The 57,386-nt window shown below is 68.5% G+C and carries 48 protein-coding genes and 1 riboswitch (2 of these 49 cut by a window edge); of the genes, 23 read left to right on the top strand and 25 right to left on the bottom strand.

The annotated features are described in order from the left end of the window. Both trpS and GH2_RS08580 read left to right on the top strand, forming a co-directional pair. Positions 1-399, top strand: the 3' portion of a protein-coding gene (trpS, locus tag GH2_RS08585; protein ID WP_066165930.1) for a tryptophan--tRNA ligase. Its footprint begins 621 nt before the window's first position; the window shows 399 of its 1,020 coding nt (coding positions 622-1,020); the start codon falls outside the window, past its left edge; it ends in the stop codon at positions 397-399. A 36-nt stretch (positions 400-435) separates the two neighbouring features. Beyond that, positions 436-1,497, top strand: a complete 1,062-nt coding sequence (locus GH2_RS08580; RefSeq protein WP_066165927.1) for a YhjD/YihY/BrkB family envelope integrity protein — start codon at positions 436-438, stop codon at positions 1,495-1,497. A 15-nt stretch (positions 1,498-1,512) separates the two neighbouring features. Here GH2_RS08580 and GH2_RS08575 read toward each other — a convergent pair whose 3' ends face one another. The 6 genes from GH2_RS08575 to sdhC all read right to left on the bottom strand — a co-directional run bounded on the left by GH2_RS08575 (position 1,513) and on the right by sdhC (position 7,610). Further along, entirely contained in the window at positions 1,513-2,778 is a 1,266-nt protein-coding gene (locus GH2_RS08575; RefSeq protein ID WP_066165924.1) for a D-alanyl-D-alanine carboxypeptidase family protein, read from the bottom strand. Between the two features lie 99 nt (positions 2,779-2,877). After that, a complete protein-coding gene (locus GH2_RS08570) occupies positions 2,878-4,101 on the bottom strand; it encodes a DUF4303 domain-containing protein (RefSeq protein WP_066165921.1) in 1,224 nt (407 codons plus the stop codon). A 104-nt stretch (positions 4,102-4,205) separates the two neighbouring features. Continuing rightward, the gene (locus tag GH2_RS08565) at positions 4,206-4,982 is read right to left on the bottom strand and encodes a succinate dehydrogenase iron-sulfur subunit (RefSeq protein ID WP_066165919.1); all 777 of its coding nucleotides are present in this window, start codon (positions 4,980-4,982) and stop codon (positions 4,206-4,208) included. Then, entirely contained in the window at positions 4,982-6,736 is a 1,755-nt protein-coding gene (gene sdhA / locus GH2_RS08560; RefSeq protein WP_066165917.1) for a succinate dehydrogenase flavoprotein subunit, read from the bottom strand. Before sdhA ends, GH2_RS08565 begins: the two co-directional genes overlap by 1 nt. Before the next feature lie 16 nt (positions 6,737-6,752). After that, the gene (locus GH2_RS08555) at positions 6,753-7,187 is read right to left on the bottom strand and encodes a succinate dehydrogenase hydrophobic membrane anchor subunit (protein ID WP_066165915.1); all 435 of its coding nucleotides are present in this window, start codon (positions 7,185-7,187) and stop codon (positions 6,753-6,755) included. 15 nt (positions 7,188-7,202) lie between these two features. Beyond that, the gene (sdhC, locus tag GH2_RS08550) at positions 7,203-7,610 is read right to left on the bottom strand and encodes a succinate dehydrogenase, cytochrome b556 subunit (protein ID WP_084247390.1); all 408 of its coding nucleotides are present in this window, start codon (positions 7,608-7,610) and stop codon (positions 7,203-7,205) included. A 195-nt stretch (positions 7,611-7,805) separates the two neighbouring features. Between sdhC and GH2_RS08545 the strand changes: the two genes are divergently transcribed. Further along, positions 7,806-8,249, top strand: a complete 444-nt coding sequence (locus GH2_RS08545; RefSeq protein WP_066165909.1) for a cytidine deaminase — start codon at positions 7,806-7,808, stop codon at positions 8,247-8,249. Further along, positions 8,246-9,553: a thymidine phosphorylase gene (locus GH2_RS08540; protein WP_066165906.1), complete on the top strand. Its 1,308-nt coding sequence runs from the start codon at positions 8,246-8,248 to the stop codon at positions 9,551-9,553. Before GH2_RS08545 ends, GH2_RS08540 begins: the two co-directional genes overlap by 4 nt. A gap of 9 nt (positions 9,554-9,562) precedes the next feature. Here the strand turns inward: GH2_RS08540 and GH2_RS22130 are convergent, their stop codons facing one another. Then, positions 9,563-10,720 carry a proline-rich domain-containing protein gene (locus GH2_RS22130; protein WP_275583809.1) on the bottom strand — a complete coding sequence of 386 codons (1,158 nt, stop codon included), beginning with the start codon at positions 10,718-10,720 and terminating at the stop codon, positions 9,563-9,565. A 38-nt stretch (positions 10,721-10,758) separates the two neighbouring features. After that, positions 10,759-11,775, bottom strand: a complete 1,017-nt coding sequence (locus GH2_RS08530; protein ID WP_066165901.1) for a glycerophosphodiester phosphodiesterase — start codon at positions 11,773-11,775, stop codon at positions 10,759-10,761. 119 nt (positions 11,776-11,894) lie between these two features. On the opposite strand from GH2_RS08530, the gene GH2_RS08525 reads away from it, so the two are divergent. Continuing rightward, positions 11,895-12,998: an adenosine deaminase gene (locus GH2_RS08525; protein WP_066165898.1), complete on the top strand. Its 1,104-nt coding sequence runs from the start codon at positions 11,895-11,897 to the stop codon at positions 12,996-12,998. 9 nt (positions 12,999-13,007) lie between these two features. Here the strand turns inward: GH2_RS08525 and GH2_RS08520 are convergent, their stop codons facing one another. Beyond that, positions 13,008-13,616: a TetR/AcrR family transcriptional regulator gene (locus tag GH2_RS08520; protein WP_066165896.1), complete on the bottom strand. Its 609-nt coding sequence runs from the start codon at positions 13,614-13,616 to the stop codon at positions 13,008-13,010. A 110-nt stretch (positions 13,617-13,726) separates the two neighbouring features. On the opposite strand from GH2_RS08520, the gene GH2_RS08515 reads away from it, so the two are divergent. Both GH2_RS08515 and GH2_RS08510 read left to right on the top strand, forming a co-directional pair. Then, complete coding sequence (locus GH2_RS08515) at positions 13,727-14,944, top strand: acetyl-CoA C-acetyltransferase (RefSeq protein ID WP_066165893.1); 1,218 nt, start codon at positions 13,727-13,729, stop codon at positions 14,942-14,944. Positions 14,945-14,973: 29 nt separating this feature from the next. Next, a complete protein-coding gene (locus GH2_RS08510) occupies positions 14,974-16,770 on the top strand; it encodes an acyl-CoA dehydrogenase (RefSeq protein WP_066165890.1) in 1,797 nt (598 codons plus the stop codon). A 31-nt stretch (positions 16,771-16,801) separates the two neighbouring features. On the opposite strand, the gene GH2_RS08505 is transcribed toward GH2_RS08510, so the two are convergent. The 3 genes from GH2_RS08505 to GH2_RS08495 all read right to left on the bottom strand — a co-directional run bounded on the left by GH2_RS08505 (position 16,802) and on the right by GH2_RS08495 (position 19,423). Next, the gene (locus GH2_RS08505) at positions 16,802-18,064 is read right to left on the bottom strand and encodes a SatS C-terminal domain-containing protein (RefSeq protein ID WP_066166538.1); all 1,263 of its coding nucleotides are present in this window, start codon (positions 18,062-18,064) and stop codon (positions 16,802-16,804) included. 106 nt (positions 18,065-18,170) lie between these two features. Beyond that, positions 18,171-19,103 carry a C40 family peptidase gene (locus GH2_RS08500; RefSeq protein WP_066165887.1) on the bottom strand — a complete coding sequence of 311 codons (933 nt, stop codon included), beginning with the start codon at positions 19,101-19,103 and terminating at the stop codon, positions 18,171-18,173. Then, positions 19,100-19,423, bottom strand: a complete 324-nt coding sequence (locus GH2_RS08495; protein WP_066165883.1) for a type VII secretion target — start codon at positions 19,421-19,423, stop codon at positions 19,100-19,102. The genes GH2_RS08500 and GH2_RS08495 overlap by 4 nt, the downstream gene beginning before the upstream one ends. 101 nt (positions 19,424-19,524) lie before the next feature. On the opposite strand from GH2_RS08495, the gene upp reads away from it, so the two are divergent. Together upp and GH2_RS08485 are read left to right on the top strand one after the other, a co-directional pair. Then, on the top strand, positions 19,525-20,172 hold the full coding sequence (gene upp / locus GH2_RS08490; RefSeq protein WP_066165881.1) for a uracil phosphoribosyltransferase: 648 nt from the start codon (positions 19,525-19,527) through the stop codon (positions 20,170-20,172). A gap of 88 nt (positions 20,173-20,260) precedes the next feature. Beyond that, positions 20,261-22,135 carry an ABC transporter ATP-binding protein gene (locus tag GH2_RS08485; RefSeq protein WP_239588619.1) on the top strand — a complete coding sequence of 625 codons (1,875 nt, stop codon included), beginning with the start codon at positions 20,261-20,263 and terminating at the stop codon, positions 22,133-22,135. A gap of 664 nt (positions 22,136-22,799) precedes the next feature. Here GH2_RS08485 and GH2_RS08480 read toward each other — a convergent pair. The 3 genes from GH2_RS08480 to GH2_RS08470 are packed head-to-tail and all read right to left on the bottom strand — an operon-like array spanning position 22,800 to position 25,811. Further along, the gene (locus tag GH2_RS08480; protein ID WP_066165875.1) at positions 22,800-23,423 is read right to left on the bottom strand and encodes a hypothetical protein; all 624 of its coding nucleotides are present in this window, start codon (positions 23,421-23,423) and stop codon (positions 22,800-22,802) included. A gap of 14 nt (positions 23,424-23,437) precedes the next feature. After that, a complete protein-coding gene (locus GH2_RS08475; protein ID WP_066165872.1) occupies positions 23,438-24,994 on the bottom strand; it encodes a phospho-sugar mutase in 1,557 nt (518 codons plus the stop codon). Positions 24,995-24,998: 4 nt separating this feature from the next. Then, positions 24,999-25,811, bottom strand: a complete 813-nt coding sequence (locus GH2_RS08470) for a purine-nucleoside phosphorylase (protein WP_066165869.1) — start codon at positions 25,809-25,811, stop codon at positions 24,999-25,001. A gap of 67 nt (positions 25,812-25,878) precedes the next feature. On the opposite strand from GH2_RS08470, the gene GH2_RS08465 reads away from it, so the two are divergent. After that, positions 25,879-26,574, top strand: a complete 696-nt coding sequence (locus GH2_RS08465; RefSeq protein WP_066165866.1) for an enoyl-CoA hydratase/isomerase family protein — start codon at positions 25,879-25,881, stop codon at positions 26,572-26,574. Then, positions 26,571-27,746 carry an amidohydrolase gene (locus GH2_RS08460; protein ID WP_066165863.1) on the top strand — a complete coding sequence of 392 codons (1,176 nt, stop codon included), beginning with the start codon at positions 26,571-26,573 and terminating at the stop codon, positions 27,744-27,746. The genes GH2_RS08465 and GH2_RS08460 overlap by 4 nt, the downstream gene beginning before the upstream one ends. Positions 27,747-27,788: 42 nt before the next feature. Here GH2_RS08460 and GH2_RS08455 read toward each other — a convergent pair whose 3' ends face one another. After that, entirely contained in the window at positions 27,789-28,298 is a 510-nt protein-coding gene (locus GH2_RS08455; protein WP_066165860.1) for a gamma-glutamylcyclotransferase family protein, read from the bottom strand. A gap of 119 nt (positions 28,299-28,417) precedes the next feature. On the opposite strand from GH2_RS08455, the gene GH2_RS08450 reads away from it, so the two are divergent. Next, positions 28,418-29,821, top strand: a complete 1,404-nt coding sequence (locus tag GH2_RS08450) for an NAD(P)H-quinone dehydrogenase (protein WP_066165857.1) — start codon at positions 28,418-28,420, stop codon at positions 29,819-29,821. A gap of 56 nt (positions 29,822-29,877) precedes the next feature. Continuing rightward, entirely contained in the window at positions 29,878-31,227 is a 1,350-nt protein-coding gene (locus GH2_RS08445) for an MFS transporter (RefSeq protein ID WP_169802430.1), read from the top strand. A gap of 1 nt (position 31,228) precedes the next feature. Here GH2_RS08445 and GH2_RS08440 read toward each other — a convergent pair whose 3' ends face one another. The 3 genes from GH2_RS08440 to glpK form a co-directional block, all read right to left on the bottom strand. Further along, entirely contained in the window at positions 31,229-31,714 is a 486-nt protein-coding gene (locus GH2_RS08440; RefSeq protein WP_066165851.1) for an SRPBCC family protein, read from the bottom strand. Positions 31,715-31,775: 61 nt separating this feature from the next. Further along, the gene (locus GH2_RS08435) at positions 31,776-32,135 is read right to left on the bottom strand and encodes an ArsR/SmtB family transcription factor (RefSeq protein WP_066165848.1); all 360 of its coding nucleotides are present in this window, start codon (positions 32,133-32,135) and stop codon (positions 31,776-31,778) included. A 69-nt stretch (positions 32,136-32,204) separates the two neighbouring features. Then, positions 32,205-33,713 (bottom strand): glycerol kinase GlpK, encoded by a 1,509-nt coding sequence (gene glpK / locus GH2_RS08430; RefSeq protein ID WP_084247389.1) that lies wholly within the window; start codon positions 33,711-33,713, stop codon positions 32,205-32,207. Between the two features lie 52 nt (positions 33,714-33,765). On the opposite strand from glpK, the gene GH2_RS08425 reads away from it, so the two are divergent. Continuing rightward, positions 33,766-35,508 carry a glycerol-3-phosphate dehydrogenase/oxidase gene (locus tag GH2_RS08425; protein ID WP_066165845.1) on the top strand — a complete coding sequence of 581 codons (1,743 nt, stop codon included), beginning with the start codon at positions 33,766-33,768 and terminating at the stop codon, positions 35,506-35,508. 64 nt (positions 35,509-35,572) lie between these two features. Continuing rightward, entirely contained in the window at positions 35,573-35,845 is a 273-nt protein-coding gene (locus GH2_RS08420; protein ID WP_244885343.1) for a pyridoxamine 5'-phosphate oxidase family protein, read from the top strand. A 16-nt stretch (positions 35,846-35,861) separates the two neighbouring features. On the opposite strand, the gene GH2_RS08415 is transcribed toward GH2_RS08420, so the two are convergent. Continuing rightward, complete coding sequence (locus GH2_RS08415; protein WP_204700973.1) at positions 35,862-36,890, bottom strand: adenylate/guanylate cyclase domain-containing protein; 1,029 nt, start codon at positions 36,888-36,890, stop codon at positions 35,862-35,864. Positions 36,891-37,034: 144 nt separating this feature from the next. On the opposite strand from GH2_RS08415, the gene GH2_RS08410 reads away from it, so the two are divergent. Beyond that, positions 37,035-37,457, top strand: a complete 423-nt coding sequence (locus tag GH2_RS08410) for a pyridoxamine 5'-phosphate oxidase family protein (RefSeq protein WP_066166530.1) — start codon at positions 37,035-37,037, stop codon at positions 37,455-37,457. Positions 37,458-37,468: 11 nt separating this feature from the next. On the opposite strand, the gene GH2_RS08405 is transcribed toward GH2_RS08410, so the two are convergent. Continuing rightward, the gene (locus GH2_RS08405; protein ID WP_439951461.1) at positions 37,469-42,124 is read right to left on the bottom strand and encodes an ATP-dependent helicase; all 4,656 of its coding nucleotides are present in this window, start codon (positions 42,122-42,124) and stop codon (positions 37,469-37,471) included. A 110-nt stretch (positions 42,125-42,234) separates the two neighbouring features. Beyond that, a riboswitch (cobalamin riboswitch) is annotated at positions 42,235-42,345 on the top strand. Positions 42,346-42,360: 15 nt separating this feature from the next. Between GH2_RS08405 and GH2_RS08400 the strand changes: the two genes are divergently transcribed. From GH2_RS08400 to GH2_RS08390, 3 genes are read left to right on the top strand one after another with little or no spacing between them, the layout of a single operon-like run. Further along, positions 42,361-42,585, top strand: a complete 225-nt coding sequence (locus GH2_RS08400; protein WP_066165838.1) for a CbtB domain-containing protein — start codon at positions 42,361-42,363, stop codon at positions 42,583-42,585. A 19-nt stretch (positions 42,586-42,604) separates the two neighbouring features. Beyond that, complete coding sequence (locus GH2_RS08395; protein WP_066165834.1) at positions 42,605-43,411, top strand: CbtA family protein; 807 nt, start codon at positions 42,605-42,607, stop codon at positions 43,409-43,411. 11 nt (positions 43,412-43,422) lie between these two features. Beyond that, complete coding sequence (locus tag GH2_RS08390) at positions 43,423-43,893, top strand: histidine phosphatase family protein (protein ID WP_244885341.1); 471 nt, start codon at positions 43,423-43,425, stop codon at positions 43,891-43,893. 277 nt (positions 43,894-44,170) lie between these two features. Here the strand turns inward: GH2_RS08390 and GH2_RS08385 are convergent, their stop codons facing one another. Next, complete coding sequence (locus GH2_RS08385; protein ID WP_066165828.1) at positions 44,171-45,769, bottom strand: DUF222 domain-containing protein; 1,599 nt, start codon at positions 45,767-45,769, stop codon at positions 44,171-44,173. A 147-nt stretch (positions 45,770-45,916) separates the two neighbouring features. Here GH2_RS08385 and GH2_RS08380 point away from each other — a divergent pair, with 147 nt between their 5' ends. Together GH2_RS08380 and GH2_RS08375 are read left to right on the top strand one after the other, a co-directional pair. Beyond that, positions 45,917-46,678: an 8-oxoguanine DNA glycosylase OGG fold protein gene (locus tag GH2_RS08380; RefSeq protein ID WP_066165825.1), complete on the top strand. Its 762-nt coding sequence runs from the start codon at positions 45,917-45,919 to the stop codon at positions 46,676-46,678. 75 nt (positions 46,679-46,753) lie between these two features. Further along, positions 46,754-47,980, top strand: a complete 1,227-nt coding sequence (locus GH2_RS08375) for an acyl-CoA dehydrogenase family protein (protein ID WP_066165822.1) — start codon at positions 46,754-46,756, stop codon at positions 47,978-47,980. A gap of 203 nt (positions 47,981-48,183) precedes the next feature. On the opposite strand, the gene GH2_RS08370 is transcribed toward GH2_RS08375, so the two are convergent. Continuing rightward, entirely contained in the window at positions 48,184-49,725 is a 1,542-nt protein-coding gene (locus tag GH2_RS08370) for a flavin-containing monooxygenase (protein WP_066165820.1), read from the bottom strand. A 118-nt stretch (positions 49,726-49,843) separates the two neighbouring features. Between GH2_RS08370 and GH2_RS08365 the strand changes: the two genes are divergently transcribed. Beyond that, entirely contained in the window at positions 49,844-51,061 is a 1,218-nt protein-coding gene (locus GH2_RS08365; protein ID WP_066165817.1) for a PucR family transcriptional regulator, read from the top strand. Between the two features lie 55 nt (positions 51,062-51,116). Here GH2_RS08365 and putP read toward each other — a convergent pair whose 3' ends face one another. Both putP and GH2_RS08355 read right to left on the bottom strand, forming a co-directional pair. Continuing rightward, complete coding sequence (putP, locus tag GH2_RS08360) at positions 51,117-52,667, bottom strand: sodium/proline symporter PutP (RefSeq protein ID WP_066165815.1); 1,551 nt, start codon at positions 52,665-52,667, stop codon at positions 51,117-51,119. 66 nt (positions 52,668-52,733) lie between these two features. Continuing rightward, positions 52,734-56,255: a bifunctional proline dehydrogenase/L-glutamate gamma-semialdehyde dehydrogenase gene (locus tag GH2_RS08355; protein WP_066165812.1), complete on the bottom strand. Its 3,522-nt coding sequence runs from the start codon at positions 56,253-56,255 to the stop codon at positions 52,734-52,736. Positions 56,256-56,361: 106 nt separating this feature from the next. Between GH2_RS08355 and GH2_RS08350 the strand changes: the two genes are divergently transcribed. Continuing rightward, positions 56,362-57,386, top strand: partial view of a PucR family transcriptional regulator gene (locus tag GH2_RS08350; protein ID WP_066165810.1) — the 5' portion only. Its footprint extends 604 nt past the window's final position; 1,025 of the gene's 1,629 nt are visible here — the first part of the coding sequence; it begins with the start codon at positions 56,362-56,364; the stop codon falls past the right edge of the window.

Below are 57,386 nucleotides of genomic sequence, written 5' to 3'. Positions count from 1 at the left end.
ACCGAATCCGGCCTCATCAACCTGCTCGACGAGCCGAAGCGGTCGGCGAAGAAGATTCGGTCGGCCGTCACCGACAACGACCGCGTGATCGCGTTCGATCGGGAGAACAAACCCGGCGTATCGAACCTCCTCACCATCCAGGCCGCACTGACTGGTCGCGAGATGGAGGAAATCGTCCAGTCGTACGAGGGCAAGGGTTACGGTGATCTGAAAGTCGAGACGGCGGACATCCTTGCCGAGTTCGTCACGCCGCTGCGGGGGAAGGTCGACGACATCCTGTCGGACCCGGCCTATCTCGACGGGATCCTCGCAGACGGTGCCGCACGAGCGCGCGAGGTGGCGTCGGTGACCGTCGCCGACGTCTACGACAAGGTCGGGTTCCTGCTGCCCCGGTCCTGACCCGCCCGGCCTCGACGCGAACATCGGAGGGGAACAATGGATCGCATCAAGGAGATCGTCGGGCGGCTGAAGGCCCTGTGGGAGCAGATGCTCGAGCGGTCGGCGCTGCTCAGGCATGTGCTGGCGATGATGGAGTGGTACAACCAGCGCCGCGGCAACGCCTACGCGGCGGCCATCAGTTTCATCGGATTCCTGTCGTTGGTTCCGATCCTCATGGTGTCGTTCGCGATCGCCGCGTTCGTCCTGGTGTGGAATCCCAATCTGCTGACCGAGATCACCGATGCCGTCGTGGAGAACATCCCGGGCTCGCTGGGGGAGCAGTTGAACTCGGTCATCGATTCGGCGATCCAATCGCGCCGCACCGTCGGCGTCATCGGCCTGGTGTCGGCGGCGCTGGCGGGCATCGGCTGGATGGGTTTGATGCGCAACGGACTCACCGAGATGTGGGGTGGCCGCGTCAAGAACAATGCGATTCTGGCGAAGGTCTACGACCTCGGGATCTTCGTCGCCATGGGGCTGGTCTTCGCCGCGACGATCGCGCTGTCGGTGCTGACGTCCAGTGCGATCGGACCACGCGTCATGGAGCTTCTCGCGATCCCCGAGAACGGGATGACGCTCGCGTTCCTGCAGGTCGCGACCATCGTGATCAGTCTCGTGGCCACCTGGGGCCTGTTCATCGTGGTGCTCTCGGTGCTGCCGCGATGCACGATTCCGATCCGCGCGGTGGTCTGGGCGGCGTTGGGGACCGCGGTGATCTTCCAGGTGCTCAAGTCCGTCGGCGGCATCTACCTCAAGTCGGTGATGGGCAGTCCGGCCGGCGCAGCCTTCGGCCCGATCATCGGTCTGCTCGTCTTCGCCTACCTGGCCTCACGGATCGTGCTGTACGCGGCGGCGTGGAGTGCGTCGGCACCGAAGAACGAGGCGTACCTGATCGTCGACGAACTCGAGGAACAGACCGAGCCGGAGCCCAAGACGGTGCTGCTGGCGCCCGTCTACGAGGCGGAGCCGGACAAGCAGGCGCGCAGGCTGATCGCCGCCGCAGGCGTCGGCGCCGCCGCGGCCGGGTTGGCCGGCTGGCTGGGCCGCGGCGACCGCTGACGGACGGCTCGGAGCTCACCGAGACCGTCGTCGGCGCCGCCACAGCACAGCGGCGACGAGCAGGCACGCCGCGGCGAAGCCGAGCAGACTGACGGTCCACACCGACCACGCGGAGGCGTCGTCGGAATGCGTCTGGGCGCGGTGGATCTCGCCGGTCTCCGGGTCGACGCGGTCGGTCGGCTCCAAGCTGCCCACGGCCACCGATTCCGGTGCCGCGAAGCCGTACTCGAACATTCTCTCGGCCTGTGCGAAGTACAGGTTGTCGGCTTCGTTGAGGCCGTACATCTGGACGATGACGATGGTGCGACCGTCGCGTTCGGTGGCGCCGACGAAGGTCTTGAGGGCGTCGTCGGTATAGCCGGTCTTACCACCGAGCGAACCGGGCCAGTCGTCACGCAACAGGGAGTTGGACGTCCCCATCGTCCAGGCGGGATGGTCCTCGTCGCCGGGAACGTCCGTGCGCTTCGGGTAACCGGGGAACGTGTAGGTCTTCATCGCGATCATCTCGCGGAAGGTCTGATTCTGCATGGCGGTGCGAAAGATGGCCGCCAGATCGTACGGCGACGTGGACATGCCGGGAGCGTCGAGGCCGGACGGCGAGGCCGCGCGCGTGTCTGTCGCACCGATCTCGGCGGCCTTGTGGTTCATCTTCGCCAGCGTCTCGTCGTAACCGCCGAGCAATCGTGCGAGGGCGTTGGCGCAGTCGTTGCCGGACACGACGAGCAGCCCGGACAGCAGATCGCGGACGGTGTACTTCCCGCCCGGACCCATGCCGCACGAGTCGCCCTCCATGGACCAGTCGTTCGGCGTGGCTTCCACGGGATCGGTCAGATCGAGTTCGTCGAGGGCGACGATCGCCAAGAGCACCTTGATGGTCGATGCCGGGCGGTACCGGCCGTGCGGGTCCTTGGCGGCGATGATCCGCCCGCTGTCCATGTCGGCGATCAGCCAGCCCGCGGAGTTGAGTCGGTCGGGCAGCGGGCCGGCGTCGGGCCGGTGGACCACACCGCACTCGCCGAGACGCTCGCCTCCGACGGGCGGCGTCGGTACCGGGAGCGACGTGGGCGTCGTCTCGCCTGGAGCGACGACTTCCGAGGCGTCGACCGCAGGCGGTGTCCCCGTCCGGTGCGGGCAGGCGTCGGTGTTCGGTGTCGGCAGCGGAGCGGTCGTGGATGCGACACCGGGGTCGCCGGGGTAGGCGGCGGCGGGGGCGGCGAGCGCGGCGATCAGGGCGAGAGCCGAGAGCAGCGCCACGGTGCGCACCAAGAGTGATCTGGACATGTCGGGGTCACCCTACCGCGAGTGCTATCGCGTACCGAAAATCCGGATCGCGAAGATCTCGAGTCGAGCGGAGACTGTGCGGCCCCAGACCGCGGGGGACTACGCCGAACGGTCGAAGACGTCGCGGAGGACGTCGACGTGTTCGGCGAGTGCGGGATCGTCGACGAAGGAGTCGAGGGCGGCTGCGAACCGTGCACGATCGGCGTCATCCAGGCTGGTGTGCACCAGCGACCACGCCGCATGACTCCGAATCGACGGCCACGTCGACTCCAGCGCTGCGAAGTAGGGGTCGACGTCGATCTCGGCGACCCGATGGTTGATCCGCATCTCGAGCTCGGCGTCGAGGTCCGGATGATCGTCGAGGACGGCTTCGAGCGGTGCGAAGTCGGCGCGATGGCCGGTGCGGGGATCGCTGTAGGGCGTTCCGAACACGTGCAGCCAGCCGTCGGGCAGCAGGTCGTAGCGGTCCGCCACGACGTCGGTGCGCCCGAGTCGACAGAGTGCGCTGCCGGCCCAACCCCGGACGTTGTCGGGACCTGCCTCGTCGTCGACCACGGTGGTGAGCGCTGCGATCACATCCGGACGCGCGATGCCGATGGTGCTGATGGCGTCGGCCCAGCGGTACCGGCGCTCTCCGGGCGACAGGAGGCGCTGAACGAGGGCGTCCAGGACCGGGTCCGGATCGGTGCGGGCGACCTCGTAGAGCAGTGGGGGAGCCGACTCCCAGTTCAGCGGTCGGTCGTCGTGCTCGATCGCATCGAGCAGAGCGGTGATTCGCTCGGCCACGGGCAAGGTCGCGATGCGCTCCTTCTCCGCCGCTTCTGCATGAAGATGCGGGAAGTGCTCGGCCAGTTCGGCGGCGCTGACGCAGCGCGCGATCAGCTCCTCGCCCTCGTCGGCGGCGACCACGAGTGCGGAGTCAGGGATCAGACTGTTCGCTGTCAACTCTGCGCGCGCGGTCGCGCAGGCGGCGATGACGGCGGCGTAGAAGCGGTCCTCGACCTCATCCCAATGCCGTGCCCGATCGCGTTTGGCGAAGCCCGACAACCTCGTGCTCCACGCGTCGCCGGCATCGGACGGATCGCAGGCGAAGTCCCAGTCGTACGGCGACCACCGGAGGTCGTCCTCCTCGGCGACGTCCGATGTGGAACCGCTGACGCCGACCATCGGCCAGGCGATGCTCTCGCCGTCGGCATAGAACGCGTAGAGGGCGATCCCGTAGATCTCGTCGTCGTACTCGTCGTGAAAGGCATGGACGGCGGAGCGGATGTCGTCGACGAGGGCGGCGGTGAGCGCATCCCAGTCGAAAGCCGGTGAGGTCACACCCAGACTGTAACGGCCGCAGTCGATGATCGCAGCGCAGGAGACGACGCGGCCCCGGAACCGAGGTTCCGGGGCCGCGTCGGGGCTGCAGAGAAAGGTCTGCGTCAGCGAGCGAACATCAAGGCGCGCTTGACTTCCTGGATCGCCTGGGTCACCTGGATGCCGCGGGGGCACGCGTCGGTGCAGTTGAAGGTGGTCCGGCAGCGCCACACGCCGTCGACGTCGTTGAGGATGTCCAGACGCTCCGAGGCGCCCTCGTCACGGCTGTCGAAGATGAAGCGGTGCGCGTTCACGATCGCGGCCGGACCGAAGTACGAACCCTCGTTCCAGAACACCGGGCAACTGGTGGTGCAGCAAGCGCACAGGATGCACTTGGTGGTGTCGTCGAAGCGAGCGCGGTCGGCCTGCGACTGCAGGTTCTCGCGGCTCGGCTCGTGGTTGGCGCCGGTGATCAGGAACGGCTTGATGGCCCGGTACGCGTCGAAGAACGGTTCCATGTCGACCACGAGATCCTTCTCCACCGGGAGACCCTTGATGGGCTCGATGGTGATGGTGATCTCCTTGGACGAATCCTTCGGCAGCAGGTCCTTCATCAGGAGCTTGCAAGCCAGTCGGTTGACGCCGTTGACCCGCACCGCGTCCGAACCGCACACGCCGTGGGCGCAGCTGCGTCGGAACGTGAGCGTGCCGTCCAGGTAGCCCTTCGTGTAGAGCAGGAGCGTCAGCAGACGGTCGGAGGGAAGGGCCGGGACGCGGAAGCTCTCGAAGCCCTGCGCGTCCGGGTTCTCCGGGTTGAACCGGTAGATCTTCAGCGTGACCATGGTCGCTTCCGGCGGAACCGGGGGAGCACCGGTGGCATTGCTTTCGATGGTGGCAGTCATCAGTACTTACGCTCCTTCGGCTCGTAGCGAGTCAGCACGACGGGCTTGTAGTCCAGCTCGATGTCCGAGATCAGGCCCTTGCCCTTCTTGTACGCCATGGTGTGGACGAGGAAGTTCTCGTCATCGCGCTTCGGGTAGTCCTCGCGTGCGTGACCGCCGCGGGTCTCCTTGCGGTTGAGGGCGCCGACGACGGTGACCTCGGCCAGTTCCAGCAGGAAGCCCAGTTCGATGGCCTCGAGCAGGTCGGAGTTGAACCGCTTGCCCTTGTCGGTCACCGTGACGTGGTCGTAGCGCTCCTTGAGGGCGCGCACGTCGGCGAGCGCCTTGCTCAGCGTCTCTTCGGTGCGGAACACGGCAGCGTTGTCGTTCATCGTCTGCTGCAACTCGGTGCGGATGGCCATGACGTTCTCGTGGCCGTGATCGCTCAGCATCTGGGCGACCCAGCCCTGCACCATCTCGTCGGGATTCTCTTCGAGCTCGACGAACTCGCTGGCATTCGCGTACTCGGCGGCGGCGATGCCCGCGCGACGGCCGAAGACGTTGATGTCGAGCAGCGAGTTGGTGCCGAGTCGGTTGGCGCCGTGCACCGAGACGCAGGCGCACTCGCCCGCGGCGAACAGGCCGTGGACCACCTGGTCGTTGTTGGCGAGGACCTGGCCCTGAACGTTGGTCGGGATGCCGCCCATCACGTAGTGACAGGTCGGGTAGACCGGAACCAGTTCCTTCACCGGGTCCACACCGAGGTAGGTGCGCGCGAACTCCATGATGTCCGGCAGCTTGGCCATCAGGGTCTCTTCCGGGATGTGCCGGACGTCGAGGTGGACGTAGTCCTTGTTCGGTCCTGCACCGCGGCCTTCGAGCACCTCGAGGACCATGGAGCGGGCGACGATGTCACGCGGCGCGAGGTCCTTGATGGTGGGGGCGTAGCGCTCCATGAAGCGTTCGCCGTCGGCGTTGCGGAGGATGCCGCCCTCACCGCGGACGCCCTCGGTGATGAGGATGCCGAGGCCCGCGAGGCCGGTCGGGTGGAACTGGTGGAACTCCATGTCTTCCAGGGGGAGTCCCTTGCGGAAGATGATGCCCATGCCGTCGCCGGTCAGGGTGTGAGCGTTCGAGGTCACCTTGTACATGCGACCGCTGCCGCCGGTGGCGAAGATGATCGACTTCGCGTGGAAGACGTGGATCTCGCCGGTGGCCAGCTCGTACGCGACGACGCCGTTGGCGACGGGCTCGCCGTTCTCGTCGGTCGTCATATTGATGTCGAGCGCGTAGAACTCGTTGTAGAACTCGACGTTGTGCTTGACGCAGTTCTGGTACAGCGTCTGGAGGATCATGTGGCCGGTGCGGTCGGCGGCGTAGCACGCACGGCGGACCGGCGCCTTGCCGTGGTCGCGGGTGTGGCCACCGAAACGACGCTGGTCGATACGACCTTCAGGCGTGCGGTTGAACGGGAGACCCATCTTCTCCAGGTCCAACACCGCGTCGATGGCCTCCTTGGCCATCAGCTCGGCAGCGTCCTGGTCGACGATGTAGTCACCACCCTTGACGGTGTCGTAGGTGTGCCACTCCCAGTTGTCCTCTTCGACGTTGGCGAGCGCGGCGCACATGCCGCCCTGCGCCGCACCGGTGTGGGAGCGCGTCGGGTACAGCTTGGTCAGGACTGCGGTACGGGCCCGCGGCGCGGCTTCGATGGCAGCGCGCATCCCGGCGCCGCCGGCGCCGACGATGACCACGTCATAGCGGTGTTCCTGCATTGGTTTCTAATTCTCCTTAGCTGGCGCTGCCGAAGGTGAGGATCGCGTAGGTGCCCAGCACGAGGATGAGGATCATCGACAGGGCGAGCAAGGTGTTCAGCCAGAAGCGGGTGGAGTCCTTGCGCGAGTAGTCGGCGATGACCGTGCGGACGCCGTTACCGCCGTGCAGCTGCGCGAGCCAGAGCATGGTGAGGTCCCAGACCTGCCAGAACGGCGACTTCCAGCGATCGGCGACGAAGGAGGCGTCGATGCGGTGAACGCCGCTGTCCCACATGAGCATGATGAACATGTGGCCGAAGGTCAGGACGATGAGCGCCAGACCCGAGAAGCGCATGAACAGCCACGCGTTCTTCTCGAAGTTTCCGCGGTTGCGGGGGCGCGGCGCGTTGGGTGCGTCCAGGCTGGCGGGACGGTCGTACTCGGTGCCGAGGGTTTTTACCTGTTCAGTCATTTCTTCTCAGCTCCCTTAGAACGCGTGCGTGATCAGGATCTGCAGCATGCGAACGGCAGCTGCGATGAACACGATGGCGAAGATGGTGAGGATTGCCCACAGCATCTGGCGCTGGTACTTGGGGCCCTTGCCCCAGAAGTCGACCAGGATGATTCGGACACCGTTGAGGGCGTGGTACAGAACGCAGAAGACGAGACCGATCTCCATCAGGCCGATCAGCGGGGTCTTGTACGTCTCGATGATTTCGGTGTACGTGTCGGGATTGACGCGGATGACCGCGGTGTCGAGCACGTGCACGAACAGGAAGAAGAAAATGGCGACGCCGGTGATGCGGTGCAACACCCACGACCACATGCCGGGGTCACCTCTGTAAAGAGACCGCTTGCGCACCGGTGCCGGTGCAACCTCAGTGGGGGTGCTCATCGCGAAACTACGCCTCCGTTGTCGTCGACTTGGGGATCGGCTCGCAGGCGAACGCGAAGGTCGCTGCAAGACCTGATGCACCTGACTTTAAACCTAAGCTGAGTCCTGTCGTAATCTGCCCGAACAATGTGACCAAGCTCCATCTATTTAATTAGGTGTGCCTTACCTTTGGCTTTGCTGGAGAATGGAGATCATATGAGTGATGCAATCGACTTCGATTCCTTACGAATCGCGGCCAGAAGTGCTATGACCAGGTCGTATGCACCGTATTCCGCCTTTGCGGTCGGTGCGGCCGCCGTCACATCCAATGGCGACGTGATCACCGGAGGCAATGTGGAGAACGTCTCATATGGGTTGGGTGTTTGTGCCGAGGTCTCGATGGTCTGTTCGGGCTTTTCCCAAGGACTTCTGAGCGCCGCCGTCGCGGCGGGTGAGCCCGCGATCATCGCGGTCAGCGTGTGCGACGCGGACGGGGCGGTCTTGACACCGTGCGGCCGATGCCGCCAAGTGCTCCGCGAGTTCGGCGGCGACGGCCTCCTGGTCGACTCCGCGCAGGGACCGCGCACTCTCGGCGCTCTGCTGCCCGACGCCTTCGGCCCCGATCATCTCGCCGCCGTCCGCACGGAGGACGCGCGATGACCGACTTCCTTGATCCGGTCGCCCCGATTCTGGTGAAGAAGGACGGCGGCGAGCTGTCGGACGAGCAGATCCGGGGCATGGTGGCCGGGTTCACCGCGGGCGAGGTTGCGCCGGAACAGATGTCGTCGTTGCTGATGGCCATCGTGGTGCGCGGGATGACGCGTCGGGAGGTCGCGACGTGGACGGCGGCGATGATCGACTCCGGAATCCGCATGGACTTCGCCGATCTCACCCGCCACGGGCGCAGACTCCGGACCGCGGACAAACACTCGACCGGGGGCGTCGGCGACAAGATCACCCTGCCGCTCACGCCGCTGGTCGCGTCGTTCGGCGTCGCCGTTCCGCAACTGTCCGGCCGCGGGCTCGGTCATACCGGAGGCACACTCGACAAACTCGAATCGATTCCAGGATGGCGGGCCGATCTGTCGGGCGCACAAATGCACCGACAACTGGCACAGGTCGGCGCCGTGATCTGCGCGGCGACCGCCGACCTCGCGCCGGCCGACCGGAAGCTGTACGCGCTCCGCGACGTGACCGGCACCGTGGCGTCGGTGCCCTTGATCGCCTCCAGCATCATGAGCAAGAAGATCGCCGAGGGCACGGAGTCGTTGGTTCTCGATGTCAAGGCGGGCTCCGGCGCCTTCATGAAGACCGTCGACGATGCGCGCGATCTCGCCGAGACCATGGTCGCGCTCGGCACCGATGCCGGCGTGCGGACCACGGCACTGCTCACCGACATGTCGACCCCGCTCGGACGGACCGCAGGCAACGCGATCGAGGTCGCGGAGTCGCTCGAGGTGCTCGCAGGCGGCGGCCCGCGCGATGTGGTCGAACTGACGCTGGCGTTGGCCCGCGAGATGCTCGACGCCGCAGGTCGGCCGGATGCGGATCCGGCCGAGCATCTGAGCAACGGGCTGGCCATGGATTCGTGGCGCGCAATGATCGCCGCGCAGGGCGGCGACGTGGACGCCGCGCTGCCGTCGCCGAAGCACACGCACGACGTGGTAGCCGACGCGGACGGGGTCCTGACCTCGCTCGACGCGTTGGCGGTCGGCCAAGCCGCCTGGCTGCTGGGTGCGGGACGCACGCGGCCGGGTGAGGCGGTGTCGGCCACCGCAGGAGTGGAATGGCACGCGTCGGTCGGCGATCCGGTGGTGCGCGGTCGGCCGTTGTTGACCCTGCACACCGACGACGAAGCGCGGATCGCGACGGCGCTCGCCGCCCTTGAGAGTGCGGTGGGCATCAACGGCAGAGCACCCGCGACGGCGTCGTCGCGGGTGCTCGGTCGGGTGGACGGCCGGTAGGCGAACAGGTCAGTACGCGGGTGCGGCCTCCGCCACGATCGGCCGCTGCGTCAGGGACCGCAGGTAATAGACCATGAGCAGACTCGATATCGGGAGGGTGAGGAGCAGCCCGACCACGAGCAGGAGCATTCCCACGATCGCGAGCACCACCGAGATCAGGTAAACGACGATGGTCGGCCCGAAGTTCTCCGTGCTCAGTGCGAGACCGCCCGACATCGCGGTACTGACGTCGGTCAGCTGGTCGGCGGCGATGTAGACCATCCACATCGTCAGCAGGCCGATCGCGATGGACACCAGCGAGGAGATCCACGACAACCCGAGTCCGTAACCGAACGCGACCTCGGCGAGCGCCGAGATGAGGCCCAGGATGATGCTGATCACGAGGATCGTGCCGAGCGCGCGCGGCCGGAAGAAGTCGCTGAACTCGACCGGGCGACCGTCGGCGATCGTGATGATGCCGTTCAACCAGCACGACATGGCGACCGCTCCGGCCACGACCAGGAAGATCGTCATCACGGCGCTCACCGCGACGCTGGCGCCGACGGTGATCGAGCCGGAGAGCCCCCTGTCGACGCCGGCGATGGCGAAGATCAGCGCGCCGACGATGAAGCTGAGCACCAGCGTGAGAACGACGAGGATGACGCCCCAGACCGCGGCCGCACCGATGATGGGGCCGACGTTCTTGGTGTAGCGGTTCCACGCCCACTGGAAGCCGTCGCCGAGTGAGGGGGGCTTCGGCAGAACGGTCATCGGCGCGGAGCCCGGGGCGCCGAAACCGCCGGGAGGCGGCGTTGATCCGTAGGCCGCGCCCGCCCCGTACTGGGGAGTTCCGTATTGGGGTTGGGGCGCACCGTACTGGGGTGCACCGTACTGCGGCGCACCGTACTGCGGGGTCTCGCCATAGTTCGGGGTCTCACCGGACTGGGGAGTTCCAGGCTGCTGCTGGGGCGCCCCGTACTGGGGTGTTCCGTACTGGGGTGCACCGTACTGGGGATTCGACCCGTATTGCGGTGCCTGGCCGTACTGGGGGTTCGACCCGTACTGGGGAGTCTGGCCGTAGTTGGGATCGCCGCCGGGGTAAGGGCCTCCGGACGACGGTGGGGTGCCGTCGCCGGGTTGCGGGCCGTCTGAGGGCGGGCGCGAACGCCAGTCATCTGAATCGGTCATGTGAGTATCATGCCGCACCACCGGCACGACCGCGCGCTTTACTTGCGACGGTAGGCCTTCGGCAGGGGACGGCCGTCGGCTGCGAGGACCTCGCGCAGCCGCGTCGGGTAGTCGGTGATGATGCCGTCGACGCCCGCCCGAAGCTGAGCGCGCATGTCGGCCTTCTCATTCACCGTCCACGGCACCACGCGCAGGCCTGCGGAATGGGCTCGGGACACCAGCGACGCGTCGGACAATGCGAACGCGGGCGAGAGGATGTCGAAGCCCGCGTGCGCGGCGGCCGCGACCACGTCGCCGCCGAACTGCTGGTACGTGACCGGGCCGAGCCACCGCGACGACGGGGTCCAGGTGGTCTCGTCGTACAGTGCGACCAGCGGAATGCTCGGGGCCTTGGCTCGGACCAGGGGTAGACTCCGCCAGTCGAAGCTCTGGATCTCGACCCGCTTCTGCAGACCCGCGCGTCGGACCTCCCGCAGAATCGTGTCGACGAACTGTTGCGGCGTCGCGCTGCGTGAGCGCTTCTCGGCTTCGATCTTGGTCTCGATGTTGAAGCGAACCCGGTTGCCGCGATACTGGGCGGCGAGTCCGAACAGTTGGGGGAGCGTCGCGATGCGGTTACCGAGCACCGGCGTGGCGGCGGGGTAGTCCTTGAGCGGAAGGTCGCACACGAGGGTCTGGATCTGCCGGTAGGTGAGGTCGTGGACGTCCTTGCCGACGTACGGGAACTGCCGGTCGCCGAGCGACGCGGGCACCGTGTCGCGGCACTTCTCGGGCATGATCTCCGGGTCGTGCCACACCAGCGGCACACCGTCACGCGTCAGGACCACATCCAGTTCGAGCGTCGTGACGCCCAGTTCGATGGACTTCGCGAAGCCGTACAGCGACTCCTCGGTGTGCTCCCCGCGGCCGCCGCGATGGGACTGCAGGTCGATGGCGGCCTTGTCCGCGGTCGGCGCGGCCTGGGCCGGTGCCGTCACACCTCCGGTGACGACGGCGCCGATCGCGACGGCGCCGGCGGTGACGGACAGCAGCAGGCGGGAGAGTCGATTCGTCATGTCGCGGACGGTAGGGCGGCTGGATGTCCGGCCGACGACGTCGCCGTGAGCACGATGGAAACAGTGGATGTGCGAGTCGTCGTTCAGCGCGGGGCCCGACGCCGCGTTACCTTCGGGGCATGATCAGCATCGAGCAGTGCCGACTGGCGCCGAAGGTCCTCCTCCACGACCACCTCGACGGTGGACTGCGACCGGCGACGGTCCTCGACCTGGCTCGCGAGACCGGTTACGACCGGCTGCCCGCCGAGACGGCCGACGACCTCGCACAGTGGTTCGCGACCGCGGCCGACAGCGGTTCCCTGGAGACCTACCTGGAGACGTTCGCGCACACCGTCGCGGTGATGCAGACCGAGGCGGCGCTGGAACGCGTGGCGCGCGAGTGCGTCGAGGATCTCTCGAACGACGGCGTCGTCTACGCGGAGGTCCGCTTTGCGCCCGAGCTCCATCTCGAGAAGGGGCTGACGCTGGAGGCGGTCGTCGAGTCCGTGCTGCGCGGCTTCGCCGCCGGTGAGGCGCAGGCGCGCGAGCAGGGCCGCCCCATCGTCGTCCGGTGCCTGGTGACGGCCATGCGCCACGCGGCGCGCTCGCGGGAGATCGCCGAACTGGCGGTCGCCTTCCGGGATCGCGGCGTCGTCGGGTTCGACATCGCGGGTGCGGAGGCGGGGAATCCGCCCAGCAGGCACTTGGACGCGTTCGAGTACATGCGCGGGCAGTGCGCGCACTTCACCATTCACGCAGGCGAGGCGTTCGGGCTGCCGTCGATCCACGAGGCCGTGGCCTTCTGCGGCACCGACCGCCTCGGCCACGGCGTTCGGGTCATCGACGACATCGAGCTGCCGCCGGGTGCCACGCCCGCCGACGCGTCGTTCCCCGGCGCCGAGCTCGGTGAGATCGCGAACTACGTGCGCGACAAGCGGATTCCGTTGGAGCTGTGTCCCAGCAGCAACGTCCAGACGGGGGCGGTCGCGTCGTTGGCCGACCATCCGTTCAACATTCTCGCCAAGCTTCGCTTCCGCGTCACCGTCAACACCGACAACCGGCTGATGAGCAACACCACGATGAGTCGGGAATTCACCGTGCTGCACCAGCAGTTCGGGTACGGCTGGGCCGATTTCGAACGCTTCACCGTCAACGCGATGAAGTCCGCGTTCATCCCGTTCCCGGAACGACTCCGACTGATCGACGACGTGATCAAGCCGGGATTCGCCGTGCTCATGGGGTGAGGGTCGGCGTCAGCCCACGCCGGCCAGTTGCACGACGATCTCCGCGTACCTGCGTGCGAGGTCGTCGGCGTCCTGATGCGCTCGGGTGGGGAACCAGCGGCTGACGTCGATGCCGAGCGAGGTGAGGGCGAGGGTCACGATCGACGGGTCAGCCACCTGGAACTCCCCGGCGACGATGCCCGCGCTCAGGATGTCGTCGAAGACCTTCGTGGTGGCGCGCCGGACGTCGGCGACGAGGTCGTAGTGCTCGGGGCTCAGCGACCGCAGCTCGTGCTGGATCACCCCGGCGATCGCACGGTGCTCGGCGTGCCAGGCGACGAACGCGGCGGTCGTGGCGCGGAGTCGGTCCGTCGGACCGGAGTGGGCGTCCCGTACCCGGGTGATGTGATCGAGCAGCGTGCGGTGGCCTTCGATGGAGATCGCGAAGAGCAGGGACTCCTTGGTCTTGTAGTGCGGGTACACCGCCCCGGGGCTCAGGTCGAGGCTGGCGGCGATCTCTCGCGTCGTCGTGGATCCGTACCCCTTGGCCGCGAAGATCTCGGACGCCGCAGCGCGGATTCGTGCTGCCGCCTTCGACGCGCCGAGGTCGTACTCCAGCCCTGAAACGCGCGTGCTCATGCTTCGATCATGCCTCCCCGGCTCTTGACATCGATGACGACATCCACAACTATGCAATTGCATAGAAACTATGTACCTGCATAGTTCTCGCGTCAAGATCAGGAGAAGTCATGCCCGAAGCCGTCATCGTCTCGATCGCCCGCTCGCCCATCGGTCGTGCAGGAAAGGGATCGCTCAAGGACATGCGTCCCGACGACCTCGCCACCCAGATGGTCCAGGCGGCGCTGGCGAAGGTGCCTGCGCTCGACCCGCGCGATGTCAACGACCTGATCCTCGGGTGCGGACTGCCCGGCGGGGAGCAGGGTCACAACCTGGGACGCGCGGTGGCGGTCAGCGCAGGCTATGACTTCATGCCCGGCACCACCGTGACGCGCTACTGCTCGTCGTCGCTGCAGACCACTCGGATGGCGATGCATGCGATCAAGGCGGGGGAGGGCCACACCTTCATCTCCGCGGGCGTCGAGACCGTCTCGCGGTTCGGAAAGGGCACCTCGGACGGTCTGCCCGACACCGAGAACCCGCGCTTCGCCGCGGCACAGGCGCGGACCGCCGAACTCGCCGCAGGCGGCAAGCAGTGGAGCGATCCCCGAGACGGCGGTGAGCTCCCCGACGTCTACATCTCCATGGGGCAGACCGCCGAGAACGTCGCGCAGCAGACCGGAATCAGCCGCGAGGAGCAGGACCGGTGGGCGGTGCGGTCACAGAACCGCGCCGAAGAGGCGATCGCGTCGGGCTTCTTCGCGCGCGAGATCACGCCGGTCACGCTGCCCGACGGCACGGTGGTCGCTGCTGACGACGGCCCTCGACCCGGCACCACGTACGAAGCCGTCAGCGGGCTGAAGCCGGTCTTCCGCCCCGACGGCACCGTGACCGCCGGTAACGCCTGCCCGCTCAACGACGGCGCCGCCGCGCTCGTCATCATGTCCGACGTCCGCGCCAAGGAGTTGGGCCTGACCCCGCTCGCACGGATCGTGTCGACCGGCGTCTCCGGGCTCTCGCCCGAGATCATGGGTCTGGGACCGATCGAGGCGACCCGGCGCGCACTGGAGATCGCGGGCATGTCGGTCTCCGACATCGACCTGTTCGAGATCAACGAGGCCTTCGCCGTCCAGGTGATCGGCTCGGCCCGGGAGATCGGCATCGACGAGGACGCGCTGAACGTGTCCGGCGGCGCCATTGCGCTCGGCCACCCGTTCGGCATGACCGGCGCCCGCATCACCGCTACGCTGCTGAACAACCTCCAGACGCACGACAAGCAGTTCGGCGTCGAGACCATGTGCGTCGGCGGCGGGCAGGGCATGGCCATGGTCCTCGAACGCCTCAGCTGACCGAGCCGCCACCGAATCGAAAGACGATCATGTCCCACGCACTCTCCCGGCGCGACCTCGACTTCCTCCTCTACGAATGGCTCGACGTCGAGGCGCTCACTCGGCGCGAACGCTATGCCGAGCACTCGCGCGAGACCTTCGACGCCGTCCTCGACCTCACCGCGGACATCGGTGAGAAGCACTTCGCTCCGCACAACCGGGTGGCCGACGCCAACGAACCGCGCATGCGGCCCGACGGCACCGTCGAGATGATCCCCGAGGTCAAGGCGGCGATGGACGCCTACGGCGAGTCAGGCCTCATCACGGGCACGTTCGACGAGTCGGTAGGCGGCATGCAGCTGCCGACCGTCGTCGCCCGCGCATCGATGGCCTGGTTGCAGGCGGCCAATGCGAGCACCGCGTCGTACGCGCTGTTGACCACCGCCAACGCCGCACTCCTGGCCGAGTACGGCACCGACGACCAGATCGAGACGTTCGTCAAGCCGATGCTCGAAGGCCGCTGGTTCGGCACCATGTGCCTGTCGGAGCCGCAGGCGGGCTCGTCCCTCGCCGACATCACCACCCGCGCCGAGAAGCAGGACGACGGCACCTACCGGGTCACCGGCTCCAAGATGTGGATCTCCGGCGGCGACCACGAGCTCTCGGAGAACATCGTTCACCTGGTGCTCGCCAAGACCCCTGGCGGCCGACCCGGCGTGCACAGCATCTCGCTGATCATCGTGCCGAAGTACCTCCCCGCGGCGGATGGCGGTCGGGGTGAGCGGAACGACATCACGCTCACCGGGCTGAACCACAAGATGGGCAACCGCGGCACCACGAACACCGCGCTCGCGATCGGCGACGGCACCCACCGGCCCGGCGGCCGTGCGGGCGCGGTCGGCTACCTGGTCGGCGAGGAGCACCGCGGGCTGTCGTACATGTTCCACATGATGAACGAGGCGCGCATCGGGGTCGGCTTCCTCGCCACCGCCCTCGGCTACGTCGGGTACCTCAAGGCCGTCGAGTACGCCGCCGGCCGCGCTCAGGGGCGTCCGCTCGGCGCCAAGGATCCCGAGTCGCCGCAGGTGCCGATCATCGAGCACACCGATGTGCGGCGCATGCTGCTGGCGCAGAAGGCGTACGTGGAAGGCGGTCTCGCACTCGGGCTGTACTGCTCGAAGCTGGTCGACGATCAGATCACCGCCGCGGACGCCGACGAGGCCGCCGAGATCGGGCTCCTCCTCGACGTGCTGACGCCGATCGCCAAGAGCTGGCCGTCGCAGTGGTGCTTGAAGGCCAACGATCTCGCGATCCAGGTGCACGGCGGCTACGGCTACACGCGCGACTACGACGTGGAGCAGCACTACCGCGACAATCGGCTGAACCCCATTCACGAAGGCACCCATGGCATTCAGGGCATGGACCTGCTGGGTCGCAAGGTGATCATGCAGGGCGGCAAGGGGCTCGGGCTGCTGACCGCGCGCATCGCCGCGACCGTCGCCGCCGCACGCGCGGCCGGGGGAGCGGCGGCCGACTACGCGGACCGGCTCGACGTGGCGTGGACTCGGCTCGTCGACCTGACGGGTGCGCTGTGGGCCGACCGCGATCCCGCTGTCGCGCTCGCGAACTCGTCGGTCTATCTGGAGTCGTTCGGGCACCTCGTCGTCGCGTGGTTGTGGCTGGAGCAGTTCCTCGCGGTGGGTGATGCGCAGGGCGATTTCTACGACGGCAAGCGCATGGCCGCCCGCTACTTCTTCCGGCACGAACTCCCGCAGGTCGGCCCGTGGATCGACCTGCTCGCGTCGATGGACTCGACGTCGGCGGAGATGAACCCCGCCTGGTTCTGACCCGAGGTCGGGGGTGGGTGCCGCGCGGCGCCTACCCCCGCTTCACCAGGCGGTCTTCGAAGTCGTGGACCAGGGCCCGCCAGACTTCGGCCTCGTTGTCGAACGGGCCGGAGGGGGCGAGGCGCTTGGGATCCGGGTTGATGGCGTAGTCGACGAACCAGCCCAGCGGGGTGGTGGTGGCGAGGGCCTCGTTCACCGAGTCGATGCCCGCGAAGTCGGCGGCGTCGGTGAGCAGTTCGACGGCCAGATCCAACTGACGACTGTCGATCCGGCGCGGACCGTCCAGAATGTCCTCGTTCAGCCCCTGCAGCGCGTAGACGTTGTCGGCGAGGACGTCGTACTCCAACTCGTTGGTGTCGGCGGCGGCCCGCACCTCGTCGAAGGTCGACAGCTTCACGAGGTCGTGGTCGTCGTTGTCGGCCAGGAAACGCGTCAGCGCCCGTTCGGAGCCGAAACCGTAGATGGTGCCCTTGCGGCCCAGGAACACCGGATCGTCGCCGAGATAGCAGCGCAGGGTGAGGAATTCGCCACCGTCGGTGTAGATGCGGATCGGGTCGATGCCGACGCCGGCCCAGAAGTCGTCCTCGTCGATCTCGTCGTCATCGTCGTCCTGGTCATCGTCGTCGGTGTCGTCGTCCGACTCGTGCAGCGGATCGACGGCGTCGAACTCCGGCTCGTCCTCGTCCTCGGCGGAGGCCGCTGCCGCGAGCTCGTCCTCCGCGGTCGCGGCGGCGTCGGCGTCGACCTTCGGGACGGTGATCACGTCGTCGAGGGCGTCGATGACATCGTCCCAGTGCTTGGCGATCAACCGGCCGATGCGCACCCACAGGTCGACGCCTTCGCGGCCGTTGAAGTTGTTGGTCCCGACGGTCACGGCGCCCAGGATCGGGTTGCCGTTGAAGAACTTCGTGACCGGAGTCAGCTCGCAGACCTCGCCGATGATGCGCACGATCTCCAGGGCGTCCTCGAGCTCGGCCAGCACCTCGGGCCGCGGGTCCTCGGCGGCCAGTTCGGGCACCCCGATGAGGTCGTAGCTGTGCTTGTCGTCCGGGGAGAGCTCGGCCGCTTGGACCTGCTTGATGGTCTCCCACGCGGGGTGGTCGACGAGGTCGTTGTCGTCGTCGGTGCGCACGAAGGCGACCAGGTCGGCGACGCTGTTCAGGGCGTACAGATCGTCTTCCAGACCCAGGAACGCCTCCCACTCGTCATCACCCTCGCGCCACCGTGGCGCCCACAGGGTGAAGAGGTTTCCTTCGGTCAGTCCGAGTTCGATGGGAACGATGTCTCCGGCCATGGTCATTGAGCCTAATCAAGATCGTCGGTGCGTGCTGCACGGGGATGGACGAAGCGGCGTCGACTGCGGTCCGACCCGTGCCGACGGGACCGGAATTCTCGCCTCCTCATCGCGGTCGGTAGAAGCCCTCGAAGGTCTGTCCGGCGTTGGTGGTCCGCAGCGGAGTGACGCCGACCGGGTCGCCGCCGGTCTCCACCAACTGTCCGTTGCCGATGTACATCGCGACGTGGCCGGACCAGACGGCGAGGTCGCCGGGCTGCAGATCGGCCTGCGACACCTGGAAGCCCGCGGTGTCCTGATCCTGTGCCAGGCGCGGTAACTCGAGACCGGCTTGCCGGTAGGCCCACTGGGTGAACCCGCTGCAGTCGAACCCGTCGGTGGTGGTTCCACCCCAGACATACGGGGTGCCGCGGCGACTCAGTGCGGCGCGGACGGCGGTCGCGGCGCGTTCGTTGGGGGCGTAGGCGACCGAGCCGTCGGGGAGACGGATCGGGATCCGGCCCGCGGCGGTCGAGGCGGGCGCAGGCTCGCCGGAGACCCCGGTGATCGCCGGTGTCTGGTGTCTGCCCAGACGCGCGGCATCGTCGGCGAGTTCGGCTTGAGCCCGCTGTACCACCGCCGCACCGCGGGCGAGGTGACTCAGCGCCAGCGGCACGAGCGCGGCCAGCCCCGCGGGGGTGGTGATGGCGGGAACGGTGGCCGCAGCGGTGACGAACGACTCCACCAACGCGTTGAGTTCGCTGTTGGCGGCCTTGACGTGGCCCGCCGCCGTCTCGACGACGGCGGCGATGTCGGTTCCGGCGGCACCGACGTCGCCGTCGACCACGGCCAGCGTGCGCGTCGCGGCCGCTGCGCCGTCGCCGCCTGCGCCGAGCCACCCCGCCTCCGCGACATCAGCGCCCTTCGTAGACAGGGCGCCCGAAGTGTCGAGCACACTGCGTGTCCGGGCGTATCCGTCGACCGCACCGGGTGGGAGCACGCCCGTTCCGAGGGTCGCGACGAGCGCTTTGAGCGGGGCGATCAGCAGCGCGGCGCTCACGCCGGCACCCCGGTCAGCGCGCCCGCGCTGTCACCGTCGCAGCAGTCGTAGGCGGTCGCCGCCGCCGTCGCGCGCGTCGCCGTCGCGGTGTGCCGGGAGGCGAGCGCGTCGAAGGACGCCGTGCGCGCCGCGCCGACGCGGGTCAGCGCCGCCAGAAACGACGATCCGATCAGGCCGAACGTGGGGACGAGCGATGCCGTGTCGACGCGTTCGGCGGTGGCGCATCCCGCGACGCGTTGGGCGGCGTCCGCCTGGGTGGAGGCGACGGCGCCCGTGGCCGCCGGATCGACCGTGACTGAAGTACCTGTTTGACCGTTCATACCTAGTTGGACGCAGCCGGAGCCGGATCGGTTCCCGCATCGACCGCTCGGCGTGTCTCATCGCGCAGAGCCCGGGACGCACCGGCCATTACGATGAGCCCATGACTGAGCCTGCTCCCTCCGGCCTCCAGATCACGATCGTCGACCATCCGCTGACCCGGGCCTGGCTCGCGGTGCTGCGCGATGAGTCGACGCCCAATCCGGCCTTCCGCAACGCCCTCGCACGCATCGCGACCATGCTCGTCTACGAGGCGTTCTCCGACGCCCCCGAGGAGCCGGTGGCGGTGACCACCCCGGTCGGGACGGCGCCCTGCACCCGACTGGTCTCACCGCCGTTGTTCGTCCCGGTGCTGCGCGCCGGGCTCGGAATGCTCGACGCCGCCCTCGCCGCGGTGCCCGATGCGGGCATCGGCTTCGTCGGAGTGGCGCGGGACGAGGCCACTGCGGTCCCGGTCGAATACCTGGCGTCGCTGCCGCAGGATCTGCGCGGCCGGTCGGTGTGTGTGCTCGATCCGATGCTGGCCACCGGCGGCTCGTTGGTGCACACCCTGGACCTGATCCTGGCGCGCGGTGCCACGGACGTGACTGCGGTGTCCGTCGTGGGAGCGCCGGAAGGCGTTGCCGCACTACGGACCTGGGGCAAACCGCTGAAGTTGGTGATCGGCGCCGTCGACGAGTGCCTCAACGAGTCGAAGTTCATCGTCCCGGGCCTCGGCGACGCGGGCGACCGGCAGTTCGGTCCGCGGTGACTTGACATCAAGTCGACTTGATGAAGTGAACTCGAGGCATGAATCGAGTCGAGGCCGCCAACCGCGAGTGGAGTGATCGCCGGTGAGTATGGAATCAGTGGCGTGGGACGTCATGTACAAGTCGATGCACGCGTCCGATCCGCACGCGGCGCGCGCCGACCGACGCGCGACGATCCGCCGGATCGGCGGCTTCGCCCGACCCCACCGGCGTCGCATCGTCACCTTCCTGGTGCTCTCTGTGGTCACCGCCGTCCTGACCGTCGTCACCCCGCTGTTGGCCGGACGCGTGGTCAACCTGATCAACTCCAACAGTGCGTCGGCGGGCCGCGAGATCGTCCTGCTCGCGCTGCTCATCGCGGCGATCGCCGTCGCGGAGGCGGCCACCTCGATCGGCACGCGATGGCTGTCGTCGAACATCGGTGAGGGGCTGATCTACGACCTCCGGCGCGCGGTCTTCGACCATGTTCAGAAGATGCCGGTCGCCTTCTTCACCCGCACCCGCACCGGCGCGTTGGTGAGTCGACTCAACAACGACGTGATCGGGGCGCAACGAGCGTTCAGCGACACCCTCTCCGGGGTGGTCTCGAACCTGGTCACACTGATCCTCACCCTGGGCGTGATGACGGCGCTGAGCTGGCAGATCACCCTCCTGACCCTGATCCTGCTGCCGGTCTTCGTGATCCCCGCGCGCCGGATGGGCCGGCGCATGGCCGGTCTGGCCAGGGAGAGCGCTGACCACAACGCACGGATGTCGACCCAGATGACGGAACGGTTCTCCGCGCCCGGCGCCACCCTCGTCAAGCTCTTCGGTCGTCCGCAGACCGAGTCGAAGGAGTTCGCCGACCGCGCCGACGCCGTCCGTGACATCGGTGTCCGGCAGGCGATGCTCCAGAACTACTTCTTCACCGCGTTGATGCTGGTCTCGGCACTGGCGTTGGCGCTGGTCTACGGGCTCGGCGGATGGCTGGCAGTGCACCAGCACCTGTCGGCGGGCGCCGTCGTCTCCCTGGCGCTACTGCTGACGCGGATGTACGCGCCGCTGACCGCACTGGCGAACGCCCGCGTGGAGGTGATGAGCGCGCTGGTCAGCTTCGAGCGCGTCTTCGAGGTGCTCGACCTCGCACCGCTCATCGTCGACCGGCCCGACGCCCGCGCGGTGCCCGACGCCGAGCACGGCGTGACGGTGCGCTTCGACGACGTCTCGTTCGCGTATCCGGCGGCCGACAAGGTCTCGCTGGCATCGCTCGAAGAAGTGGCGCAACTGGACTCCCGCGGAGGCAGCACCGTGCTGCATCACGTCGACCTGGACGTGCGCGCCGGGTCGATGGTGGCCCTGGTCGGGAGCTCCGGTGCGGGGAAATCGACCATCGCCTCCCTGGCCACCCGGTTGTACGACGTCGACGACGGCAGCATCTCGCTCAACGGCGTGGACCTGCGCGACCTGACGGCCACCTCGGTGCACCGCACGGTGGGGCTGGTGACGCAGGACGGTCACCTGTTCCACGACACCGTCGGCGCCAATCTGCGACTGGCGCACCCCGACGCGTCGGACGACGAGCTGTGGGAGGCGCTGAGTCGTGCGCGACTGGCCGATCTGGTGCGATCCCTCCCGAACGGGCTGGACACGGTGGTCGGCGAGCGCGGCTACCGACTGTCCGGCGGCGAACGCCAGCGGCTGACCATCGCGCGCCTGCTCCTGGCGAAGCCGTCGGTGGTGATCCTCGACGAAGCGACGGCGCACCTGGACTCGACGTCGGAGGCCGCGGTGTCCGCGGCGCTCGCCGAGGCGCTGGAAGGTCGCACCTCCCTGGTGATCGCCCACCGGCTCTCGACCGTCCGCGCCGCCGACGAGATCGTGGTCCTCGAAGCCGGTCGCGTGGTGGAACGCGGCGATCACGACGCGCTGCTGGCGCGAGACGGTCGTTATGCCGAGCTGTACCGGACGCAGTTCGCGCCCGCGTGATCGCGCTGGGCCGGGTCGATTGGTTCCCGGTGACGGTCGTCCCCACGCTGGTCGAGTGGTGCCTGCGAGCGGAGCGAGCACGAAGTTATCGAGACCGTCGTGCGCTGGGATCGCGGGCCTTCCGCTGCCATCGTGTGGTGATGTCGGCACTGCTCCGACGGGTTGAGCCGGAGCCGCCTCCATGGCGGGACGCGGTGGTTGTCGGCGAGAACGCGCTGCGAACCACACCACGCTCAGGCCAATCCGGGAGTGACCGCGACCAGGTTCGCGGTCACGAGAGCGTAGGCAACTGAAACGAACTGACGCAGTCTCGCGCGAGGCCTGCGTTCGATCTGATGTCGCCGCCGCGCGCCGCCTACTGACACTTGGTGCTGAGAACTGCTTGCTCAGCACCCTCCGGCGGCAATGTTCCGTCGGAAGCGCCTGAGCGGGCAGTTCTTAGCAGGGATTGGTCGGACGAGGCCTCTCCGACGACCATCGCTTCCCGCCATGGAGGCGGCGGCTCACGATCCGTCGGAGCAGTGCCGAGATCACCGCCTGTTGGCGGCGGAAAAACCCTTGATGCCAGTGGAACTCACGACGGTCTCGATCAACTGCGTGCTCGCTCCGCTCGCAGGCACCACTCGACCAACGTGGGGACTGACCGTCACCGGGAATCAATCGTCTAGTTCACCCAGCTGGCCTGCATCGGCTCGGCGGTGAGGACCTCGCCGTTCTGGCGGATGACCAGTGAGCCGGTCGTCACCACGTATTCGACGTCCTTGTTGGTCGCCACGAAGGTGTCGCCCGCGCGGCTGGGATAGTCGATCTCGATCGCGTTCCCGCCGGCCAGTCCCTTGTAGTAATAGCGGCCGGTCTGCGAGCCGACCTGGCAGATCACCACTCGTGACCGGTCGGTGACGCCGATGAACACCGCGTCGTCGCCCGCGGCGTTGCAGCGCGGTCCGGACAGGAATCCCTGACGGTCGGCGCCGGGGACGGTGATCGGCTCCGTACCGGGAACGGTCGCGGTGGTCGGCACCGTCGGCGTCGGTTGCTCGGTCGGCTGCGCGGTTCCGGTGTCGGTGGGCGGCGCGGTCGCGGTGTGGGTGACGGTCGTCGGGCCCGACTCGGTCGACGAGCCGGCCGAGACGGTCGAGGTGGACCGGTGGTTGGTGTACACGAGCGCGGCGACGACGCCGCCGACCAGCAGGACCACGCCCGCGATGATCGCGACGACGACCGGTGTCGACGACCACGGCGACCGGCGGGGCGGCCCACCGGGGTCCGGGTACTGCGGGTACGACATGGCGTTCCTCCCCGTCACGGCCGCGCCGGAAGCTCCGACAGGACCTGCTTCAACACCAGCGACAGCTCTGCTCGTGTGGTGTCGACGACGCTACCCGGCGACGGCGGCGCGCTCACCTGGCCGTAGTACTTCAGCTTCGGTTCGGTGCCGCTGGGCCGGGCGAAGACGCGCACGCCGACGCCGTCGCCGCGGGTTCCCGACAGCTCGATCCCGTCGGTCCGGAGCGCGTCGGCGCGATCGGCGTAGTCGGTGACGCGGACGTCGATTCCGGCGAGTCGACGCGGCGGTGCGGTGCGCAGCGCCGACATCAGTGCCGCGATCTCGGTCGGCTCGGCCATCCGCAACGACCGTCCCGCCGTCACATGCACGCCGTTCTCGCGATAGAGGTCGTCGAGCGCGGCGATGAGACCTCCGCGTTCGGCCCATGACGCCGCCAGGTGCGCGCACGCCACCGCCGCGCTGATGCCGTCCTTGTCGCGAACGGTGTCCGGATCCACGCAGTGTCCCAGCGCCTCCTCGTACGCGTAGGCGAGGGGCTCGCCGGCCCGGACCAGCCATTTGAACCCGGTGAGGGTGCGGCGGACGGTGGCTCCGCGGCGCTGCGCCGCGGCGTCGAACAGGGTGCCGGACACGATGGAACTGGCGACGACGGGTGTCGGTGCGCCGGCCGGACGGTGGTCCAGGACCCAGGTGCCGAGCAGGGCGCCGGTCTCGTCGCCCGTCAACATCCGCCAACCGTCGCGGTCGCGGGCGCCGACGGCGCAGCGGTCGGCGTCCGGGTCGAGCGCGATCGCGAGGTCCGCGGAGACCTCGTCGGCCAGCGCCAGCAGCAGATCGGTGGCACCGGGCTCCTCGGGATTCGGGAAGGCGACGGTGGGGAAGTCCGGATCCGGCGCGAACTGTTCGGGCACCGGATGCACGTCGTGGAACCCGGTGCGCCGCAACGCCTCGACGGCCACCGCGCCGCCGACGCCGTGCATCGGTGTCAGTGCGATTCGGAGCGGCCTCGTCGGTGTGGCAGGGGAGAGGTCGGCAGGGGAGAGGGCCGCCGCCGCATCGGCGAACCGGGCCTGCACGCCGTCCAGATACGCCTCGACCACCCCGCGGGCACGGAGGTCCGGAGCCGTGGCGACGCGGGCGATGCCCGCGGCGGGCCCCGTGGCCGCGATCGCGGCCTCGATCTCCCGATCGGCCGGGGAGATCAGTTGACTGCCGCCGTCGAGGTAGACCTTGTATCCGTTGTCGCGCGGGGGATTGTGGGACGCGGTCACCATCACGCCCGCCGCGGCCGCGAAATGCCGTGTGGCGAACGCGACCAGCGGAGTCGGTCCCGGCTCGGGGAGTGCGATCACGTCGAACCCCGCCGCGGCGAGCACCTCGCGGGCGGCGGCCGCGAAGTCCTCCGAGCCGTGCCGGGCGTCGCGGCCGACCACCACGCTCGCCCCCGCTCGGCCCCGCGCCTGCAGCCAGTCGGCGAGCCCGGCGGTCGCGCGGGTGACGGTGTCGACGTTCATCCCGTCGGGCCCGTCCTGGACGGGCCCGCGCAGACCTGCGGTGCCGAAGGTCAGCACGCTGTCACCGCGCGCCGAGTTCCGTGATGAGGCTGCGGAGCAGCACTCCCATGCGTTCGGCGGACGTGCGGCCGACGGCGAGGACCTCAGCGTGATCGAGCGGTTCGCCGGTGATGCCCGCGGCCAGGTTCGTCACCAACGACAGGCCGAGGACGTCGAGACCGCAGGCGCGTGCGGCGATGGTCTCGTGCACCGTCGACATGCCGACCAGATCGGCGCCGAGCACGCCGAGCATGCGGATCTCCGCGGGCGTCTCGTACTGGGGTCCGGGCAGGCCCGCGTAGACGCCCTCGGCCAGGGTGGGATCCACCCGTCGCGCGGCGTCGCGCAGTGCCGGGCGGTACGCATCGACCATGTTGACGAACTGCGCGCCGTCGAGCGGGGAGCGCCCGGTGAGGTTCAGTTGGTCGGAGATCAACACCGGCTGACCCACCTGCATTCCGGGCCGGATGCCTCCGGCGGCGTTGGTGAGCACGACCGTCGACGCGCCGGTCGCGGCCGCCGTGCGCACCGGGTGCACCACGCGAGCGAGCGGATGGCCCTCGTAGGCATGGAGGCGTCCGAGCAGGACCAGTACGCGGGTGTTGCCGATCCGGACCGACTGCACCGCACCCGCGTGTCCCTGGGCCGACGGCGTGCCGAAGCCCGGCAGGTCGGCCATGGGCATCTGGGCTGTCGGGTCGCCCAGAGCCGCTGCGGCGGGCGCCCATCCGGATCCGAGGATCACCGCGACGTCGTGGCGGTCGCACTCGGTTCGGTCGGCGATGGCGGCGGCTGCTGCGGCCGCGGCAGCGGCGTGGTCGACGGTCGGATCCATGGCACAACCATAGGGGTGTTGCCCCGTGCGTGCTCCTCCAGCGGTGCACGGCGATAAGGTTTCTGCCATGCCGTACTTGACTGTCACCGATGACGCCGCCGAGCTCTACCTGGGTACCGAGGGCGTCGAGCTCGACGAGAAGAACCCGGAGAACCGGTTCGGCCGTGACTGGATCGCCAAGGTCGTCGATCTGACCGACGAAGCCGTCGCAGCCAAGAAGCCGCTCATCATCAGTGCGACGGGCAAATTCTTCACCAACGGTCTCGACACCGATTACATCTTCTCCGGCGCCGAGCCGCTGCCGAGCTATCTCGACGCCGTCCACGCCCTGTACGCCACGGTGCTGACGGCGGCGACGCCGACCATCGCCGCCGTCAACGGCCACGCCTTCGGTGCGGGCGCCATGCTGGCACTGTGTGCCGACTACCGGATCATGCGCTCCGACCGCGGGTTCTGGTCGCTGCCGGAAGCGGCGTTGAACATGCCGTTCCCGCGCGGGATGGCGGGCCTGCTGCGCACCCGGATCCCGGACGCGACGCTCACCGAGGCCATGTTGACCTCGCGTCGCTACGGTGCCGCCGACGCCGTCGCGGGCGGCATCATCGAGGAGGCCGTCGACGCCGACCGCCTGCTGGACCGTGCCCGCGAGGTCGCGCGGGAACGGGCGTCGTTCGCGGGCGACAACCTGGGCGCGGTGAAGCGGGCGCTGCGGCTGCCGCTCCTGGCGGATCTCAACGCGCCGACGCCGGCCACACTCCTGTGAGTTCTCCAGTGATCGATGCGTGGCTGGCCGCGAACCTCGGTCGGGTGGTGGGCTGGCGGCGGGAGATCCACGCCGAGCCGGAACTGTCGATGGCGGAGTTCGCGACCACCGCCAAGGTAGTCCGGATCCTCACCGAGGCCGGGTTGGCGCCCAAGGTCCTGCCGAAAGGCACCGGCGTCGTCTGCGACCTCGGTCCGGACGACAAGCCCCGCATCGGTCTGCGCGCCGACCTCGATGGTCTTCCCATCCCGGAGCAGACCGGACTGCCGTTCACCTCCAAGGTGGAGAACGTCTCCCATTCGTGCGGGCACGACGCGCATGTGGCGATCCTGCTCGGCACCGCGCTGCTGCTGGCCGACCAGCTGGACTCGGGGAACACCCTGCCGTTCGGCGTGCGACTGCTGTTCCAGGCCGCGGAGGAAGTGATGCCGGGCGGTGCGCTCGACGCGATCGACGCCGGCGTCACCGACGGCCTGACGCGGATGTTCGCCCTGCACTGCGACCCGCACCTGGCCGCGGGCACCGTCGGACTGCGAGCAGGCGCGCTGACGTCGGCGGCGGACCGCGTGGAGGTTCATCTCCGCGGGCCGGGCGGACACACCTCGCGCCCGCACCTCACGGCCGATCTGGTGTACGCGATGGGCACCGTCATCACCGGGCTGCCGGGCTTCTTGTCACGTCGGGTGGATCCGCGGTCGGGGACCGTGATGGTCTTCGGCGCAGCGCACTCCGGCGACGCACCGAACGCGATCCCGCAGGAGGGGCGGCTGCGAGGCACCGTCCGGACCGGCGACCGCGACGTGTGGCAGGACCTGGAGCCACTCGTGCGCACCATCGTCGGCGAACTGGTGGCGCCGCTGGGCGTCAACTACGACCTCACCTATGTGCGCGGGGTGCCGCCGGTGGTCAACGACGCCGACAGCGTCGCCATGCTCCGCCGGAGCGTGGACGCGATCGGGTCCGGCGTCGCGGTCGACACACCGCAGTCGCCCGGCGGCGAGGACTTCGCCTGGTACCTGGAGTCAGTGCCGGGCGCGATGGCGCGCCTCGGCGTGTGGAGCGGCGTCGGCCCGCAGTGCGACCTGCACCAGCCGAACTTCGACGTCGACGAGCGCGCTCTGGGCATCGGCATCGCGACGCTGGCAGGCGTGGTCCTCGGCGGCGAGCTGTAGCGATCTCAGTACGCGACGTGGTGCGACAATGCGGCCTGCGCCTTAGTCGGTCGGCGGCTCGTCCGGAGTGTCGTCGAGCGGCGCCTCGGGGCCGGGGCCCACGTTGCGGGCCTCGTGCAGCCGCAAGCGTTCCACGTAGTCGGCGGGCGCGCCGGCGATCTCGGCGGCGTCGGCCATGACTCCGAGGTATCGCGCGGACGGAAGACCGCCCTCGTAGCCGTCGATCACGTACAGCCACGCGAGGACCGGGCCGTCGGCGGTGGTGACGCGCGCCCGGATCTTCCGATGGACGCCGAGTTCGGTGCCCTCCCAGCTGTCGAGGTTCTTCTCGTCCTCGGTGGTGACGTCGTAGAGCACCACGAACACCTTGGCGGTGTCGTCGACGCGGTCCTCGGTGACGGTGGCGAGGGATCCCTCCCAGCCGATGTCGTCGCCGGCGAAGGTCAGGCGCCAGCCGTGCAACCACCCGGTCGACCACATCGGGGAGTGAGGGGCCCGCTCCAGCATCTGGGCGGGGTCCATGTTCGACGCGTAGGCGGCATAGATCGGCACCTAGCCAGACTATGGGGTCCGACGCTGTGACGGAACACCGGTCGGTCGGCGGGCATGGCGTCCGGCGAGGGGATAGGTTGTTAACGGACTTGATGAGCGTGTCGAAGGAGTGTGTGCAAGTGGCGAAGATCGTGATCATCGGTGGCGGCCCCGCCGGATATGAGGCGGCGCTGACCGCGGCGGCCTACGGCGCCGACATCACGATCATCGACTCGGACGGCATCGGCGGTGCCTGCGTGCTGTGGGACTGTGTGCCGTCGAAGACGTTCATCGCCTCCACCGGTATCCGCACCGAGGTGCGTCGCGCATCCGATCTCGGCGTCGACATCTCCGCCGACCAGACCTCGGTGTCGTTGCCGCAGGTCCACCAGCGCGTGAAGGATCTGGCGTTCGCGCAGTCCGCCGACATCCGGTCCCGGTTGGTCTCCGAGGGTGTGAAGATCGTGCCCGGCACCGCGCGGCTCGGGGAGATGCAGCCGGGGATCGGTGCGCACGAGGTGATCGCGACGCTCGCCGACGGCGCCACCGAGACCTTTCAGGGCGACATCGTCCTGGTCGCCACGGGCGCGTCGCCGCGCATCCTGCCGACGGCGGTGCCGGACGGCGAGCGGATTCTGAACTGGCGTCAGCTGTACGACCTCACCGAGTTGCCCGAGCACCTGGTGATCGTCGGCTCGGGTGTCACCGGTGCCGAGTTCGCGCACGCCTACACCGAACTCGGTGTGCAGGTGACGCTGGTGTCCAGCCGCGACCGCGTGCTTCCGCACGAGGACGAGGACGCGGCCCGGGTGCTGGAGGAGGCCTTCTCCGAGCGCGGCGTCACGCTGATCAAATACGCGCGCGCCGATCGGGTGAGCCGGGACGAGACGTCGGCGACCGTGCACCTCGCCGACGGCAAGGAAGTCACCGGCACCCATGTGCTGATGACCGTCGGGTCGGTTCCGAACACGGATTCGCTGAACTTGGACGGCGCGGGCATCGTCACCGACCGTGGCGGCTACATCACCGTCGACCGCGTCTCGCGCACCTCGATGCCGGGCGTGTACGCGGCGGGCGACTGCACCGGCGTCCTGCCGCTCGCGTCCGTCGCCGCGATGCAGGGGCGCATCGCGATGTATCACGCGCTCGGTGAGGGCGTGAGCCCGATCCGTCTCAAGACCGTCGCCTCGGCCATCTTCACGCGGCCGGAGATCGCGAACGTCGGCGTCTCGCAGAAGTCGATCGACGCCGGCGAGTACCCGGCGCGCACGGTGATGCTGCCGCTGTCGACGAATCCGCGCGCCAAGATGAGCAGTCTGCGACGCGGCTTCGTCAAGATCTTCTGCCGACCGGCCACCGGCGTGGTGATCGGCGGCGTGGTGGTCGCACCGAACGCGTCGGAGTTGATCCTGCCGATCGCCATCGCCGTGGAGAACAAGCTCCAGGTGTCGGAGATCGCGCACACCTTCTCGGTGTACCCGTCGCTGTCGGGGTCGGTCACCGAGGCGGCGCGTCAGCTGATCCGTCACGACGACCTGGATTGAGCTGAGCTGCTCTGAGCACCTGGCGTGAACTGCTCGGCCGCGAGCATCGCGCGCCGATGACCGTGATGGCGGGCGGCATCGCGCTGTTCGCCGTCAACGTGTACTTGACGACGTCGCTGCTGCCCAGTGCCGTCGCCGACATCGGCGGCGAGGAACTGTACGCCTGGACGATGACGGTCTTCCTCATCGTCTCGGTGGTCTCGTCGATGCTGGTGGCCCGCTGGCTCGCGAAGTTCGGCGCGCGGCGGTCGTATGTGTTCTCCTTCGCGCTGTTCACCGCGGGCACCATCGTGGCGGGCGCGTCGCCGACGATGACCGTGATGCTGATCGGCCGCGCCCTGCAGGGGTTCGGTGCGGGCCTGCTCGGCGGGCTCGGCTTCTCGGTGGTCCGGCTGGTGCTGCCGCCGCATCTGTGGCAGCGCTCGATCGCACTGATGTCGGCCATGTGGGGCGTCGGAAACTTCGTGGGACCGGTGGTCGGCGGGTTCTTCGCCCAGATCAACCTCTGGCGCGGCGCGTTCGCCCTGCTCGCGCTGTTCGCGCTGGGGCTGATCGGACTGACGGTGCGGGCGCTGCCCGTGCGCGGCGCCGCAGTCCAGGAACCGGGGCCGGTGCCCTGGGCGTCCCTGGCGCTGCTCACCGTCGCGGTCGGCGCGGTCAGTGTGGCGTCCCTGGTCGACGGCGCCGCCACCTGGGTTCTCCTGGCGGCGTCGGGCGTCGTCGGCCTGGCCTTCATCGGGTGGGAGCGCCGCGCGTCGACGCGTGTGCTGCCTGAGATGACCTATCACGGCCGCTCGCCGCTGCGGTGGATCTACGCGGCGATCCTGGTCCTCGCCGCCGTCTCGACCGTCGAGACCTTCCTCCCGCTGTTCGGGCAGCGCATCGGCGGACTCGGGCCGCTGGCGGCGGGTTTCCTCGGCGCGGCGATCTCGTGGGGGTGGACGGTCGCGTCGATCGGATCGAGCGGTGTCGAATCCGAGCGCGGCCGCCGGGCGGTGCGGCTGGGCGGGCCGCTGCTGCTGGGGGCCGGCCTGATCGCGTACGGCGGCCTGCAGGTGTCCGACCCGTCGATCACCGTGATCGTCGGGTGGTTCGCCGTGCTGTTCGCCGGTGGGTGCGGCATCGGCATGGCGATGGCGCACTGGTTCACCGCCGGGCTGCGCGTGACCGACGACGAGGTGCAGGCACCGCAGGTGTCGGCGGGCCTCAACACCACCCAGTTGATCGCCAATGCGTGCGGTTCGGCGTTCGCCGGGCTCCTGGTCGCGCTCGGCGGACCGGACGTCATCGACTCCGCCACGATGCTCAGCTACGGGTTCGCAGTGCTCGCGTTCTGCGGGGTCGGCGTGGCGCTGCGGGAGTTCGCCGTGGACGACCGGTGGCGCGCGAGCACTGCGTCCCGGTGACTCAGCCGCTGATCAAGGCGTCGATCTGATTGATCGCGCCGGTCGAGCCCTCGATGACGCCCATGTCGAGGACCTTCTGCAGATCGTCGGCGGTCGCGAACGTCGTCGAATACACCGCGCGGGTGCCGCCGGCCGTCGCCGAGAAGGAGTAGCGGTTGGTCGAGACCGGCATGTTCTCCGCGGGGTTGAGGTCGGCGTCGGCGAATCCGTCGTCGAAGGTGAACGACGAGGTCGGATCGATGGTGGTGAACTGCCACCAGCCGCCGAACCGTTCGCCGTCGGGGCTGGTCATGTAGTAGCTGGACCGGCCGCCGGGAGTGAAATCGTGCGCGACGAAGGTCGCGGGGTACTCCGGCGGTCCCCAGATGCGTTCGAGTTGCCGGGGGTCGGCGTAGATCTGCCAGACCCGTTCGACGGGGGCGGCGAAATCGGCGGTGATGGTGAGGGTGCGGTTCTCGGTGTCGGTCTGGACATCGGTGACAGGCATGACGGCCCCTTCCGGGAAGGCTGTAGTGGACGAGCGGGGGTTGACGAGCGGGGATTGCTGATCAGGCGGAGTCGACGGGCGGTGGCGCGACGGGCGGCTCGGCGGTGAGCAACTCATCGACGCGAGCGATGCGGCCGCGCCAGATCTGTTCGATGTCGGCGAGCATCGAGGACACCGAACGCACAGCGTTCACGTCGCCGGACGCCATCTGTTGGCGGCCGTCGCGTCGTTTGACGAGCAGCCCTGCTCGTTCCAGAACGGCGACGTGCTTCTGTACCGCGGCGAAGCTCATGTCGTACTTCTCCGCCAATGCACTGACCGAGTGTTCGCCGCCCAGGACTCGTCGCAGGATGTCGCGGCGGGTGCGGTCGGAGAGCGCGTGGAACAGGGCGTCGGCCCGGTCCTCGTCGCTGTCGGTCATGCTTCTAACGTACAACTAATCGGTTGTATGTCAAGGGGTGGTAGGAGACTGGAGTGGCATCCGGTCGTGTCAGGCCAGGTCGAAGCTGTGCGTGACCGCGCGATTCCAACCGGCGAAGAGTCGACTGCGCTCGTCGTCGGCCATCGTCGGCTCCCACTGGCCGCCGTGCGCCCAGTTGTCACGGATCTCGTCGACGCTCTTCCAGAAGCCGACGGCGAGGCCCGCGGCATACGCGGCGCCGAGGGCGGTGGTCTCGTTGACGACCGGTCGGACGACGGGGACTCCGAGGATGTCGGACTGGAACTGCATCAGCAGATCGTTGACGACCATGCCGCCGTCGACCTTCAGGGTGTTGAGCGGGACGCCGGAATCGGCCTCCATCGCCTCGATGACCTCGCGCGTCTGGTAGGCGCTGGCCTCCAGGACGGCGCGGGCGATGTGCGTCCGGTCGGCGAACCGGGTGAGGCCGACGATCACGCCGCGCGCGTCGGGACGCCAGCGCGGTGCGAACAGACCGGAGAAGGCGGGGACGAAGTAGACGCCGCCGTTGTCCTCGGCGCGGCGAGCCAATTCCTCGACCTGGGCCGCCGAGGAGATGATGCCGAGGTTGTCGCGCAACCACTGGACCAGTGAGCCGGTGACCGCGATCGAGCCCTCGAGCGCATAGCGGGCCGGTTCGTCGCCGAGCCGATAGCAGACCGTGGTGAGCAGTCCGTGCTTGCTCAGGACTGCTTCGGTGCCGGTGTTCAACAGCAGGAAGTTGCCGGTGCCGTAGGTGTTCTTCGCTTCGCCGGGCTCCAGGCAGGCTTGCCCGAACATGGCGGCCTGCTGGTCGCCGAGGATGCCGCCGAGCGGGACGTTCGGCAGGGAGCCGACGGTCCGCAGGCTGCCGAGGACCGCGGAACTGGAGTGAATGGTCGGCAGCATGGACGTCGGGATCTGGAAGTCGGCGCAGATCTCCTCGTCCCACTGCAGCGTGTGCAGGTCCATCAGCATGGTGCGCGAGGCATTGGTCACGTCGGTGATGTGCAACCCGCCGTCGACGCCGCCGGTCATGTTCCAGGCGAGCCACGAGTCCATGGTGCCGAACAGCAGGTCTCCGGCCTCGGCCCGTTCACGGACGCCGGCCACATTGTCGAGGATCCAGCGGATCTTGGGGCCGGCGAAGTAGGTCGAGAGCGGTAGTCCCGTGCGCTCGCGGTACCGGTCGACGCCGACGTCGCCTGCGAGTTCCCGGCACAGGTCGTCGGTTCGGGTGTCCTGCCAGACGATCGCGTTGTAGACCGGCTGTCCGGTGTGGCGGTCCCACACCACGGTGGTCTCCCGTTGGTTGGTGATTCCGCATGCGGCGATCTCGCCCGGCTGCAGTTGGGCGCCTGCGAGAGCTGCGGCGGCGATCCGCCGGGTGTTGCGCCAGATCTCCATCGGATCGTGCTCCACCCAACCCGCACGCGGGAAGATCTGCTCGTGCTCGAGTTGCTCGCTGTACACCACAGAACCGTTGCGGTCGAAGATCATCGCCCTCGTGGACGTGGTTCCCTGATCGATCGCAGCGACGTATTCGGCTTCCGGATTCACGGGTCACAGTCTGGCACGTCAACGCGATTACCCTCGGGTAGTCTTCAGAAATATGGAGAGCGAGTTCAATCCCGATCGTCCTGCGGACCTGAGTCCGGCCTATCGCGACGAAGCCTGGCGTCGCTTGGGGACCGAACAGTTCGACATCGTCGTCGTCGGCGGCGGCGTGGTCGGCGTCGGCGCTGCACTCGACGCCGCGACGCGCGGTCTGCGGGTGGCGCTGGTGGAGGCCCGCGACATCGCCTCGGGGACGTCGAGCCGCTCGTCGAAGATGTTTCACGGCGGCTTGCGCTACCTGGAACAGTTCGAGTTCGGTCTGGTCCGCGAAGCGCTGCGCGAGCGCGAGCTCTCGCTGCGACTGCTGGCGCCGCACCTGGTACGACCGCTGCCCTTCCTCGCTCCGCTCACCCGACGCGGCTGGGAACGGCCCTACATGGCCGCCGGCCTGTTCCTCTACGACCGCATGGGCGGCGCGAAGTCGGTTCCCGGCCAGCGTCACGTGACGCGTGCGGGCGCTCTCCGCGTGGCGCCGAGTCTGAAGCGCGAGTCGCTCATCGGCGGAATCCGTTACTACGACACCGTTGTCGACGATGCCCGCCACAGCCTGACGCTGGCGCGCACCGCCTCCCAGTACGGCGCGGTGATCCGCACCTCGACGCAGGCCATCGGCTTCCTGACCGAGTCCGATCGGGTGATGGGGGTCACGGTGCGTGACAGCGAGACCGGCGAGGTGACCGAAGTCCGCGGGCACTGCGTCATCAACGCCGCCGGTGTGTGGACCGATGAGGTGCAGGCGCTGTCGAAGCGCCGCGGCCACTTCAAGGTCCGGGCGTCGAAGGGCGTGCACATCGTGGTGCCGCGGGACCGGATCGTCTCGGAGACGGCCATCATCCTGCGCACCGCGAGCTCGGTCCTGTTCGTCATCCCGTGGGAGACGCACTGGATCATCGGCACCACCGACACCGACTGGAACCTGGACCTCGCGCATCCGGCCGCCACCCAGAAAGACATCGACTACATCCTCGATCGCGTGAACCAGGAACTGGTCACGCCGTTGACGCACGACGACATCGAGGGCGTCTACGCCGGGCTGCGGCCGCTGCTGGCCGGTGAGGACGATCAGACCTCGAAGCTCTCGCGCGAGCATGCGGTCGCCGTCGTGGCGCCCGGCCTGGTGTCCATCGCGGGCGGCAAGTACACCACCTACCGTGTCATGGGCGCCGACGCCGTCGAGGCCTGCAACGATTACATCCCCACCCGGGTGGCCCCGTCGATCACCGAGCGGGTGCCGCTGGTCGGCGCTGACGGCTACTTCGCGCTCATCAATCAGTGCGAGCACCTCGGGGAGCGGTTCGGGCTGCACCCGTATCGGATTCGTCGCCTGCTGAACCGGTACGGCTCGCTGCTCGACGACGTCCTGTACTACGCGGACGCCGACCCCGAGTTGCTCAAACCGCTGGCAGCGGCCCCGCAGTACCTGCGAGCCGAGGTGGTGTACGCGGTCTGGGCCGAGGGCGCACTGCACTTGGAGGACGTGCTGGCGCGACGCACCCGCATCGCGATCGAGTACAGCCACCGCGGTGTCGACTGCGCACAGGAGGTCGCCGATCTGATGGCGCCCATCCTGGGCTGGGACGCGGAGACCACGGCCGACGAGGTCGCGAACTACACCGCGCGGGTGCAGGCCGAGAAGGCCTCGCAACGCCAGCCCGACGACGCGTCCGCAGACGCCCTGCGCGCAGCGGCACCGGAGGCGCGGCGCGAGATCCTGGAACCGGTGCCCGTTCCCGAGTAGGCCCGACTCGGCCGCTCGCGCGGTGGACCGAGAGGCCCACCCCGAATCAGGGTCTCCGACCCCGGTGCCGGGCCGTCGCGTCGGCACCAAACTGCGCGAGCTCCTCGTCAACGTTCGCGCCGTCTTCGAGACCGACGCGTTCACCAGCCGGACCGGGTGGAGCGTGGTCGCCAAGGGGCGCGCGCACGTCCTCGTCGACCCTGCCGAGATCGCGGCCGCCGAGCAGAGTCCGCTCGACACCTGGGTGCCCACGGACAAGACCACCTACGTGCGCATCGACGTCGACGCGATCACCGGCCGACGGTTCGCCTTCGGTCTGAGTTCGCAGCGAGCCTGACCGTCGCGTCGGTCGGCTACGACTTCGCGCGGCGAACCACCCAGCAGTCGAACTTTCCGTATCCCTTCACGCTGACGTGCGGGATGCGGCGCAGGGTGAGGTCGTCGGCGCGGACGCCCTCGGGGGCGTGATCGCGGCAGAGGAGATCGTGCACCCCGCGGTCGGCGACCACCGTCCCCGGGCGGGCGACCGACGTGAGCCGGGACGCGATGTTGACGGTGGGGCCGAAGACGTCGCCGAGACGAGGCACCACGTTCCCGTAGGCGATCCCGGCGCGGACGGCGGGAAAATCGTCGTCCGGGTCCTGCCCGCGAGCAGTGAGAAGCAGCGCGATCTCGGCGGCGTCCCGGGCCTCGGCGGTGACGAACAGAGCCTCGTCCCCGATGGTCTTGATGACTTGTCCGCCGTGGTCGACGACGACGCCCGTCACCGCCGCTTCAAAACTCTCGATCCAGTCGATGAGCTCGCGCTGATCGAGCTTCTTGCTCTGCGAGGTGTACCCGACGATGTCGACGAACCCGATCGCCGTCCGGTCACCCTCGGCCGCCGAGGCTTCGCTGGTCATCAGGCTCGCGGCCGCGCTGGCCAAGTGACGGCGCCACACGTAGTTCTGGAACGCCTCGATGTTCGGGAGCGCGGCGGCGACCAGTGCCAGATGCTCGGCGTCGGTGGCGTCGTTCCGGACGCGGATCTCGGCCAGCAGTCGGGTCTGCCACTCGGCCAGTCGGGCGAAGCTGCGCGCGAGGGTGCGCACCAGGGCCGCCTGCGACTCCGCACTGACCACACCCAGTCGGATGAGCTCGTCGCTCTGCCGCAGCGCCTCGACGTCCATCGGGGTGAAGGCGACGGCGTCGTCGGCGACGTTCGGGAAGCCGAGCAGATGCCACAGCGCGACCGCGACGGCGTCGTCGACCCCGGACTGCTCGATCACATCGGACCGGGTGAGGGTCGGCGCCTGGCCCAGCAGTAGGTCTTCGAGGCCGCGCGAGAGCTCGGCGGAGATCTCGCGGGTGGGAAGCTCGTCGGTGTCATCGTCGTCGGTCACGGCCACAGTATGCGTGCCGCGTCCCGACGTCGTCCCCACTTTGTGGCGAGCGCAACGGCCGAACGTGCGGCCCCGACGGCCCGGGGCGGCTCGATGCCGCCGGAATCACTGGCCGGATGCACCGCGGCGCGGCACACTGTTGGCATGAGTGCAGACGCAGTCGAGATCCTGAGTCCAGAGCAGTCGTGGGAGTTGTTGGAAGGCAGCGTTCTTGGCCGTCTGGCCGTGTCCGCCGACGGCATGCCCGATGTCTTTCCGGTGAACATCTATGCGGCGAACGGGAAGGTGCTGTTCCGCACCACGGAAGGCACCAAGCTCGCCGACCTCGCGGCCAACAACAACGCCGTCATCGAAGCGGACTCGTTCACCAGTCGGATCGGGTGGAGCGTGGTCGCGAAGGGACGCGCTCGCATCCTCGTCGACCCGGCGGAGATCGACGCCGCCGAGAACAGCCCGCTGCGGACCTGGGTCTGGCCGAAGAAGACCATCAACGTGGAACTCGACGTCACGCAGATCACCGGGCGACGCTTCATCTTCGGTTCCGACCCGGAGCGGGAGATCACGTAGACGGGTGTCGCTCAGCGGTGCCGCGGGTCGTAGTTCATCCGCAGGCCGCGCGGCGTCGTCGAGAATCCCGCCGCGACCAGGTGTTCGCCGATCGCGGTGCGGCGGACCGGCTCACCGTCGACCTGATCGATGTGGATGCGCGGGATCCGGCCGCCGGCCACGGCTCGAACCAGGGCGAGCGCCGCTGCCTCGAGCGCGGGGGCGTCGTCGGTGAAGGTCAGGACCGTCTTGCCACCGCGTTCCACGAACAGCACGGCGCGGCCGCCCACCAGGACGACCACCGCGCCGGGTTTGCGCCCCGGTCGATGTCCGGACTCCACCGGTCGTTCGGGCCAGTCGAGTGCGGCGCCGAACGGATTGGCGGGATCGGTGGATGCCAGGACGACGGCGTCGGACCGCTGCTCACGGTTCGGGACCACCGACTCGCGGAGCAGGTCGACGGTGTGCCCGGACGCGAACTGCGCGCCACCCAGACCATCGATGTAATAGCCGCGGCGCACCTGCCCGTTGTCCTCGAAAACGCCGAGCGCCTTGTAGATCCGTGCGAATCCGCCTTCCGTCGACTCCGCGGCCACCGACCCCTTCGTCACCACGCCGTAGCGGTCGAGGAGGATCTCGCAGGTCGCCGCCGCAGCCGCCGTCGGGTCGACGAGCGGCCTGCGGACCACCGACCAGCGACCGCCCACCTGCGGCGGAGTGGCCGGCGCCGCCGCGGCTCCGGCCAGATAGTGCGACGACAGCCGGGCGCTCCGCAGCCGCGGCGCACGGCCGCGCGTGCGGTGCGCGGACGTCGCCGCCGATCGTGACGTCCGAGGCGGGTCGAGCGCCGCACGGACCACCGAGAACGAGTCGTTGGTGAGGTGACCGGCCCAGACCAGGTCCCACAGCAGGTCGGAGAGTTCGCCGTCGTCGACGGGGGCGCCCGATTCGGTCAGCGCGGCCGACAGTTCGCGGAACCGGACCGCGCCGAGTCGGTCGAGCGCATCGAGGACCGTCCGCTGCGCCGCCTCCAACTCGTCCGTCTGCGGTGGTCGCAGGGTCAGCGGCGCGGCGTCCGCGAGATGCAGTGCCACCCACCCGTCCGCGCCGCCGATCCCGCCGTGGCCCGACCAGATCACCTCGCCGGACGCGGTGAGCTCGTCGAGCATTCCCGGACGATAATCGTCGACGCGTGCCGGAAGGACCAACGTCTCCCAGGCGGATGCGGGAATCGGTTGCCCGGCAAGCTGTTCGACGGCCGCGGCCACCCCGGCGACGCCGCGCGGGCGAGTGGAGTCGGTGATCCGCTGCCAGCCGAGCAGAAAACGGGCGTACGCGTCGCCGGACACCGGTTCCACCTCGGCCCGGCCGGCGGCGAGGGACCCGCGACGCAGTTGGGTCAGCACGTCGGCGTGACACCACTGCGGCGTCTGCTCGGCGTCGGGCAGCACAGTGAACTCGCCTTCGATCACCGTGCGTCGACCGGCGAGCTCGGCCAACGTCCGGGTCACGACCGCGGGAGCCATGCCCAGTGCGGCGACCACGTCGGCGACGGTGAACGGGCCGTGCGTGCGCGCGAATCGATGCACCAGATCGGCCACCGGATCGGCGACCGGCTCCAGATAGGCGGCCGGAACACCGAGGGGGAGGGGGATGCCGAGCCCGTCGCGCAGGCGGGCGGCATCGTCGACGGCGGCCAGATGCGGGGTCCCGCGCAGGCTGATCTCACAGATCGCGCCGTCGGCGATCAGCGCGTCGAGCAGGAGTCCGAGATCGTCATCGCCGCGGTAGCGGTCGGCGAGGTCGGCACGTGAGCACGGGCCCAGCCAGCGCAGCAGGTCGACGACGTCTTCGCGGTCGCGTGCTCGGCGTTCGGGCGCGGTGCGCTGCAGTCGTGCGACGACGGTCTCGATGACGTTCGGGTCCAGCAGTTCGCGCAGGTCCACGCGCCCGAGCAACTGCGCCAACAAGGCGGTGTCCAGTGACAGTGCGGTGGCGCGACGTTCGGCGAGCGGCGCGTCGTCGTCGTAGATGAACGATCCGACGTAACCGAGGAGCATCGACGCGGCGAACGGCGAGGGCGCGGACGTCTGGACCTCGGTGACGCGGATCTTGCGCCGTGCGATTCGGGTGAGGACCTCGGTCAGCGCGGGGAGGTCGTAGACGTCGGCGAGGCATTCGCGGACGGTCTCCAGAATGATCGGGAAGTCGGGGAATCGCGACGCCACCGACAGCAGTTGCGCGCTGCGTTGCCGCTGCTGCCACAGCGGCGCACGCTTACCGGGATCGCGGCGCGGCAACAGGAGCGCTCGGCCCGCGCATTCGCGGAATCGGGAGGCGAACAGCGACGAGTCGGCGAGCGCCCGCGTCACGTCGTCGTCGATGTGATCGGGGTCCAGGACGAAGACATCGGCGCCCGGCGGATCGTCATCGGTGTCGGGGAGACGGACGATGATGCCGTCGTCCGTCGCGGTCGTCGCGCCGTCGAGTCCGAGGCGCGCCGACAAGTGTGCGGCGATCGCGCTCGCCCACGGCGCATGCACCCGCAGGCCGTACGGAGAGTGCAGCACCAGCCGCCAGTCGCCGAGCTCGTCGCGGAACCGTTCGACGACGAGCGTGCGATCGGTCGGGAGGACACCGGTCGCCTCCTTCTGCTCGGCGATCAGCGCGGCCAGATTCTGCCGCGCGTAGGTGCTCAACCCCAACTCGTCGGCCAGGCGTGCGAGCTTGGCGTCATCGCCCGCGACACCGACGAACTTGCCGATCGCCGCACCCAGTTCGGCCGGACGGCCCACCGCGTCGCCGATCCAGAACGGCAGCCGCCCCGGCACGCCGAACGCGGGTGAGACCAGCACGCGGTCGTGCGTGATCTCCTCGATCCGCCAACTCGACGCACCGAGTGCGAACACGTCGCCGACGCGCGACTCGTACACCATCTCCTCATCGAGCTCGCCGACCCGCCGAGGCTGCCCACTCCGGTCGTCGCCGGAGCCCGCCAAGAAGACGCCGAACAGTCCGCGATCGGGAATCGTGCCGCCGGAGGTGACGGCCAGCCGCAGCGTTCCGCGGCGGGCGACCAGCGTTCCCGCCGTCCGGTCGTAGTCGACGCGCGGCCGCAGTTCGGCGAACTCATCGGACGGATAGCGGCCGGAGATCAGGTCGAGGACGGCGTCGTACACGTCGCGGGTCAGCGTCCGATACGGCATCGCGCGCCGTACCGTGACGTACCAGCCGTCCACGTCGAGATCGGCCACGGCCGTGGCGGCGATGGTCTGCTGGGCCAGGATGTCGAGGGGATTCGACGGCACGGACAACGCCTCGATGCGCCCGCTCCGCATGAGCTGCGTGACGACCGTGCAGTGGATCAGATCGGTGCGATGTTTAGGGAACAGGACTCCCTGACTCACCTCGCCGACTTGATGCCCCGCCCGACCGATGCGCTGCAGTCCGGCCGCCACCGACGGCGGCGCCTCCACCTGAATCACCAGGTCGACCGCGCCCATGTCGATGCCCAGCTCCAATGAACTGGTGGCGACGACGCACCGGAGTCGCCCGGACTTGAGGTCGTCCTCGATCTGCGCGCGCTGCTCCTTGCTGACCGATCCGTGGTGTGCGCGAGCGAGCACCGGTGCGGCGCCGCCCGCGGTACCGCTGCCGGAGACGTACGACGGCATGCCGCCGGGCACCTCGGGATTCGGCCGCTGCGGGTCGACGTCGAGTCCGGCGCGCGCCGCCGCGATCTCGTTGAGGCGCGCGGTGAGCCGTTCGGCCAGTCGGCGCGAGTTCGCGAAGACGATCGTCGCCCGATTGGCCTCGATGCGGTCCACGATCGCGGCCTCGACATGCGGCCACAGCGATCCGGCGGTCGGGGAGAAGGCGTCGTCGAGCCCTTCGTCTCCGGTCTCCGGCGGCGGAATGTTCGCCATGTCCTCCACCGGGACGTCGACGGTGAGGTCGAAGGTCTTGGCGGCGGGCGGTTTCACGACCGTGCACGCGGCGTCGCCGGCAAGGAATTCGCCGACCAGCGACTCCGGGCGGACTGTCGCGGACAGACCGATTCGCTGGGCGGGGTGGGCGAGCAGGGTGTCCAGCCGCTCCAGCGACAGCGCCAGATGGGTGCCGCGCTTCGTGGCCGCGACCGCGTGCACTTCGTCGACGATGACCGTGGTGACCGTGCTCAACGTCTCCCGAACGGCGGAGGTCAGCATCAGGTACAGCGACTCGGGCGTGGTGATCAGGATGTCGGGCGGGTGGGTCTGCAGGCGGCGGCGGTCGGCGGGCGGTGTGTCGCCGGAACGGATACCGACGCTGATTGACGGCGCCTCGACGTCCATTCGTGCGGCGGCGTTGGCGATGCCGACGAGCGGCGCCGACAGATTGCGTTGCACGTCGACCGCCAGGGCTTTCAACGGCGACACGTACAGGATGCGGACGCCGGTCTGCTCCGGTTGCGGACCGGAGAGCCGCTCGCGGTGCAACGAGTCGATCGCCCACAGGAATGCCGCCAGAGTTTTACCGGACCCGGTCGGCGCGACGACGAGCGTGTGCTCTCCGCGAGCGATCGCCGACCACGCACCGGACTGGGCTCGCGTCGGCGTGCCGAACGCCTCGGTGAACCACCGTTGCGTAGCCGGATGCATGCTCTGCAGAATCGACGTTCCCCGGGCCACGGATCCATTCAAGCGCATCCCTGTGACATCCCGTCTGCGTCGGGCGCAGCGGACTGGGCAGCAACCTTCCGCCGCAGTCCGGCAGGCGCTGCTCGCCGGAGCGGTACACTCAGCGGATCGACGAGATTAACCCGGTGTGAATCCGGGGCGGTCGCGCCACTGTGAGCGGTCCTGTTTCCGGGACTGTGAGCCAGACAGTCGCGTCGGTACCACGCCGAACCGGACGCGAAATCCGGAGAACAGGACGAACTCTCATGTCTGCTTCACTTGCAGCCGTCAAGCCGACCCGCGCGCTGGCACTTCCCGCCGCGTCGACCGCGAGCGCAGCGCTCTGGCTCACCGCCACGGTGCTGCTGGCCGCGCTGGCCTACTACTTCCTCGGCTACGACCAGGGCGCGGTGTCGGTCTTCGGGAGCGATACGCACGTGCACGAGTTCGTGCACGATGCACGGCACTTCCTCGGCTTCCCCTGCCACTGAGTCGGGAGGACAACCGAATATGGAACGCAAAATCACCGGCATCGGCGTGCTCGCCGGACTGATCGCCGGCGTCGTCGCCTTCGTGTACGCCCGGATCTTCATCGAGCCGCAGGTCGCTCGCGCCATCGACTACGAGGACGAGCGATCGCACGCCGAGTCGATGATCACCGGAGAGCACGGACACGAGCACGAGCTGTTCACTCGGAGCGTGCAGGAGAACATCGGCGCCGGAATCGGCACCGTGATCTTCGCCGTCGCGATGGGCGCCTTCTTCGCCGTCGCCTTCGTGGTCCTCTGGTCGTACCTCGGTCGCCACCGGCCGTCGACCGATCCGCGCTTCGCGGCGATCGGCCTGGCCGCGGCGGCCTTCGTCGCGGTGATCGGAGTGCCGTACTTCGTGTACCCGCCGAACCCGCCCGCAGTCGGTGACGAGGACACCATCGGCGCCCGGTCCGGCGCGTACCTCACGCTGACGCTGGTCTCGGTCGCGCTGATGGTCGCTGCCGCAGCGCTGTACTTCTGGCTGGCGGACCGGATCGGCGGCCTGCAGTCCGGGCTCGCCGCAGCGGTCGTGTACCTCGTCGGCGTCACGATCACGTCCGCCTTGCTTCCCTCGTTCGCCGAGATCCCCGGGCCGGTGATGGACGGCGATCGGATCGTCGGCGCCGGCTTCCCGGGCCAGGTGGTCGCTGACTTCCGCGTCTACGCGATCGCCAACCAGGTGCTGCTGTGGACCGTGTTGACGGCGGTGTTCGTCGCGCTGCTCGGCAGAATGGCGCGTCGTGAGGCATCGCGCGAACTGGAGTCGGTCGGGGCTCAGTCCTGACCCGACTGCGCGTGGTGGTCGCCGCTCGGACCGCACCCAACAGAACGGTGCGGTTCGGCGGCGAACACGATCCGCTCGACGAGCGAGGGCTGCGCGATGCGACGGCGCTCGGAGCGACGGTGGACGGACCACTCATCTCCGGACCCGAACTGTCCGTGGTCCAGACGGCCCGCGCCGTCACGACGGATGTGTCGGTGAATCACGAACTGTGCTCACTCGACGTCGGGCGATGGCGGGGCGTCACTCCGCAAGACCTGCCAGCCGCGCAGGTGGGTGCATGGCTTGCCGATCCGGACTGGATCGGGCACGGAGGTGAATCCGTCGCGTCGTTTGTGGAACGGATCCGACGCGCGACGGAGTCGCTGAACCCGATGAACCTCGTGGTCGCGAAACCAGTGGCGCAGGCATTGCTGTGCGTCGACGCCGCGGGATTCTTCGCGGTCGACGTTCGCCCGGCGACGGTGTACGACGTCGGGTTGTGACACGCGGCGGGGCCCGACAGAGGGGATGGGCAACCGAAGGATTCAGAACGGGGTTGGCCGTCGGCAGCCGCCATGGCCGCTTCCTGTGCTTCGCGGGCGCGGCGGTTCGCGGCCCGCCGCTGCATGCGGTAGCGGTGCTTGGCCTGCACCCGCGATGAAGATCGTTCTGGTGCCTGGTCGGCGTGTCCGATTCCCGGGCGTGTCGCCGAGGGTGCAGTGGGGTCGGGAAAGAACTGAGCGCACCCGCCGCGAGGCGTGGCGGAGCGCCGACCGGCAATCAGAACGGGGGTTGCCCGTCCGCAATCGCCATCGCCGCGGCCTGCGCTTCGCGGGCGCGGCGGTTCGCGGCCCGCCGCTGCATGCGGTAGCGGTGCTTGGCCTGCACCCGCGATGAAGATCGTTCTGGTGCGTGCTCGGCGTGTCCGATCCCCGGGCGTGTCGTACCCGCCTCAGTGTCGGGGTGTGAGCACGGAATGAGTCCGAGTTCGGGGAGCAGCCATGTGTTGGCCGCCTGCTGGCGGACGGTCACGCCCTCCGGGGTGGTGACCTCGGTCCAGACCACACCGTTGGCGTCGACGATCTGATCGTCGAGCCAGCCGTCGGCGTGGGTTTTCAAACCGTGATGGAACGTGCATTTCGGATTCAGGTTGCACAGGCAGGTCGGACCGCCCGCGGCGGGGGCGGTGTGGTCGAACTCGGTGACATGATCGGGTTCGCACCGCCACGCCGGGCGATCGCATCCGGCCCAGGAGCAGGTGCCGAACAGTCCGCGGACCGCCGTGTCCAACGCGGCCGTCGGCCGGTACGGGTTCCCGGGCTGGCACATCCGATCAGCCAGGTCAGCCACATTCAGCGGGCGGCACACCGCATCCGGGCGGGCCGCGAGATCCCGAACATGGGCCGCCGAGATCGGGCCGTGCCCGTCCATCACCGCCGGCACCGCCGACACCCCGTCCAGAGTTTCCTGCCGGGTCACCACGTGCACCACGATCCTCGCGCACCGCGCCGCCACCTGCGCTTCCGACAACTCCGCCGCACAATCATCACGCTGACATTCGCAGGTGAACGGCACACCAGTCATCCGAGCGACGGCCGCATCCGCACGCAACTGGCCACGCGTGCGCGGATCGTGACGGCAGACCCCGGCGATGACCGCGTCGACGGCGTCTTTGCACAGGAGTGCATCCTCGGGCGTGGTGGTGACGATGACCTCCGAGGCGGTGTCGTTGAGCGGGTTGATCACCATCTTCTTGGCGGCTTTGGCCTGCTCGCGGGTCACGGTCACCGCATCCCGGTCGTGTTCGGCGACGATCGCGGCCACCGCGTCCTCGACGCGCCGCGCCGACAACCCACCCATCGTGGTCAACCGGTGTGCGATCTCGGCATCGATGAATGCCAACAGATCGGGGTCGTCGACCAGGGCGGTCTGCTCCACCACCCGCTGAAACCACGCCGCCGTGATCACCCCGTCCCGCAGCAGCCGCCCGACCGTCGGGATGCGCTCGAAGCAGGCTTGTGCGGCTTCGACAAACCGTTCGGCGGTGCACTGCCGGACCCCGGCGACCGTGGCATACGACGCGGCGACCTGACACAGGGGGTCGTACACCCGCGTGTACACGTCGGTGGCGCCGGTGGCGTCGGCCTGCGCCATCCGCGTCCGGAGCAGCCCGTACACGGCCTGATACCGGTACCACCGCAGGAGTCCGCCGACCGACTCCGCGTGCGCGGCGAACACCAACGCCGCAGCGTCGTCGGACTGCGGCTTGCCGACCGTCTCCGGCCGCGGCACACGCATCACGATCGCCTCGTCGGTGACCTGTACCGACGCACCCACCACACCCGTCCGACCTGCCGGACCCATCGTCGCCACAGCCATGACACCCTCCCCAGTCAACGAAACCAACACAACCCTGATCTAGAACTCACGTTCGATTCTAGTGATGGGGTCTGACAAATTGTCGACGACGACAAGGGCGGTGACCGACGACCGATGGATGTCGTACCTTCGTGCCACCATGCGTGCATGGACGATCGAGACGCTGACCTGGGAGTGCCGCCCGACTGCGTGGAGTGGTGCCGCAGTCAGCCGTACTCGGAGATGGTTCTCGACGATGTGGTGGGGGTCGATCTGGACTGGTGGAACACCCGCCTGGCCCGGCACCGGATTCCAGCCCAGGTGTCGGGTCGGAGCGCGGACGGAGCCCAGGTGTGGACCGGCAAGGCCTTCATTCGTCGCGGCGACCTGGAGTGTGAGGTCGACGGCGTCGAACTGAGAGAAGAGCCCGAATTCAGTCGGCTCTACCACTGCGCGGCGTGGTTGACGGGCCATCGTCTGCGCAGTGTGCCGCGCCGATTCGTCGACATCTCCGAGCCTGGGCTGGACGATTGTCGGTTTGCTGCGATCGAACAGGCGTTGATCGCGTGCCAGAGCCCGCCTGGCCTGTTCGACGCCGCCGCGTACCGCGACTGGTCCGGGTGGCCGACCGCACCCGGCGTCGGCCACGCCCTGATGTCGATGTACTGCTGGGCGATTCACGGCGGCCGCGGCGACCGTCCGCAACTGCTCGACAACGACTCCGCGGGCAGCCTCACGTGGCACGGGTGGCTGGTGTCCGCGTCGGTCTCGCAGTACTCGGTGCGCACCTACATCCGATACAACGCGCTGATCCACGGTTGGGCGCAGGAGGCGGCGGTTCCCGCGGAACTGATTGAGATGTGGCTCAATCGCGAGTGGAACATCCGTTGTGCGGCGGCGTCGCCGCGACGTGACGGCCTCCCGTTGTGACGCGGGTGTCGCGGCGTGCGACTGCTCAGGGTAGCGTCAGACCACAAGTGGAACGTGTTCTAGTTTGGAGGCTTGATGTTCGAGTGGTCTGAAGAAGATGTGATGGTCCGCGACGCCGTGCGCGGCTTCATCGACAAGGAGGTCCGGCCGAACGTCGATGCACTCGAATCCGGTGAGCTGCCGCCGTACGACATCCTCCGAAAGATGCTGAAGTCCTTCGGCATGGACTCGATGAACTCGGAGAGTCTTCAGAAGGAGATCGCGGCGGAGGAGTCCGGAGCCGAGCGCGCCAAGGGCGGCGGTTCCAACAGCCTCGCCAACTCGATGTTCCTGATCCTGAACATGGAGATGGCCGGAGTCAGCCTCGGTCTCATCGCGTCGATGGGCGTCTCGATGGGCTTGACCGTCTCGACGATTCGCAGTCGCGGCACGCTCGCACAGAAGAAGCGCTGGCTTCCGGAATTGGTGACGATGGAGAAGGTCGGTGCCTGGGCGATCACGGAACCCGACAGCGGTTCTGACGCGCTGGGCGGCATGAAGACCACGGTGCGGCGCGACGGCGACGACTACATCCTCAAGGGCAACAAGACGTTCATCACCAACGGTCCTTACGCCGACACGATGGTGGTCTTCGCCAAGCTCGATGAGGGTGACGGTACCCCGATCCGCGACCGCAAGGTCCTGACCTTCGTCCTCGACAAGGGCATGGAGGGGCTCACGCAGGGCAAGCCGTTCAAGAAGATGGGCATGATGAGTTCGCCGACGGGAGAACTCTTCTTCGACAACGTCCGGGTGAGCAGGGATCGACTCCTCGGCGAGTCCGAGGACACCGGCTCGGACAAGCGTGGCGGTGACAGTGCGAAGGCGGGCTTCACCGCCGAGCGCATAGGCATTGCCGCGCTGTCGCTCGGCATCATCAACGAGTGCCAGCGGCTGTCGATCGAGTACGCGAAGACGCGCACCCTGTGGGGGCAGGAGATCGCCAAGTTCCAGCTGATTCAACTGAAACTGGCCGAAATGGAGATCGCCCGACTGAACGTGCAGAACATGTTGTTCGTCGCGATGGAGGCGTCGAAGGCGGGCAAGCCGCCGACGCTGGCGCAGGCGTCGGCGATGAAGCTCTACTCGTCGCGAGCCGCGACGGAAGTCGCGATGGAGGCGGTTCAACTCTTCGGCGGCAACGGCTACATGGCCGAGTACCGAGTGGAGCAGTTGGCGCGCGATGCGAAGTCCCTCATGATCTACGCGGGCTCGAACGAGATCCAGGTGACCCACGTGGCGAAGGGACTGCTGGCGCAGTAGGAGACAAGACACGCCCTCGGAGGGCAAGGGCGGTCGTCGGCGACAGTGCCGGGATCACCCCCCCCGATGGCCGCGGATCGCCCGCGATTCCAGCGTGCGACGGTCTCGATGACTGCGTGCTCGCTCCGCTCGCAGGCAGCACTCGACCAACGTGAGGCGCCAACCACCGGGCACCAACGTGGGGTGGCGTCGTCAGTCGTCGATCAGGCGCCGACGGACTCCGGCTCCTCGGATCCGTTCGATGCCGCGGATGAGACGTCGGCAGTGCGGTAGGTGAGGAACTGGTCGTCGACCGCGCCGTTGCGCAGCTGCTTCACGTCGGCGGCGACGGCCATGGTCATGGTCCACGGCGCCTCGGTGCCCTGCTTCGGCAGCCGGTCGAGTGCGCGCTTGACATACCCGGCGCCGAAGTCGAGCAGCGGACGGGTCGGCATCCCCGGGGTCGGGACGGCTTCGACCGAGGCGTAGCCGTGCTCGTCCATGTGCGTCAGCATGCGGCACAGGTACTCGCAGAGCATGCCGATCTTGAGGGTCCACGAGGAGTTCGTGTACCCGATCGCCAGCGTCCAGTTCGGCACGCCGGAGAGCATCGCGCCGCGGTAGGCGACGGTGTCGGCGAGGTCGATGGCGACCCCGTTGCGATGCAGTTCCAGACCGCCGAACAGTTGCAGGTTCAGGCCTGTCGCGGTGACGACGATGTCGGCGTTCAGCACGGTGCCGTCCTCGAGTTCGACGCCGTTCGCCACAAACCGCTTGATCCGACCGGTCTCGATCGATGCAGTTCCCTTCTTCAATGCCTTGAACAGGTCACCGTCCGGGACCACGCACAGTCGCTGATCCCACGGGTTGTACGGCGGGTTGAAGTGGGTGTCGAGGTCGAAGTCGCGGGGGAGCAGTGCGGCGTTGGTCCGACGGATGACCGTGCGGGCGAGCTTCGGGTAACGCTGGCAGAAGTTGTAGAAGAAGCGCTGCTGCCAGATGTTCTTCTGCCGACTCAGCGCGAAACCGCGTTCGGCGCCGAGCACCTTCTTCATGGCGTTGGCGATCGCGTCCTCGCGCGGCAACGGGATCACATAGGTGGGCGTGCGCTGCAGCATCGTGACGTGTTCGGCGTCGCCGGCCATCGACGGGACCAGCGTGACCGCGGTGGCGCCGGAGCCGATGACGATGACCTTCTTGCCCCGGTAGTCGAGGTCTTCGGGCCAGTGCTGGGGGTGGATGATCTGTCCGGTGAAGTCGTCTCGGCCGGCGAACTCGGGGGTGAAGCCCTCGTCGTAGTTGTAGTAGCCGGTACCCGCGAACACCCAGCGCGCGGTGACCTGCGAGGTTTCACCGGTGTCGGTGTGTCGCACCGTCAGCGTCCACAGCTGTTGCTCGTCGGACCAGTCTGCGGCCACCGCGCGACGGTTGAAGGCGATCTTCGATTCGAGCGCGTCGTCGGCCACGGCTTCGCGCAGGTAGTCGAGGATGCGTGGGGCGTCGGCGATCGCCTGCGGATCCATCCACGGCTTGAACTCGTAGCCGAAGGTGTGCAGATCGGAGTCGGAGCGGATGCCGGGGTAGCGGAACAGATCCCAGGTGCCGCCGAGGTCGGCGCGCGACTCGAGGATCGCGAACCGACGCCCGGGGTGCTCGACCGTCAGGTAGTGCGCGGCGCCGATGCCGGAGATGCCTGCGCCGAGGATGACGACGTCGAGCGGCTGACTGTCCTGGATCAGTGCGGTGGCGGTCGGTTCGGGGTTCATGGAGTTTCCGTTCGTCCGAAGGGCTGGTGCTTCACTACCAATGATCGTTGTCATCGTTGGCGAATTGCAAGTGTAAATCAAACCAGAAGACTGGTAATTTGGGTGCATAATCAACCACATGGCTTCACGGCATGTCCCGTTACGCACCCCCACGGATGCCGTAGCGGCGTTGATCCGGTCCGGCGTGGAGGCCGTGCTCGACGCCGCACCGCAATGGCTCGCGGAGATGAACGACGCGGCCATGCACCCGGCTGGGATGGAGGGTGTGGTCGTCGACGCGGATTTGCGAGAGATCGCACTCCGCATCAATGAGGGCAACTTGCGGCACTGGGCGCAGAGCAATCTGACCGAGCCCGGAGCACGCGTCTCGGTGAACATGACCGAGGAGACGGCGTTCTTCATCCGCGACCTGGTGCGTCGGGGGTTCGACTCGGGCGCACTCGATTCGTTCCGGACCGCACAGAACGCCGCATGGCAGATCTGGATGCAGGTCTGCTTCTCGTTGACGCAGGATCCGCCGCTGCTCCGCGAACTGCTGGAGATCACCTCGACGTCCATCGCAACCTTCATCGACGACACAGTGGCCGAACTCGCGCGCCAGATCGACGTCGCGCGAGCCGAACTCGCCGGTGACACGCACGCTCAACGACGTGCCGCCGTCGCCCTGCTCCTCGAGGGAGCGCCGATCGCCCCCGCCCGGGCCGAACTGCAACTGCGGTACTCGATCGAGGGTCCGCAGACGGCCTTGATCGTGTCCGCCGATGCCGGATTGGGCACCGACGACGTGGAGGAGGCCTGTGAGTCGATCATGAGCGATTCGCACGCCGAGCGACGGCTCACCGTGGTGGCGGGCACCGCAGAACTGTGGGTGTGGCTGCCTGTCGCGACGGTGGTCGTGGAGCCCGCACTCGCCGCGCATCCGCACGTGAGGGTTGCTGCCGGCGGCTCCGGACTGGGGCGGGAAGGCTTCCGGCGCAGCCATTTCCAAGCACTCGAGGCCCGCCGGTTGGTGACTCGTCTCGGCTCGTCAGCGCGCGTCGTCCGCTACGACGACGTGACGCTGGTGTCGGCGATGACCGATGATCTGACTCGGCTGGACGACTTCGTCGCCCACACTCTCGGCGACTTCGCGACGGCCGACGCTGCGCTCCACGAGTCCGTGCGGGTGTGGTTCGCATCCGGCTGCAACGCGAGCGCCGCGGCAGGGAAGCTGTACACGCACCGGAACACCGTCGTGCGGCACATCGCACGCGCCGAAGAACTGCTGCCGAAACCGCTGGAGAAGCACGCGGTGGCGGTCGCCGCAGCACTGGAAGTACTCCGCTGGCGGGCGTGATCGCCGATCGGCTGCGGGAGATCAGCGCCGACGATCACCGCCTCGACGACGGGTGTCAGGCGTCGGTGAGAGACGGCTCGTTCGGCGGTTCGACGTACGGTTCCTTGGACCGGCTCAACTCGACCGCGCGCGTGAACTCCTCGTCGATCTCCGGGTCGCGGCGGTGTGTCAGGGCGCTGACGACGATGATGACGAGCAGGCTCGCGAAGAAGCCGGGCACGATCTCGTACATCTGTTCGCTGAGCCACGACTGTCCCCATGCGTACGAGACCGCGGCCCCGACGACGATGCCGGACAGGGCGCCCGCGGTGCTGACCCGACGCCAGTACAGGCTCACGATGATGATCGGGCCGAAGGCGGAGCCGAAACCGGCCCACGCGAAGGCGACGAGGTCCAGAATGCTGTTGGACGGCGAGATGGCGAGGACGGCGGCGATGACCGCGATCGCGAGGACGCCGCAGCGGCCGAGGATCACGTAGGTCTTGTCGGAGAGCTCCGGTCGGCCGGACTTCTGCGCGACCAGCTTGTACAGGTCCTCGACCAGTGCCGATGAGCAGACGACGAGCTGCGACGAGATCGTCGACATGATCGCGGCGAGCACGGCGGCCAGCACCAGACCCGCGATGAACGGGTGGAACAGCAGCTCGGACAGGACCAGGAAGATGGTCTCGCTGTCGGCGGGGGCATCGGCGGTGTTCTTGGCGAAGTAGGCGATCCCGACGAGTGCCGTGCCCACCGCGCCGAGGGCGCACAGGAACATCCAGCCGATCCCGATACGGCGCGCCACACCGGCTTCGGAGGGCACGCGCAAGGCCATGAATCGGACGATGATGTGCGGCTGACCGAAGTAGCCGAGGCCCCACGCGGCGGCGGAGATGATGCTGATGACGGAGCTGCCGGTGATGAAGCTCAGACGGCCGGGATCGACGGCCCGGACACCGTCGAGGGTGGCGCCGACGCCGCCGAGGTCGATGACGCCGATGATCGGCACCGCCAACAGCGCCACCACCAGCAGCAGACCCTGTGCGACGTCGGTCAGCGACGCACCGAGGAAGCCTCCGAACAGGGTGTAGAGCATGGTGACGCCGGCGACGATCAGCATGCCGATCGTGTAGTCGACGCCGAACGAGCTGTCGAAGAACTTGCCGGACGCCACCATGCCGCTGGAGACGTAGAACGTGAAGAACACCAGGATGATCACGCCGCACACGATGCGGAGCATGCGCGAGTCGTCGTGCAGTCGCGATTCGAGGAAGCTGGGGATGGTGATGGAATCGCGTGCCACCTCGGTGTAGGCGCGCAGTCGCGGTGCGACGATCTTCCAATTGGTCCACGCACCGATCAGCAGTCCGATCATGATCCATGACGCGGACAGGCCCGAGACGTACATGGCGCCGGGCAGGCCCATCAGCAGCCAGCCGGACATGTCCGACGCGCCTGCGCTGAGGGCGGCGATCCACGGCTTCAGTCCGCGGCCGGCCAACATGTAGCCGTCCAAGTCGTTGCGGGTGCGGCGGTAGGCGTACCAACCGATGCCGAGCATCGCAGCGAAGTACAGCCCCACAGCGACCAGGGCGATGACCTTGTCGTCGGGATCAACGGCCATGCATTCATCTCCTCGAGGTGGTGCCGGGCGGGCCGACGGGGCGCGGACGAGCGATGGCAACGATAGTCACGGTCGCGTCAACTCTGCGGCCAGTTCGATGAATGCCCGATCAGTGTTACCGAAGCGATGCAGCGTCATGGAGACGGACTGCTCGTGCAACCAGTACCGCAACTCCACTCGGCCTGCCGCCGTCACCGCGTCGTCGAGGAGTGCGATCTCGGGCCGACCCGACAGCAGGTCCCGAAGTGCGGGGCTCGCCGGTTCGGCCAGGCGGATGCGCGAGATGCCGCGACCGGTCACCGCAGCGACGAGTTCTCGGTCGCCGGCGGGCGCGGTCACCACCACGCCGAGGCGACGGGCCGCATCGAGCACCGCTGCCGTCGCGGCGTCCAGCCCGGGTTCGGGCACCACGGTGATCGGTGACCCCGTGCGACGGGCCGCGGCGATCAGCCGAGCAATACGCACGGGAACGGAGGCCGCGGTGACGCGCAGAGCGACGGCCGTCGGGCGGTAGCGGAAGATGTTCGCTTCGCCGATCAGTGCCGTCTCGTCGCGCGCGGTGCTGAACTCGGCGTCCCAGGCGCGGTCGTCGTCGGCCAGTGCGGTGCGCAACCAGGTCGTGTCGACGCCGTCGACGATGCCGGCGACACCGGTCGCGAACGCGGCGAGGTCGGGCAGTCGTGGTGCGGCGGTCGGCGCACCGATCTCGGCTTCGCGGTCGGCCCAGGACCCGAACAGCATCAGATAATTGGGGCCGCCCGCCTTGGACCCCAGCCCCACCGACGATCGCTTCCAGCCGCCGAACGGCTGCCGTCGGACGATGGCGCCGGTGATACCGCGGTTCACGTACAGGTTGCCCGCCTCGACGCGCTCGAGCCAGGTGCGCACGTCACGCGGCTCGCGTGAGTGCAGGCCGGCGGTGAGGCCGAAGTCGGTGGCGTTCTGCAGAGCGATCGCCTCGTCCAGGCTCTCCGCACGCATCAGTCCGAGGACCGGACCGAAGCACTCGGTGAGGTGGAAGAACGACCCGGGGGCCACGCCGTTCTTGATGCCGGGTGACCACAGGCGCCCTGATTCGTCGAGACGGCGGGGGCGCAACAGCCAGCTCTCGCCGGGCTCGAGTGTGGTGAGTGCGCGCAGGAGTTTGTCTCTGGGCTCCTCGGTCAGCGGGCCGATGGTGGCCGCGAGATTCCGCGGCCAGTCGACGACGGCCGAGGTCGCGGCGTCCACCAACTGTCGGCGGAAGCGCTCGGAGCGGTACGTGCTGCCGACCAGGATGCCGAGCGACGCCGCCGAGCACTTCTGCCCGGCGTGGCCGAACGCGCTGTGGACGAGGTCGGAGACGGCGAGATCGCGGTCGGCGGACGGCGTCACGATGAGTGAGTTCTTGCCGGACGTCTCAGCATTGATCCGCAGGTCCGCCCGCCAAGAGGCGAACAGGCTCGCGGTCTCCGACGCGCCGGTCAGGATGACCCGATCGACGTCGGGGTGGCTGATCAGTGCTCGACCGGCGGGCCCTTCGTCGGGGAAGACGCCTTGACATGCGTCGCGGGGGACACCCGCGTCCCACAGGGCCTCCAGGATCGCCATCGAGCAGTGCGGGGTCGGCTTCGACGGTTTGTGAATCACGGCGGCGCCCGCGGCCAGTGCGGCGAACGTACCGCCGGCCGGGATCGCGATCGGGAAGTTCCACGGTGGGGTCACGACGATCACGCGGTCGGGGCTGAAGGCCGCCGGGAGGTCGTCGAGTTCGAGCGCTCGATGGGCGTAGTAGCGGGCGAAGTCGATGGCCTCGGAGATCTCCGGATCCGTCTGCGCGACGGCCTTTCCGGCCTCCGCGGCAGCCAAGGAGACCAGATGGCCGCGTCGACGTCCGAGAATGTCGGCGGCGCGATAGAGGATGGCCGCCCGCTGCGCGGCGGGCCGCGTCGCCCACTGGGCAGCGGCGGTGCGGGCACGCGACACCACGGCGTCGACCTCGTCGGCCGTGACACGTGCAGGCACGGGCTGTGCGGCGAGCCACGCGGGAGTCGCGACGGCGATCGCGTCGCGTGCCCACTCCTGGTTGGCGGGCAGCGCGGCGTTGGTGTCGGGTTCGTTCGCGAATGCGGGGAGCCCGAGTGCGGCGTCGAACGGGGGAGTCTGGTCGACGCGACGATCCTGCGTGTGGCGAGGACTCGGGGCGTCGTACCCGGTGGCCGACAAGTGTCGTGCCACCTCGGCGACGGCGTCGGTGAACCGCCCGGCCTCGCGCCGGTACATGGCGCTGCCCGGCGTCAACGCGAAGATTCCGGACATGAAGTTCTGCGACGAGGCGTTCTCCTCGAGGCGGCGGACCAGATACGAGATCGCGACGTCGAACTCCGCCGGCTTCACCGTCGGCACGTACAGCAGCAGTCGACCGACGTCCTGCGAGAGCACCTCGGCCTGCTCGGCAGCCATGCCCTGCAGCATCTCGAACTCGACGCGACGCGAGACACCGCGGCTGTCGGCCAGCAGATGCGCGAAGGCGATGTCGAAGAGGTTGTGGCCCGCCACGCCGACCCGCAGGCCGCGCATGTTCTCCGGCCGCAGCAGCCAGTGCAGGACCAGTTTGTAGTTCGCGTCGGTGGCGGTCTTCGATGGACAGGTGACCTGCGGCCAGCCGGCGAGTTCGGCGTGGACGGTCTCCATCGCCAGGTTGGCGCCCTTGACCAGTCGGACCTTGATGCCCGCGCCGCCCTCGGCGACTCGACGGGTCGCGAACTCCGCGAGGCGCTGCATGGCGCCGAGGGCGTCGGGCAGATACGCCTGCAGCACGATGCCCGCCTCGACGTGCTGAAGTTCGGGCAGACTCAGCAGCCGGGTGAACACCGCGATGGTGAGTTCCAGGTCTCGATACTCCTCCATGTCCAGGTTGATGAACTTGGTGCCCGCGGGCGCGTTGGCGGCCTCGAGATACAACGGGGTCAGTCGGCGGACGACGTACTCGACCGTCTCGTCGAACGCCCACATGGAGATCTGCGAGGCGACCGACGAGACCTTGATCGAGATGTAGTCGACGTCGCGGCGGCGCAGGAGGGCCTGAGCGTCGGCGAGGTGGTTGTCGGCCTCGGTGTCGCCGAGGACCGCCTCGCCGAGTGGATTGATGTTGAGTCGGTGTCCACCGGCGCGGAGCGCAGCGACGGCCTTGGTGAACCGGCGGTCGCGGGCGTCGACGATCATGTGACCGACCATGGCGCGCATCCGGGCGCGCGCAGCCGGGACGACGATCTTCCCGAGCGTGGGCGCCACGGTGCCGCCCACGCTGATCTGCAGGCGATCGAGCCGGTCCAACGTCGCGGGGACGTCGTCGGCGAGTTCGGCCAGTGCCTGTGCCGCCGCGGCGGTGTCCTCGGTGCCGATCACGCGGTCGACGAACCCGACGGTGAAGTCGAGCCCGTGCGGATCGGACAGGACGGCGGCGAGTCGTCGTGCCGACGCGTGGGGCCGCACGTGCGCGGCCTCGCTGTCTCGGAGCCAGCGGGTCACGAGTGTCTCCGATTCGCGGGCCAGCCGGTGGAGTTCAGCGGTGGTCGTGGCGGGATCGAGGGCGTGCGCAGCGGTCATGGTGTCAGTAGACGACGCACGGCTACGCCGTGTCATTGTTCGATCGTACGAAGCCAAGGTCTGATCATTGTGCTGATGTCCGGTCTAAGTGGCACACTCTGCAGACATGGTGAGGGAGCCGTCCGTCGCGGCGATCGATGTGATCGCGGCGCTCGACACCGCGGTCGCCGAGGTGGCCGCAGCCCCCGATGGTGCGCAGTGGATTCGAGCGGTGTCGATCATCGATAGCGACGATCTCGCCGTCGCGGCCCAGCCGGTGACCGATGCCGTTCTGCTGGTCGGCGTCAGCGGCGACGAGGTGGTGGACTGGCTGCGTGGACTCGCCGATCCCGGACACGCGGCGCACCGTCCGGTCCTGATTCTCACCAAGGCTGCGGATCCGCGGTTCGGCGTCGCCGCTGCGGCGGCGAGCGTCGCGGTGGTGATCGTCGACGATCGGGCCCGGTGGGATCGGGTCCTCGCCACCGTCCAGGGAGTGCTGGACCGGGGCGTCGACGACGACGCGTCCGCGGAACTCGCACCCGGTGTGGACGTCGACCTGATCGGTCTGGTGGGTCTGGTCGCGCACGGCACGGGTGGGCTGGTGTCGATCGAGGACGCGACCAGTGCGCGCGTCCTCGCCTACTCGCCGTCGAGGGGAGAGGCCGACGACCTCCGCGTCCAGACGATCCTCGGTCGGGCGGGGCCACCCGGCTACCTCGACCTCCTGCGCCAGTGGGGTGTCTTCGACGCGATCCGGCGCGGCGGCGAGGTCGTGGACGTTCCCGAACATCCCGAGCAGGCCATGCGACGCCGACTGGTGGTCGGCGTGCACTCGGGTTCTGGCCGGCATCTGGGGTCCATCTGGGTACAGGAGGGCGCGGGACCGCTGACCGACGACGCCTCCGACGTCCTGCGCGGTGCGGCCGCGATCGCCGCGCGGATCCTGACGCGTGAGATGCAGGCGCCGTCGACGGAGGGGCAACTGGTGCAGCGTCTGTTCGGCGCGCACGGCGGGATCGACGCGTCGTCGGCCGGCGCCTATCTGCGGTGGCCCGTCGACGACCCGGTCGCCGTCATCGGGATCGCTCCGGTCGGCGGCGATGAGAGCAGGCAGGGCGAGGTGATGACGGCTGTGGGCGGGGCCCTGCG

The organism is Gordonia hydrophobica NBRC 16057, from assembly GCF_001592365.1.
Lineage (GTDB): Bacteria > Actinomycetota > Actinomycetes > Mycobacteriales > Mycobacteriaceae > Gordonia > Gordonia hydrophobica.
The sequence above is the reverse complement of the archived record's forward strand: the minus strand, read 5'-3'. Positions and strand labels throughout refer to the sequence as shown.

What these genes read in the sequence shown, in the direction of transcription:
- GH2_RS08580 (WP_066165927.1), top strand. Translation starts at nt 436, where the DNA reads ATGGATCGCATCAAGGAGATCGTCGGGCGGCTGAAGGCCCTGTGGGAG.
- GH2_RS08575 (WP_066165924.1), bottom strand. Translation starts at nt 2,778, where the DNA reads ATGTCCAGATCACTCTTGGTGCGCACCGTGGCGCTGCTCTCGGCTCTC.
- GH2_RS08565 (WP_066165919.1), bottom strand. Translation starts at nt 4,982, where the DNA reads ATGACTGCCACCATCGAAAGCAATGCCACCGGTGCTCCCCCGGTTCCG.
- sdhA (WP_066165917.1), bottom strand. Translation starts at nt 6,736, where the DNA reads ATGCAGGAACACCGCTATGACGTGGTCATCGTCGGCGCCGGCGGCGCC.
- GH2_RS08555 (WP_066165915.1), bottom strand. Translation starts at nt 7,187, where the DNA reads ATGACTGAACAGGTAAAAACCCTCGGCACCGAGTACGACCGTCCCGCC.
- sdhC (WP_084247390.1), bottom strand. Translation starts at nt 7,610, where the DNA reads ATGAGCACCCCCACTGAGGTTGCACCGGCACCGGTGCGCAAGCGGTCT.
- GH2_RS08545 (WP_066165909.1), top strand. Translation starts at nt 7,806, where the DNA reads ATGAGTGATGCAATCGACTTCGATTCCTTACGAATCGCGGCCAGAAGT.
- GH2_RS08540 (WP_066165906.1), top strand. Translation starts at nt 8,246, where the DNA reads ATGACCGACTTCCTTGATCCGGTCGCCCCGATTCTGGTGAAGAAGGAC.
- GH2_RS22130 (WP_275583809.1), bottom strand. Translation starts at nt 10,720, where the DNA reads ATGACCGATTCAGATGACTGGCGTTCGCGCCCGCCCTCAGACGGCCCG.
- GH2_RS08530 (WP_066165901.1), bottom strand. Translation starts at nt 11,775, where the DNA reads ATGACGAATCGACTCTCCCGCCTGCTGCTGTCCGTCACCGCCGGCGCC.
- GH2_RS08525 (WP_066165898.1), top strand. Translation starts at nt 11,895, where the DNA reads ATGATCAGCATCGAGCAGTGCCGACTGGCGCCGAAGGTCCTCCTCCAC.
- GH2_RS08520 (WP_066165896.1), bottom strand. Translation starts at nt 13,616, where the DNA reads ATGAGCACGCGCGTTTCAGGGCTGGAGTACGACCTCGGCGCGTCGAAG.
- GH2_RS08515 (WP_066165893.1), top strand. Translation starts at nt 13,727, where the DNA reads ATGCCCGAAGCCGTCATCGTCTCGATCGCCCGCTCGCCCATCGGTCGT.
- GH2_RS08510 (WP_066165890.1), top strand. Translation starts at nt 14,974, where the DNA reads ATGTCCCACGCACTCTCCCGGCGCGACCTCGACTTCCTCCTCTACGAA.
- GH2_RS08505 (WP_066166538.1), bottom strand. Translation starts at nt 18,064, where the DNA reads ATGGCCGGAGACATCGTTCCCATCGAACTCGGACTGACCGAAGGAAAC.
- GH2_RS08495 (WP_066165883.1), bottom strand. Translation starts at nt 19,423, where the DNA reads ATGAACGGTCAAACAGGTACTTCAGTCACGGTCGATCCGGCGGCCACG.
- upp (WP_066165881.1), top strand. Translation starts at nt 19,525, where the DNA reads ATGACTGAGCCTGCTCCCTCCGGCCTCCAGATCACGATCGTCGACCAT.
- GH2_RS08485 (WP_239588619.1), top strand. Translation starts at nt 20,261, where the DNA reads ATGGAATCAGTGGCGTGGGACGTCATGTACAAGTCGATGCACGCGTCC.
- GH2_RS08480 (WP_066165875.1), bottom strand. Translation starts at nt 23,423, where the DNA reads ATGTCGTACCCGCAGTACCCGGACCCCGGTGGGCCGCCCCGCCGGTCG.
- GH2_RS08470 (WP_066165869.1), bottom strand. Translation starts at nt 25,811, where the DNA reads ATGGATCCGACCGTCGACCACGCCGCTGCCGCGGCCGCAGCAGCCGCC.
- GH2_RS08465 (WP_066165866.1), top strand. Translation starts at nt 25,879, where the DNA reads ATGCCGTACTTGACTGTCACCGATGACGCCGCCGAGCTCTACCTGGGT.
- GH2_RS08445 (WP_169802430.1), top strand. Translation starts at nt 29,878, where the DNA reads ATGACCGTGATGGCGGGCGGCATCGCGCTGTTCGCCGTCAACGTGTAC.
- GH2_RS08440 (WP_066165851.1), bottom strand. Translation starts at nt 31,714, where the DNA reads ATGCCTGTCACCGATGTCCAGACCGACACCGAGAACCGCACCCTCACC.
- GH2_RS08435 (WP_066165848.1), bottom strand. Translation starts at nt 32,135, where the DNA reads ATGACCGACAGCGACGAGGACCGGGCCGACGCCCTGTTCCACGCGCTC.
- GH2_RS08425 (WP_066165845.1), top strand. Translation starts at nt 33,766, where the DNA reads ATGGAGAGCGAGTTCAATCCCGATCGTCCTGCGGACCTGAGTCCGGCC.
- GH2_RS08410 (WP_066166530.1), top strand. Translation starts at nt 37,035, where the DNA reads ATGAGTGCAGACGCAGTCGAGATCCTGAGTCCAGAGCAGTCGTGGGAG.
- GH2_RS08405 (WP_439951461.1), bottom strand. Translation starts at nt 42,124, where the DNA reads ATGCGCTTGAATGGATCCGTGGCCCGGGGAACGTCGATTCTGCAGAGC.
- GH2_RS08400 (WP_066165838.1), top strand. Translation starts at nt 42,361, where the DNA reads ATGTCTGCTTCACTTGCAGCCGTCAAGCCGACCCGCGCGCTGGCACTT.
- GH2_RS08395 (WP_066165834.1), top strand. Translation starts at nt 42,605, where the DNA reads ATGGAACGCAAAATCACCGGCATCGGCGTGCTCGCCGGACTGATCGCC.
- GH2_RS08385 (WP_066165828.1), bottom strand. Translation starts at nt 45,769, where the DNA reads ATGGCTGTGGCGACGATGGGTCCGGCAGGTCGGACGGGTGTGGTGGGT.
- GH2_RS08380 (WP_066165825.1), top strand. Translation starts at nt 45,917, where the DNA reads ATGGACGATCGAGACGCTGACCTGGGAGTGCCGCCCGACTGCGTGGAG.
- GH2_RS08375 (WP_066165822.1), top strand. Translation starts at nt 46,754, where the DNA reads ATGTTCGAGTGGTCTGAAGAAGATGTGATGGTCCGCGACGCCGTGCGC.
- GH2_RS08370 (WP_066165820.1), bottom strand. Translation starts at nt 49,725, where the DNA reads ATGAACCCCGAACCGACCGCCACCGCACTGATCCAGGACAGTCAGCCG.
- GH2_RS08365 (WP_066165817.1), top strand. Translation starts at nt 49,844, where the DNA reads ATGGCTTCACGGCATGTCCCGTTACGCACCCCCACGGATGCCGTAGCG.
- putP (WP_066165815.1), bottom strand. Translation starts at nt 52,667, where the DNA reads ATGGCCGTTGATCCCGACGACAAGGTCATCGCCCTGGTCGCTGTGGGG.
- GH2_RS08355 (WP_066165812.1), bottom strand. Translation starts at nt 56,255, where the DNA reads ATGACCGCTGCGCACGCCCTCGATCCCGCCACGACCACCGCTGAACTC.